This window comes from Adhaeribacter terreus, from assembly GCF_042657365.1.
Lineage (GTDB): Bacteria > Bacteroidota > Bacteroidia > Cytophagales > Hymenobacteraceae > Adhaeribacter_A > Adhaeribacter_A terreus.
Map to the genome: position 1 here is coordinate 173,015 of NZ_JBHSKT010000003.1, position 57,671 is coordinate 230,685.

The 57,671-nt window shown below is 44.9% G+C and carries 45 protein-coding genes (2 of these 45 running past the window's edge); 16 read left to right on the forward strand and 29 right to left on the reverse strand.

Annotated features, from left to right (window positions below; all coding sequences use genetic code 11):
• Together ACFPIB_RS06050 and ACFPIB_RS06055 are read left to right on the forward strand one after the other, a co-directional pair.
• On the forward strand, positions 1–620 hold the 3' portion of the coding sequence (locus ACFPIB_RS06050; protein WP_378016535.1) for a peptide MFS transporter. The gene continues 724 nt to the left of window position 1, outside the view; only the last 620 of its 1,344 coding nucleotides appear in the window; the start codon falls outside the window, past its left edge; its stop codon occupies positions 618–620.
• Positions 621–782: 162 nt separating this feature from the next.
• Positions 783–1,394 carry a hypothetical protein gene (locus ACFPIB_RS06055; protein ID WP_378016536.1) on the forward strand — a complete coding sequence of 204 codons (612 nt, stop codon included), beginning with the start codon at positions 783–785 and terminating at the stop codon, positions 1,392–1,394.
• Between the two features lie 58 nt (positions 1,395–1,452).
• Here the strand turns inward: ACFPIB_RS06055 and ACFPIB_RS06060 are convergent, their stop codons facing one another.
• From ACFPIB_RS06060 to ACFPIB_RS06105, 10 genes are all read right to left on the reverse strand, one after another.
• The gene (locus ACFPIB_RS06060; protein ID WP_378016537.1) at positions 1,453–1,812 is read right to left on the reverse strand and encodes a hypothetical protein; all 360 of its coding nucleotides are present in this window, start codon (positions 1,810–1,812) and stop codon (positions 1,453–1,455) included.
• 208 nt (positions 1,813–2,020) lie between these two features.
• Positions 2,021–3,658 (reverse strand): chaperonin GroEL, encoded by a 1,638-nt coding sequence (gene groL, locus ACFPIB_RS06065; protein ID WP_378016538.1) that lies wholly within the window; start codon positions 3,656–3,658, stop codon positions 2,021–2,023.
• Between the two features lie 71 nt (positions 3,659–3,729).
• On the reverse strand, positions 3,730–4,005 hold the full coding sequence (locus ACFPIB_RS06070; RefSeq protein WP_378016539.1) for a co-chaperone GroES: 276 nt from the start codon (positions 4,003–4,005) through the stop codon (positions 3,730–3,732).
• 240 nt (positions 4,006–4,245) lie between these two features.
• Positions 4,246–4,671 carry a preprotein translocase subunit SecG gene (secG, locus tag ACFPIB_RS06075; RefSeq protein ID WP_378016540.1) on the reverse strand — a complete coding sequence of 142 codons (426 nt, stop codon included), beginning with the start codon at positions 4,669–4,671 and terminating at the stop codon, positions 4,246–4,248.
• A gap of 88 nt (positions 4,672–4,759) precedes the next feature.
• Positions 4,760–6,547: a hypothetical protein gene (locus ACFPIB_RS06080; protein ID WP_378016541.1), complete on the reverse strand. Its 1,788-nt coding sequence runs from the start codon at positions 6,545–6,547 to the stop codon at positions 4,760–4,762.
• Between the two features lie 42 nt (positions 6,548–6,589).
• Entirely contained in the window at positions 6,590–7,114 is a 525-nt protein-coding gene (locus ACFPIB_RS06085; RefSeq protein WP_378016542.1) for an LptE family protein, read from the reverse strand.
• On the reverse strand, positions 7,095–8,363 hold the full coding sequence (locus tag ACFPIB_RS06090) for a sigma-54 interaction domain-containing protein (protein ID WP_378016543.1): 1,269 nt from the start codon (positions 8,361–8,363) through the stop codon (positions 7,095–7,097). Before ACFPIB_RS06090 ends, ACFPIB_RS06085 begins: the two co-directional genes overlap by 20 nt.
• Before the next feature lie 140 nt (positions 8,364–8,503).
• A complete protein-coding gene (gene miaB, locus ACFPIB_RS06095; protein ID WP_378016544.1) occupies positions 8,504–9,937 on the reverse strand; it encodes a tRNA (N6-isopentenyl adenosine(37)-C2)-methylthiotransferase MiaB in 1,434 nt (477 codons plus the stop codon).
• A 260-nt stretch (positions 9,938–10,197) separates the two neighbouring features.
• On the reverse strand, positions 10,198–11,487 hold the full coding sequence (gene pabB / locus ACFPIB_RS06100) for an aminodeoxychorismate synthase component I (protein ID WP_378016545.1): 1,290 nt from the start codon (positions 11,485–11,487) through the stop codon (positions 10,198–10,200).
• Positions 11,488–11,709: 222 nt separating this feature from the next.
• On the reverse strand, positions 11,710–13,140 hold the full coding sequence (locus ACFPIB_RS06105; RefSeq protein WP_378016546.1) for a tol-pal system YbgF family protein: 1,431 nt from the start codon (positions 13,138–13,140) through the stop codon (positions 11,710–11,712).
• 271 nt (positions 13,141–13,411) lie between these two features.
• Between ACFPIB_RS06105 and ACFPIB_RS06110 the strand changes: the two genes are divergently transcribed.
• The gene (locus ACFPIB_RS06110; RefSeq protein WP_378016547.1) at positions 13,412–13,954 is read left to right on the forward strand and encodes a heme NO-binding domain-containing protein; all 543 of its coding nucleotides are present in this window, start codon (positions 13,412–13,414) and stop codon (positions 13,952–13,954) included.
• 26 nt (positions 13,955–13,980) lie between these two features.
• Here ACFPIB_RS06110 and ACFPIB_RS06115 read toward each other — a convergent pair whose 3' ends face one another.
• The 4 genes from ACFPIB_RS06115 to ACFPIB_RS06130 all read right to left on the reverse strand — a co-directional run bounded on the left by ACFPIB_RS06115 (position 13,981) and on the right by ACFPIB_RS06130 (position 16,995).
• Positions 13,981–14,424 carry a SpoIIAA family protein gene (locus tag ACFPIB_RS06115; protein ID WP_378016548.1) on the reverse strand — a complete coding sequence of 148 codons (444 nt, stop codon included), beginning with the start codon at positions 14,422–14,424 and terminating at the stop codon, positions 13,981–13,983.
• 244 nt (positions 14,425–14,668) lie between these two features.
• Positions 14,669–15,400, reverse strand: coding sequence for a zinc ribbon domain-containing protein (locus ACFPIB_RS06120; RefSeq protein WP_378016549.1), 732 nt, complete (start codon positions 15,398–15,400; stop codon positions 14,669–14,671).
• A gap of 6 nt (positions 15,401–15,406) precedes the next feature.
• Positions 15,407–16,504 carry a Nif3-like dinuclear metal center hexameric protein gene (locus ACFPIB_RS06125; RefSeq protein WP_378016550.1) on the reverse strand — a complete coding sequence of 366 codons (1,098 nt, stop codon included), beginning with the start codon at positions 16,502–16,504 and terminating at the stop codon, positions 15,407–15,409.
• A gap of 38 nt (positions 16,505–16,542) precedes the next feature.
• Complete coding sequence (locus tag ACFPIB_RS06130; protein ID WP_378016551.1) at positions 16,543–16,995, reverse strand: DUF1569 domain-containing protein; 453 nt, start codon at positions 16,993–16,995, stop codon at positions 16,543–16,545.
• A 103-nt stretch (positions 16,996–17,098) separates the two neighbouring features.
• Between ACFPIB_RS06130 and lpxK the strand changes: the two genes are divergently transcribed.
• From lpxK to ACFPIB_RS06150, 4 genes are all read left to right on the forward strand, one after another.
• On the forward strand, positions 17,099–18,142 hold the full coding sequence (gene lpxK / locus ACFPIB_RS06135; RefSeq protein WP_378016552.1) for a tetraacyldisaccharide 4'-kinase: 1,044 nt from the start codon (positions 17,099–17,101) through the stop codon (positions 18,140–18,142).
• Between the two features lie 185 nt (positions 18,143–18,327).
• Complete coding sequence (locus tag ACFPIB_RS06140; protein WP_378016553.1) at positions 18,328–20,205, forward strand: putative porin; 1,878 nt, start codon at positions 18,328–18,330, stop codon at positions 20,203–20,205.
• 207 nt (positions 20,206–20,412) lie between these two features.
• Positions 20,413–20,874 (forward strand): hypothetical protein, encoded by a 462-nt coding sequence (locus ACFPIB_RS06145; RefSeq protein ID WP_378016554.1) that lies wholly within the window; start codon positions 20,413–20,415, stop codon positions 20,872–20,874.
• A gap of 119 nt (positions 20,875–20,993) precedes the next feature.
• Entirely contained in the window at positions 20,994–21,590 is a 597-nt protein-coding gene (locus tag ACFPIB_RS06150; protein ID WP_378016555.1) for a MiaE family protein, read from the forward strand.
• Positions 21,591–21,714: 124 nt separating this feature from the next.
• Here the strand turns inward: ACFPIB_RS06150 and ACFPIB_RS06155 are convergent, their stop codons facing one another.
• Positions 21,715–22,980 carry an asparagine synthetase B gene (locus tag ACFPIB_RS06155; protein WP_378016556.1) on the reverse strand — a complete coding sequence of 422 codons (1,266 nt, stop codon included), beginning with the start codon at positions 22,978–22,980 and terminating at the stop codon, positions 21,715–21,717.
• A 142-nt stretch (positions 22,981–23,122) separates the two neighbouring features.
• Here ACFPIB_RS06155 and ACFPIB_RS06160 point away from each other — a divergent pair, with 142 nt between their 5' ends.
• Together ACFPIB_RS06160 and ACFPIB_RS06165 are read left to right on the forward strand one after the other, a co-directional pair.
• Positions 23,123–24,361 carry an ABC transporter permease gene (locus tag ACFPIB_RS06160; RefSeq protein WP_378016557.1) on the forward strand — a complete coding sequence of 413 codons (1,239 nt, stop codon included), beginning with the start codon at positions 23,123–23,125 and terminating at the stop codon, positions 24,359–24,361.
• A gap of 77 nt (positions 24,362–24,438) precedes the next feature.
• Positions 24,439–24,753 (forward strand): hypothetical protein, encoded by a 315-nt coding sequence (locus ACFPIB_RS06165; RefSeq protein WP_378016558.1) that lies wholly within the window; start codon positions 24,439–24,441, stop codon positions 24,751–24,753.
• 75 nt (positions 24,754–24,828) lie between these two features.
• Here the strand turns inward: ACFPIB_RS06165 and ACFPIB_RS06170 are convergent, their stop codons facing one another.
• The 4 genes from ACFPIB_RS06170 to ACFPIB_RS06185 form a co-directional block, all read right to left on the reverse strand.
• Positions 24,829–27,150: a response regulator gene (locus ACFPIB_RS06170; RefSeq protein ID WP_378016559.1), complete on the reverse strand. Its 2,322-nt coding sequence runs from the start codon at positions 27,148–27,150 to the stop codon at positions 24,829–24,831.
• Between the two features lie 95 nt (positions 27,151–27,245).
• Positions 27,246–27,659, reverse strand: coding sequence for a response regulator (locus tag ACFPIB_RS06175; RefSeq protein WP_378016560.1), 414 nt, complete (start codon positions 27,657–27,659; stop codon positions 27,246–27,248).
• 60 nt (positions 27,660–27,719) lie between these two features.
• A complete protein-coding gene (locus ACFPIB_RS06180; RefSeq protein ID WP_378016561.1) occupies positions 27,720–28,415 on the reverse strand; it encodes a sensor histidine kinase in 696 nt (231 codons plus the stop codon).
• A 30-nt stretch (positions 28,416–28,445) separates the two neighbouring features.
• A complete protein-coding gene (locus ACFPIB_RS06185; RefSeq protein ID WP_378016562.1) occupies positions 28,446–29,933 on the reverse strand; it encodes a sensor histidine kinase in 1,488 nt (495 codons plus the stop codon).
• 133 nt (positions 29,934–30,066) lie between these two features.
• Here ACFPIB_RS06185 and ACFPIB_RS06190 point away from each other — a divergent pair, with 133 nt between their 5' ends.
• Positions 30,067–31,059: a hypothetical protein gene (locus ACFPIB_RS06190; protein ID WP_378016563.1), complete on the forward strand. Its 993-nt coding sequence runs from the start codon at positions 30,067–30,069 to the stop codon at positions 31,057–31,059.
• A gap of 82 nt (positions 31,060–31,141) precedes the next feature.
• Here ACFPIB_RS06190 and ACFPIB_RS06195 read toward each other — a convergent pair whose 3' ends face one another.
• The 6 genes from ACFPIB_RS06195 to ACFPIB_RS06220 form a co-directional block, all read right to left on the reverse strand.
• Positions 31,142–31,870 (reverse strand): SIMPL domain-containing protein, encoded by a 729-nt coding sequence (locus tag ACFPIB_RS06195; protein WP_378016564.1) that lies wholly within the window; start codon positions 31,868–31,870, stop codon positions 31,142–31,144.
• A 146-nt stretch (positions 31,871–32,016) separates the two neighbouring features.
• On the reverse strand, positions 32,017–32,262 hold the full coding sequence (locus tag ACFPIB_RS06200) for a hypothetical protein (RefSeq protein WP_378016565.1): 246 nt from the start codon (positions 32,260–32,262) through the stop codon (positions 32,017–32,019).
• An 86-nt stretch (positions 32,263–32,348) separates the two neighbouring features.
• Positions 32,349–32,624 (reverse strand): hypothetical protein, encoded by a 276-nt coding sequence (locus tag ACFPIB_RS06205; protein WP_378016566.1) that lies wholly within the window; start codon positions 32,622–32,624, stop codon positions 32,349–32,351.
• 103 nt (positions 32,625–32,727) lie between these two features.
• Positions 32,728–33,582, reverse strand: a complete 855-nt coding sequence (locus tag ACFPIB_RS06210; protein ID WP_378016567.1) for a formimidoylglutamase — start codon at positions 33,580–33,582, stop codon at positions 32,728–32,730.
• A 183-nt stretch (positions 33,583–33,765) separates the two neighbouring features.
• Entirely contained in the window at positions 33,766–35,091 is a 1,326-nt protein-coding gene (gene mtaB, locus ACFPIB_RS06215; RefSeq protein ID WP_378016568.1) for a tRNA (N(6)-L-threonylcarbamoyladenosine(37)-C(2))-methylthiotransferase MtaB, read from the reverse strand.
• A 200-nt stretch (positions 35,092–35,291) separates the two neighbouring features.
• Positions 35,292–37,124 carry an LTA synthase family protein gene (locus tag ACFPIB_RS06220; protein WP_378016569.1) on the reverse strand — a complete coding sequence of 611 codons (1,833 nt, stop codon included), beginning with the start codon at positions 37,122–37,124 and terminating at the stop codon, positions 35,292–35,294.
• A gap of 244 nt (positions 37,125–37,368) precedes the next feature.
• On the opposite strand from ACFPIB_RS06220, the gene ACFPIB_RS06225 reads away from it, so the two are divergent.
• Positions 37,369–39,558, forward strand: a complete 2,190-nt coding sequence (locus ACFPIB_RS06225; protein WP_378016570.1) for a glutamine synthetase III family protein — start codon at positions 37,369–37,371, stop codon at positions 39,556–39,558.
• A 174-nt stretch (positions 39,559–39,732) separates the two neighbouring features.
• Here ACFPIB_RS06225 and ACFPIB_RS06230 read toward each other — a convergent pair whose 3' ends face one another.
• Positions 39,733–40,221: a hypothetical protein gene (locus tag ACFPIB_RS06230; RefSeq protein WP_378016571.1), complete on the reverse strand. Its 489-nt coding sequence runs from the start codon at positions 40,219–40,221 to the stop codon at positions 39,733–39,735.
• 202 nt (positions 40,222–40,423) lie between these two features.
• On the opposite strand from ACFPIB_RS06230, the gene ispG reads away from it, so the two are divergent.
• On the forward strand, positions 40,424–42,403 hold the full coding sequence (gene ispG, locus ACFPIB_RS06235) for a (E)-4-hydroxy-3-methylbut-2-enyl-diphosphate synthase (protein ID WP_378016572.1): 1,980 nt from the start codon (positions 40,424–40,426) through the stop codon (positions 42,401–42,403).
• Between the two features lie 270 nt (positions 42,404–42,673).
• Here ispG and malQ read toward each other — a convergent pair whose 3' ends face one another.
• From malQ to treZ, 3 genes are all read right to left on the reverse strand, one after another.
• Positions 42,674–44,188 (reverse strand): 4-alpha-glucanotransferase, encoded by a 1,515-nt coding sequence (gene malQ, locus ACFPIB_RS06240; protein WP_378016573.1) that lies wholly within the window; start codon positions 44,186–44,188, stop codon positions 42,674–42,676.
• The gene (gene treY, locus ACFPIB_RS06245; RefSeq protein ID WP_378016574.1) at positions 44,185–46,917 is read right to left on the reverse strand and encodes a malto-oligosyltrehalose synthase; all 2,733 of its coding nucleotides are present in this window, start codon (positions 46,915–46,917) and stop codon (positions 44,185–44,187) included. Before treY ends, malQ begins: the two co-directional genes overlap by 4 nt.
• 96 nt (positions 46,918–47,013) lie before the next feature.
• Complete coding sequence (treZ, locus tag ACFPIB_RS06250; protein WP_378016575.1) at positions 47,014–48,837, reverse strand: malto-oligosyltrehalose trehalohydrolase; 1,824 nt, start codon at positions 48,835–48,837, stop codon at positions 47,014–47,016.
• A 313-nt stretch (positions 48,838–49,150) separates the two neighbouring features.
• Here treZ and ACFPIB_RS06255 point away from each other — a divergent pair, with 313 nt between their 5' ends.
• The 4 genes from ACFPIB_RS06255 to ACFPIB_RS06270 form a co-directional block, all read left to right on the forward strand.
• The gene (locus ACFPIB_RS06255) at positions 49,151–51,154 is read left to right on the forward strand and encodes an alpha-1,4-glucan--maltose-1-phosphate maltosyltransferase (RefSeq protein WP_378016576.1); all 2,004 of its coding nucleotides are present in this window, start codon (positions 49,151–49,153) and stop codon (positions 51,152–51,154) included.
• 198 nt (positions 51,155–51,352) lie between these two features.
• Positions 51,353–54,679 (forward strand): maltose alpha-D-glucosyltransferase, encoded by a 3,327-nt coding sequence (treS, locus tag ACFPIB_RS06260; protein WP_378016577.1) that lies wholly within the window; start codon positions 51,353–51,355, stop codon positions 54,677–54,679.
• Positions 54,672–56,705, forward strand: coding sequence for a 1,4-alpha-glucan branching protein GlgB (gene glgB, locus ACFPIB_RS06265; RefSeq protein WP_378016578.1), 2,034 nt, complete (start codon positions 54,672–54,674; stop codon positions 56,703–56,705). Before treS ends, glgB begins: the two co-directional genes overlap by 8 nt.
• Before the next feature lie 292 nt (positions 56,706–56,997).
• Positions 56,998–57,671: the beginning of a bifunctional alpha,alpha-trehalose-phosphate synthase (UDP-forming)/trehalose-phosphatase gene (locus tag ACFPIB_RS06270; RefSeq protein WP_378016579.1), read on the forward strand. 1,537 nt of this gene lie beyond the right edge of the window; the window shows 674 of its 2,211 coding nt (coding positions 1–674); the start codon lies at positions 56,998–57,000; its stop codon lies beyond the right edge, outside the window.

The following is a 57,671-nucleotide window of genomic DNA, read 5'->3' on the forward strand; positions in this document are numbered from 1 at the left end:
CCGTATTTGTGATCTTCTTCTGGGCCGGTTTCGAGCAGGCCGGTTCTTCCCTGAGCTTATACACCGACCGTTATATTGACCGCGTTGTGTTTGGCTGGGAAATTCCTACTTCCTGGTTCCAGTCGGTTAACCCGATCTTTATTGTTGCTTTAGCACCGGTAATTTCTTCACTATGGATTAACCTTGCCAGCAAAGGTAAAAACCCGAACGTAACTGTTAAAATGGCGCTTGGCATGATGTTACTGGGCCTAGGTTTCTTCCTGATGGTGGGTGCAGTTATGGAACGTGGCGGCGACGTAGCCGATGCTTCAATTAAAGCTAATATCTGGTGGTTAGTTGGTGCATATTTCCTGCATACTTTAGGTGAACTTTGCTTATCACCGGTTGGCCTTTCTATGGTAACCAAATTAGCGCCGGTAGCTTATGCTTCTATGCTTATGGGGGTTTGGTTCCTGAGTTCATTTGTAGCGAACATTATGGGTGGTTACATTGTGCAGTATGTAGAACAGTTAGGTGCTTTAACAATTTTCGGAGGTATTGGTGCTTTCGTAATTGTTTTAGGATTTGTGCTTCTCGCTGTATCTAAAAAGCTTACTTACATGATGCACGGCCGCGGCTAATCAAAACGCTATCATTTTTTAATAAAAAAGTCCCGGTACAGGCAACTGTTCCGGGATTTTTTTTGTCTGCCGGAATAGCATTTGTTATTTAAAAGTTAATTTACTTATTTAAAGGTACAAACGCTGTAAACATTCATCTAAACAATATTGATTTAAACTTTTATGAGATTTCTTTCCCGGAAAATTTTGCTGCCGGTTATTGCCGGTATCGGGCTAATGTTAAATGCCTGTACTTCTCCTGAAAAAGAAAAAATATCTCCCGCCAACAACGAGCCTACCGACTCCAACGGCTTCCGGATCTACACCATTAAAAAAGGCGGTCATTACGCTGATAACCGCGAAGCCGGAGAAGTAAAAACTAAAAAGATGAGCTTCTCGGTTTTATTCGATAGTTCGGCGGTTTACAAAACCTTCGATCCGGTAAACCAGTTCGACATCAATAAACTTTACGGCCTTTCCGATTGCAATTCGGCGCATCATTCCAATAGTGCGCGCATGGGTTGGTGCTGGGTTAATAACCGGCTCGAAATTCATGCCTACGGCTATAAGAACGGCATGCGTAATTCCGAATTCATCACCGCAATACCGATAGGCAAACCGGTTGACATGAGCATAGAAATGAACGACAGTACCTATTTATTGAAAGTAGGCGAGAAGTTTGCCGAATTGCCACGTGGTTGTTCCGGTGAGGGTACTGGCTACAAGCTATTCCCATATTTTGGCGGCGACGAAACGGCTCCGCACGATATTGTGGTTAAAGTGAAAGATCTTTAAGAATTGCTTTCACGAGTTTTTCAAGCTAAAAGCCTACCGTTTTTACTGAAGAGAAAAATTAAACGCATTGCACTTCAACCTGAAAAATAGTATTGGCAGGAGCGGAGATACCAATGCGTAAACAGGAACTGAAAATAAAACGCTTATTGATCGGCACTTCCGGAAATTCATTGAAAGAAAATGAATCAGGCGCCGGAGGTTTCGGAATTAAAGCTTTGCTGTAAAGCAGAAATCCATTTTCATCCGTAACTTCCAGATCCAGATTTTTACCGGAAACAGGATTTTTCAGAATTACTTTCAATATTTCAGCGCTCATTTTTTCCTCTTCACCTTTCAAAGTAAAAGTTGGATTCTGATTGCTGAGATAATACGTCTGCATTGTGAAATTCTGATATGAAAGAATGTTTTTCAGCTTCATTTACGGATATTTCAACAGAATGATAAAAGCTATACGCTATTCACTTTTTTAACCCAAAACCATAGCGTTTTGCTTTATTAAACTGATTTTCATTTTTGCTGAAGTGCTTTAAAACGCTAGGGGTTTTGGCGTAAAACTCATGGAAACAAAAATCCCCGGCCATTACAGCCGGGGATTTTTTATTGGCAAATTTGAATTTTTGGTCAGATTACATCATGCCGCCCATGCCGCCCATACCACCTGGCATGCCGCCCATAGGAGCTTTTTCATCTTCCGGCTCGTCAGAAATTACGCAATCCGTTGTCAGCAGTAAGCCGGCAATTGAAGCAGCGTTCTCTAAAGCCAAACGGGTAACTTTAGTAGGGTCAATGATTCCGGCTGCAAACATTGCTTCGTATTTATCTTCACGAGCGTTGTAACCGAAATCAGCCTGTCCTTCACGAACTTTCTGTACAACTACAGAACCTTCGCCGCCAGCATTTGCTACGATCGTACGAAGTGGCGCTTCGATAGCAGTTTTGATGATATTAATACCAGTTAACTGATCTTCGTTGTCAACATCAATGCCTTGCAGAGACTCAATAGCACGGATCAGAGCTACGCCACCACCGGCAACTACACCTTCTTCAACGGCTGCGCGGGTTGCGTGTAACGCATCGTCAACGCGGTCTTTTTTCTCTTTCATTTCAACTTCAGTAGAAGCACCAATGTAAAGAATAGCTACACCACCAGATAATTTTGCTAAACGCTCCTGCAATTTTTCTTTGTCGTAGTCAGAAGTGGTTTTTTCCATTTGCGACTTGATCTCGTTTACACGGGCAGTTATATTTTCTTTCTGACCTTTACCAGAAACAATAGTAGTATTGTCTTTGTCGATGATCATTTTTTCAGCCTGGCCTAAATACTCTAAGGTAGCATTTTCCAGTTTGTAACCACGCTCTTCAGAAATTACAGTACCACCAGTTACAATGGCAATATCTTCCAGCATCGCTTTACGACGGTCGCCGAAACCTGGAGCTTTCACCGCTGCAATTTTCAGGGAACCACGAAGTTTGTTTACTACCAGAGTAGCCAGCGCTTCACCGTCAACATCTTCAGCAATAATAACCAAAGGCTTACCAGTCTGAACTACCTGCTCTAAAATAGGCAGTAATTCTTTCATGGTAGAAACTTTTTTGTCGTAGATCAGGATGTAAGGGTTATCCAGATCAGCTTCCATTTTCTCAGCGTTGGTTACGAAGTAAGGAGAAAGGTAACCACGGTCGAACTGCATACCTTCTACGGTTTTAACTTCGGTTTCAGTACCTTTTGCTTCTTCTACCGTAATAACGCCGTCTTTACCAACTTTGTCCATCGCATCGGCAATCATTTTACCAATTTCGAAGTCGTTGTTGGCAGAAATAGTACCTACCTGAGAGATCTCAGAAGAATTTTCGATCTTTTTAGACTGCGATTTCAGGTTTTCAACCACGCAGGCAACCGCTTTGTCGATACCGCGTTTCAGGTCCATTGGATTAGCTCCGGCAGTTACGTTTTTAATACCGGCAGCATAAATAGCCTGGGCAAGCACTGTAGCAGTAGTAGTTCCATCACCGGCCATATCGGCAGTTTTAGAAGCAACTTCTTTTACCAGCTGCGCACCCATGTTCTCAACTGCATCTTTCAGCTCGATCTCTTTCGCTACAGTAACACCATCTTTGGTAATGGTTGGAGCACCGAACTTTTTGTCGATTACTACGTTGCGGCCTTTTGGTCCAAGTGTTACTTTAACTGCATTCGCTAATTTATCTACCCCAGCTTTAATTTTGTTGCTGGCTTCGGTTTCGAAGGAAATATTTTTTGCCATCTTTTTTAAGTGGTTTAAAATTTCAAGGTTAAAATTTCTTTAAGAAAATTGTAAGGAATTCTCGTGTGTAATTAAACGATCGCGAAAATGTCTGATTCTTTCATGATCAGGTAATCTACACCGTCGATGTTAATCTCGGTGCCGGCATATTTGCCATATAATACCTGGTCGCCAACTTTCACGGTCATTGGCTCGTCTTTTTTACCATTACCTACAGCTACAATTTCGCCACGCTGCGGTTTTTCTTTGGCAGTGTCCGGAATAATGATACCTGATTTTGTTTTTTCTTCTGCGGCAGCCGGTGCAACAATCACGCGGTCAGCCAAAGGTTTCATGTTAATGGCCATAGTTTTATAAATTGTTTGATTTAAAGTTAAATTTTTAAAGACACAAAGCTCTTATCATTTCTTGTGCCAATGCTTAAATTAAGTCATTTTTGCCGAAATGTCAGTAAGCTTCGTGGTAAAATTTGTCAGCTACCTGTCATCATTTCCAAGTAAAACGGTAGGGTTTCAGGCAGTAAAAGTGTTAGCAAAAAAAAACCGGTGCTTTAGAGGCACCGGTTTACTGCATATATTCCAGATTGGTTATTCAGCTGGTTGGGTCAACGGATCGTTCTGTGGCTGCGCAACTTCTGCTTCCGGTGTTGCTACGGCTGGCTGCTCGTCTGTTTGAGCTGGCGCCTGGCCTTCAGCTTGTGGCGATACTGCCGGTGCTACAGCGGCTGGAGCCTGTTGTGCGGCACGTTCCTGGTTCACACTACGCTTTACAGTACCCGTATCAGAAGAATTTAAGATCGTGTGCGTGGCAAGCGTTAATATTACAAGTGCAATTGCGAAGCCCCAGGTTAGTTTTTCGAGCAAGTCTCCGGTGCGTTTTACGCCCATAAGCTGGCTGGCACCTGCGCCGCCAAACTGGCCGCTTAAACCACCGCCTTTAGAATTCTGAGCCAACACAACCAAAACTAAAAGCACGCATACAAAAATAATAATGCTAACGAGGGCGATATACATTTGAATTAAAAATTAGAAATTACGATTTAGAAATTTTATTAGTTTTTAGCAGTTCAATCACTTAAAACAGCCGGCAGTAATATATAAATTACTCCATATTTTTCAGCTTTTCGATCTGTGCTACAAAGTAAGGTTTTTTTTCCGGAATTTTCAATATAAGGTGTTCGTAAATTTTAATTGCTTTTTTTATTTTTCCCTGCTGCACCAGAATATTGGCAAAATTTTCCGATGCCAGGTTTTTATTGATCTTCGAACTTTTTGACGAAAGGTCTTCCTGGGTTTCCGCTTTTACCTTATTGTGCGCCATTGTTTTTAAGCGCGGCGTCATTTTCAGGAATTCGTCAATAATTTCCAGCTGCTTGCTTAGTTTCGAAACCGTTGGTTTTATTTCTTTACGGAGTTCGTGGGTTTTGCTGTATTCCCAGATCAGTTCCGGATGGAAATCGTAAGGCTGCGCCTTGGTAAGTTCGTCTTTTATTTGCAGGCTTTCCCCCAAACGGCTCGAACTCATCCAATATCCCAACGCATCGTTGTCATAAATCTGCTGGATCTCGTCCTTCGGATAAACAATTTTTAGTTCTTCCTCCTGTTCGGCAACCTCTTCGGTTTCCGATTCTTTTTCCGGTCTGAACAAATACTGATCGAAGCTGGCCAACGTTTCGTGCAACAGGTCATCGTTCAGGAAATTTACCGGTTCCGCTGGAGCAGGAATTTCATCAATGCTTTCAACTTCCGGCTCTGCATTTTCCTGTACAGTTTCCGGCGCATTTTCCAGGAATAATTCGTGCAGATCCGGAACATCCTCAAGGGTATGAGCCGCTTCAGTTACCAAATGCTGCGCATTCTCTTCAGCTTCAGTTAAGCTTTCAGCGGATTCTACTTCAGCTATTAAAGTATTTTCAACTGAATTTTCTTCCTCCTGAATTGTTAACTGTTCAGGAGGGAACGCAGCTTCTGCCACTTTTTCATCCGGTAAGCCTACCGTCTCGAATTCGGATTCTGTAATTTCTGAACCTGATTCCGTTTTTTCCCGTGCTTCTGTAACTGCTTCTGTTTCAGAAAGGGTTGTTTCAACTACTTTTTCAGTTAATTCAGGTAGCGTTTCTTCTTCCTGAATTTCCGAAGTAATGGCATTTTCAGTTGTTTCTTCCGGCAGTTTTTCGGCTGTAAACCCTACCGTTTCAGTGCGCTCGGTTTCGTAAAAGACTGAATCGTTGTCTGCAAGTTCGCCTAAAAATTCTGCTTCAGTTTCAGGTAACCGGCCTTCTTCCAGAATATCTTCGGCAATTGCAGCATCTTCGTAAAGTGCTTCCGCAACCGTTAATTCCGGAAGTTTATCCTTGGCTTGGGCCAGAATGGCGTTGGTTTCAGCTAATAGTTTTTCTCCTTCCGCTTCCTCTTTCTCCGTTTCAGAAAGTTCTGTTTTCGGAGTTTCCTGCGCAACCGATTCCGTTGATCCTACAGGCTCAGCTGCTTTCGAAGGAATTTCTGAACCGGTAATATCCGCATCCAGATCAACTTCGTGCGTTTCGGTTTCTTCCAGAATTTCCAGTTCCGGCAGGGCAGGAGTTACTGGGGTTACTTTTTCTGCCGTTTCCGATACCGTTTCTGGGCTTTCCAGTGGCTGCAGCGAAACGGTGGCATCGGAAGTATAGATCAGTTTTTTGAGTAGCTGCCGGTTGGCCGCATAAATAGCCGCTTTTTTTAATTTCTGGTTCGAAAGCATGCTGCCTTTGTCATAAGCGGCTTTGGCTATGAGCAAATGGGCAGTCTGGCAATAAGGAAAATTTACGACAAGCTTCTCCAGCTCTTCCACGTCCTGGTCGGAAATGCGGGAGGCCTGGCGCACGAGCGTAAGAAAAGAGGCTTTATTCATAGGGTAATAAGCGGCAGAAACCGTAGCAATATGCGTATTATTTTACCAGTTCGCTACCGACCGGTTAAAAATTTCCGTCATCATCTGGTCCATAAGTTGTCGGATCTGCGTTTCGTCGATCTGGTTTATGTTCAGGCTTTGCGGAAAATCTCTGATAGCCGAAAACGACTGATCAAAACTTTGTTTAGGATCTTTGGTATTGGTGAATTTCACCTGCAGCCGCAAGGTAAGGCGGTTACGCGCGGCCACATCCACACCATCCTGGATCTGGGGCGCCACCGGCGAAATTTCGTACCCGATGATCTGGCCTTCAAAGATCAGGTCGCCATCGCGTTTAACCAAATCTAAGTTAGAGTTCCGCTGGAAAAAATCGCGGAAATTATTCGTAACGCTCTGGCTCAGTATAGATGGCCCTTGCCCGGAATTATTGGGAAATGTAGCCACCGAAAACGTTTTTACATCCGGCGGCAGCGAAGTACCCGAAAAAGAATAAACGCAACCGCTGAAAAACGCTATGCTTACGAAGCAAAAAAGTGCCAGGGCTATTTTATTGTTCTTCAATGTCATACTGTTTCAGTTTACGGTAAAGCGTTCTTTCCGAAATTCCAAGGTCCTGGGCGGCGTATTTACGTTTGTTGTGGTGTTTTTTCAGCGCTTTCAGGATCATTTCTTTCTCCTTCATTTCCAACGAAAGCGTTTCTTCTTCCGTTTCATGCGGAATATCTTCCACCTTATCTTCGTACTCTTCCACCTCGTTTTCTTCTACCGGCAGCAGGTAATTGTCGGTTTTGGTTTCGTGCGGCGTAAAAGCCATGCGTTCCTGATACCCGATATTTTCGAATAAATGGCGGTTCTGACGAAGTAATTCATCTTGCGGCTGCTGATGATCGAGTAAATTGAATACCAGCTTTTTCAGATCGGCCATGTCCTTTTTCATGTCGAAGAGCACCTTATAAAGCAGGTCGCGCTCCAACGGATTCTCAGCAGTTTTTCCTTGCGAAGAAAGTACCGGAAGCAACGTATTTTGTTCGGCCGGCAGGTAGCTCCGCAATTTCTCAGCGCCAATTTCCCGATCGTATTCCAGTACCGAGATCTGCTCCACAATATTTTTCAGCTGGCGGATATTACCCGGAAACCGGAATTTCAGCAATGCTGCTACCGCATCCAGCGTAAGCGAAATGGCTTTTACGCGGTATTTTTCGGAGTAATCGGAAGCAAATTTGCGGAACAGTAAATAAATATCATCGCCCCGGTCGCGCAAAGGCGGCACGGAGATCGGAACAGTATTTAAACGGTAATATAGGTCTTCCCGGAATTTTCCTTCACGCACCGCATCGTAGAGATTTACATTCGTAGCAGCCACCACCCGCACATCGGTTTTTTGTACTTTGCTGGAACCCACTTTAATGAATTCGCCGTTTTCCAAAACCCGCAACAAACGCGCCTGCGTACCCAAAGGCATTTCACCGATCTCATCTAGGAAAATAGTCCCGCCGTTCGTCACTTCAAAGTAACCTTTGCGGGCATCTTGCGCACCGGTAAACGAGCCTTTTTCGTGCCCGAACAATTCAGAATCAATTGTTCCTTCGGGAATGGCGCCGCAGTTAATGGCAATAAATTGGCCGTGTTTCCGCGGAGAAAGGTGGTGAATGATCTTGGAAAAAGATTCCTTTCCGGAACCACTTTCACCGGTTATCAGCACGGTCATATCGGTTGGAGCTACCTGCACGGCCACTTGTATGGCGTGGTTCAGCTGCGGCGCATTGCCAATAATCCCGAAACGTTGCTTTACGCTTTGTATCTCACTGTTTTGCATGCGTTCTTAATGTGCTAATTTGCTAATGTGTTAATGTGCTAAGGCTAGTCTTTTAATTAAATAATGTGCTGATATACAAATCTTTCAGAAGTATTAATCTTTCAGATATTAGCACATCAGCACATTAAACAATTAGCACATTAATCAATCGCTTCGCCGAACAAGGTTCCGACCGAGCAATCGTTCACGAACACGTTTACGTACTGGCCGGGCTGGAAATTCTTCTTCGGGAAAACCACCACTTTGTTCTGGTCGTTGCGGCCCATCAGTTCGGAATCCGATTTTTTGGAGAAACCTTCTACTAAAACTTTGTGCACTTTGCCAATGTCAAGTTTATTGCGGTTCAAAGACGTTTCGCGTTGTTTTTCGATGATCTCGGCCAGGCGGCGTTTTTTTATTTCCAGCGGCACATCGTCTTCCAGTTTCCGGGCAGCCAAAGTTCCCGGACGTTCCGAATAGAAAAACATGTAGGAATAATCGTACTGCACGAAATCCATCATAGTGAGCGTGTCGAGGTGTTCTTCTTCGGTTTCGGAGCAGAAACCGGCGATCATATCGGAAGAAATGCCGCATTCTTCGCCCAGAATTTCGCGAATGGCGTTCACGCGGTTCATGTACCACTCGCGCGTGTAGGTGCGGTTCATGAGTTCCAGGATGCGGTTGTTGCCGCTTTGCACTGGCAGGTGAATGTATTTGCAGATGTTGTCGTACTTTTTCATGGTATGCAACACCTCGTCGGTAATGTCTTTCGGGTGGGAGGTAGAAAAACGCACGCGTAGATTTTTGTCCAGTTTGGCTACCATTTCCAGCAGTTTCGCAAAATTCACAAACTCAGTGCCGTCTTCCGAAGTCCATTTATACGAATCTACATTCTGGCCCAACAACGTAACTTCTTTATAACCAGCATCAATTAAGCTTTGCGCTTCCCTGATCACGGAATGCGCATCGCGGCTTCTTTCGCGGCCACGGGTAAATGGAACCACACAGAACGAGCACATATTATCGCAGCCGCGCATAATAGAAACAAACGCGCTGATGCCGTTGGAGTTCAGACGCACCGGGTTGATATCGGCGTAGGTTTCTTCGCGGCTCAGAATTACGTTCACCGCTTTCTGACCTTCGTCAACCTGGTTAATTAAATTCGGCAGATCGCGGTAAGCATCCGGACCAACTACCAGGTCAACGATCTTTTCTTCTTCCAGCAACGATTTTTTCAGGCGTTCGGCCATACAACCCAGAATACCAACCTGCAGGTCGCGGTTTTTCTTTTTGTATTGCTTGATCTGTTTCAGGCGATCACGCACGGTTTTTTCGGCTTTCTCGCGGATCGAGCAGGTGTTCAGGAAAATTACATCCGCTTCTTCAATTTTAGAAGTCGTATCGAAACCATCTTCGGCCATGATCGAACTCACAATTTCCGAATCGGAGTAATTCATCTGGCAGCCGTAACTTTCAATGTAAAGTTTGCGGTTTTTACCGGTGTTAGTTTCTTCGGTAACTTTAAAATCGCAGGCCATGGCTTGCTCCGGCGTGCGGTTATCTATAAAATCGAGGCTTTGAATCAGCGTATCCATCTTCCGTATTATTCTTCAAAAACAGCTGCAAAGATACGAAAAAAAATGAAAACTGCTGACAGAATGGCAGAAAACCCCACCTAAATCCTCCCCTAATTCAGGGGAGGATTTTAACGCAATATGCATGATTAAAATGGTAGTTGGGGGTTATTTAAAAGGGTATCTATTCAGGTAATAAAAGAATACTGGAAAGGATTTTTCGATAATTTATCAGGAATCCAAAAGATTGAGGCCGCGAAAAAAAAAAGCCCTCCCCTGAATTAGGGGAGGGTTGGGTGAGGTAAAACTTCCATTATCGCCTTGGCTTTCAGCAAACATTCCTGGTATTCTTTTTCCGGCACGGAGTCGATGGTAATGGCGCTGCCGACTTTATAGCTTAAATACTTTGTTTCTGCGTTGTATTGCAGACTGCGGATCACCACATTGAAATCAAAATCGCCGTTGGGTTTTACGTAGCCGATGGTGCCGGAATATAGGCCGCGGCGGTGATCTTCATATTGCTCGATGAGTTGCATGGCGCTGATTTTGGGTGCGCCGGTCATGCTGCCCATCGGGAAAGTGTGTTGCAAAATGGTCGCTAAATTTTCTTCAGGTCTGGCTTGCGCGGTAATGGTGGAGATCATCTGGAAAACCTGCTGAAAACCGTAAATCCCGAATAATTCTTCCACTTTCACACTACCGGTTTCCGCAGAACGGCTCAGGTCGTTGCGTACCAGATCCACGATCATCAGGTTTTCTGCGCGTTCTTTTTCATCGTTCAATAGTTGGTTTTTCAACTGCGCATCTTCCTGATCATTTTTCCCGCGTTTGATGGTTCCTTTTATAGGTTGTGAAATAAGATTACGGTCTTCTTTTTTCAGAAAACGTTCCGGCGAAGCGCACATCAAAACGCTATGGTTCAGCTTGAAAAAACCGGCAAACGGCGTAGGTGATTTTTGGTTCAGTGCTTCAAATAAAGCAAGCGGAAAAACGGTAGCATTTTCGGCGAAAAACTCGATGGTGTAATTCAGTTCGTACACGTCGCCTTCCAGAATGTGGTTTTGAATGTGGCATACGTTTTCCAGGTATTTTGCTTCCGAAGTGCGGCTTTGCCAGTTAATTTGCTGCGGTTGTATTTCCGGAATTTCGGTGGTTAAGATCTGCTGCAGAATTGTTTCACATTCGACTTTTTGCGTTGAAATTGATACCGTTTTTTCAGAAAAAGTGAGCAAAATTTCCGGCTCAAAAAAATGCGCATCCGGAAAACCGATAAAATCTTCGTGGTGGCTTTCCAGCGTTTCAATTTTATTCTTCAGATCGTAACTAAAAAGCCCGCACAGAAACTTCTCGGAAGCAGATATTTCGGTTAATTGCTCAAACACTTTTTTACCCGAAAAAGCTACCGTTTTGACATCGGAAACTGCCAGCAGATTTTCAAAACCGTCGTACAAATACGGAATTTCGTTGCCGTTAAAATGAGCGACCTGTGCAAATTTCTCCGCCCAGTACAAAGCCTTTCGCCGGAAATGTTCCGGGGTAATTTTAAGGTCTGAAAAGTGAAATTCCTGCACGGGTGAAATGATTGAATTAGTGAATGATTGAATTGTTGAATAATAAGAATGGTGAAATCAACCGAAAAAATAATCAGATATTGTGGTAGAGACAAGGCAATGCCTTGTCTCTACGGTTTTGAATTACGTTATTGAATGCATTATTGTAAAATCGTTTCAGAAATTCATTTTAACATTCTCTCATTCAGTCAATCACTAATTCAATCATTCAATTATCAAAAATTACAATGTAGAAAGCCCGATCTTCGCCTTCGAATCGATGCTGTTTTTGTATTCGTGTTTAGGGTAGGAGAGTGCTTTTTTGAAATATTTGCGGGCTGCGGTCTTATCGTTTCGGTCGGCCGCTAAATAACCAAGTTGTAAAGCTGCATTCGGGGCAAAATAATACGCCATATTTCCGGCCGTTTCAATTGTTTTCTGGTAATATACAATGGCAGAATCTTCCTTCCCCAAACCCTGAAAAATGCGTGCTTTGCGGTAAAATAATTCAGTTCTTTCTTTTTGCGTAAGCCGGCTTGTAGATTTGAAATTCTCTAAAGCAGTAAGAGCTTGCGGGAAATATCCGCCATCGGCGTGCAGCCGGGCTTTTACCAGTTGCTTATTAATTATGTCTTTATTTTCTACGAATTTCTGGGCGTATTTATCTTCTTCTACCACCGCCGCGCCGGTATTATTTATGCGGCTGTAATACAATTGGGCCGTCATGGGGTCGTCGCTTAAAATGCTGGCCAGGTATAACTTGAAATTGGCATCTTTGCGATAATGTTTGCCCTGATAATGATCCAGGAAATACTGGTTTTCGTGTAAAGAACGCACATATTCGCCTTTATAAAGGAACATATCGGCCGCCATGTGGTGCAGATACGGAAACTCCAGGTAGCGGCTATCCGTTGGTCTTTTCTGAAAAATAGCCAGTGCAGCATCGCAGTTTTTATTCTTTTTCAGCATGCTCATGGCCAGGTATGTAAACAACAGGTTATCTGGATTATCGGCCGCCAGTTTACTCAGGAATTTCGGGCCGGAATTATCTTTACGGTTCATCCAGTCCTGAGCAAATTGCAGGTAAATGCTGGCTTCCGTCTGAAATAAATTTGGTATGCGGGCGGCAGAACTCAGATTTGCCAGGCCACCTTTTATATCGCCGCGCATACCCAGAATATTAAAAACCCATTGATAGCTGTCGGGCACGGAGCCGATAATTACCTGCAGTAAACCTAACGATTTGCGGTTCGGAATAAAATCGGGGTAGAGTTTTTGGTTTTCGTTCAGTAATAAATAAGCGCTGCGTACGTGCCAGGCCGCCTGGACTTCATCGGAAAAAAATACTTCGCACATGGCCAACTGCAATCTTATTTCGGCCTGCGCATAGCGTTTATAAGGCGTATTCTCTTTTAAAGCCGCCAGCAGATCGAGTCTTTTTTCCTGCTGCGAGCGTAGTTTTTTATACACTTTTTCGTTCTGAGAAACCAGCACCGTCAGAAAATCGGCGTAATTGGCAACCAGCAAAGCACAGGCATTATTGTCGTCTTTTTGAAGTTCAGGTTGTAAAATCTGTTTGCCGAAAGCAACGCGCAGCTTAATAATTTCGTGGTATGCCTGCTGCACCGGTTTGGTAAATTCGGAAGTTGCTGCCGCCGGGAAATTTAAAAGCAAGAAATAAAACGCTAGGGTTTTCCGGGTAAAAAGTGCTTTAAATAAAAGAATAAGGCTTTTCACGCGGGAAATTAAAACTTTTTGCGGACTGTAGACTTTAACAAGTATCAAGCTGATAAAAAATGTTTCGCTTGTTTACGGACGAAAACCGTAAAGTTACGGGCTGTCTGCGAAATTAGGTGATAATTGCGGGAGCACAAAAAAATGTGGCATTATAAAAAGGCGTGGTTATTGCCGGAATGAGTTTTTAATTATTCGCTCTGAAATTTGTATGCACGGGTTCATTTATATTGAATTTGAAAAGTTTGCGTTAAACCACCTTTCCTATAAAGCCTGGGAAGAAATTCTGGCGGAAAATAATTTACAAGACCGCCAATACAGTCCCGTTGCCATTTATCCCGATTCCGAGATGAAAAATCTGCTTAGCAGTATTTCCGGCCGCATACAATTGCCGCAGGAACAGATACTTGAGCTTTTTGGTATGCACATCGTTCCCGACCTCATGAAAGTTTACCAGGCATACATAAAACCAGAATGGCACACCCTCGATCTGCTGGAACATGCTGAAAGCACCATTCATTTCGCTGTAAGAAAAAGTACCACCGGAGCAGCGCCGCCAATTCTGGAAGTTGTAAAATCGCGGCACAATGAAATTGTGATCAGGTATGTATCTGAAAGAAAAATGGTAGAATTTGGCGTAGGAATTATTAAAGGCCTGGCCCATTTTTTCAACGAAGCCGATAATATTTCTGTGGAACTTCAGAAGAATGAAGCGGAGGGAAGCAGTAAAATAATTGTGCGTCAGCTTTTCTGATCCTCCCGCTAAATAAAGGAACGTGATCAGGCCAGAAATTCCGGCGTCAGTTCCGAACGATCGAGGGTTTTTTCGAGTAACCACTCTAAGGCTTCCTGTTTGCTGTCATAAAAACGGATCTCGCACGGAACGTTGTAATTTTCAAACAGGTAATCTACCAGTTTCATAATTTCCTGTTCATGTTGCTCATCTCCGGAACTTATGCGGGCAACTTTTTTCAGCCGGCTTTGCTCCAGCGCAGTGCCAATATATTCTTTGCTCCAGCGCATATTTTCAATCACCAGCTCATCGGAATACCGCGCATCGACTAGCCATTTTTCAATATCCAGTTCGGCAGTAAGTTTCAAAAGTGCCCGCAAACCCCGAACAAAATCTTCGGTGGTCAGATAGCTTTGCCAGCTAACCTGCAGCATCTTTTCTTCCCGCTTATAGCAGATCATAACCAGATCGTGTTGGTATACTATTTCCATATCCTGCCTCTTAAAGTGTTGTTATACATTTACCATTTAACGGATTTAGCATAAGGACATTTAATTTTTAGCTAAGCAGAACAGAAGTCTAACCCCGCATTTCCGGCTGTTCAAACTTTTTTAGAATTTATCTGCCTAAAACGCTATGGTTTCAGGCCTGAAAACTCAGAGAAGAAACCTAGCGGAAACAAAAAAGCCTTTAATTTTCATTAAAGGCTTTTCATAAACTTAATAAACTGGTTACTTATACTGCGCGATGTTCTACGTCGGCTAAAATACGGCCGCAGTGCTCGCAAACAATAATTTTCTTTTGGGATGCGATATCGGCCTGGCGCTGTGGCGGAACAGTGTTGAAGCAACCACCGCAAGCATCGCGTTTTACGGTTACTACAGCCAAACCATTACGTACATTGCCACGAATACGGGTGTAAGCCATTAATAAACGTTCTTCGATGTGCTTTTCAGCTTCGGTACGGTCGTTCATCAGGCTGCGCTCATCTTCTTCGCTTTCCGCTACAATTACCTGTAATTCCTGGTTTTTGTTGGTAAGGTCTTTTCTACGCTCTTCCAGACGCTGTTTGGTGCCGGCAATTTCCTGGCCTTTCTGATCGATCTGGTAAAGGGCCTCGCGGATCTTTTTCTCGTTGATCTGAATTTCCAGTTTCTGAAGCTCGATCTCTTTGGAGATAGCATCGAACTCGCGGTTGTTGCGCACGTTCTGCTGCTGCTCTTCATACTTACGGATCAGGCTTTCGGAATCTTTAATGCCTTGCTTGCGGGCGCCGATCTGGTCGTTCAGGTTCTGAATTTCCTCGTCGAATTTCTGCACGCGCACTTCGTAGCCGGCAATTTCATCTTCCAGATCACGAACTTCTTCCGGTAAATCGCCGCGAACCCGCTTGATCTCGTCTAACTGGGAATCGATGCTTTGAAGCTTCAAAAGGGACTCTAATTTACTGGCTACCGTACTTTCCATGTATTATTAGCTATATCTGACAGGATTGGTGTTGATTTCTGATAATAAGACTGCAAAATTAGAAAAGTTTTCGGAAATTAAATCATAAAATATTTCCTTCGTAAAAACTTCGCTCTCATAATGACCGATATCACAGATGTGCATGTGGCCTTCCGCCTGAAAATATTCGTGGTACTTCATATCGCCGGTTATAAAAACATCGGCTAACTGGCGCCTTGCATCGTTCAGTAAAAAGCTGCCTGCGCCGCCGCAAATTGCCACCCGCTTGATCATGCCCGGCCCATGAACGGTATGCTTTACGGTGCTCAAACCCATGTTCTGTTTTAATTCTTCCAGAAAATCGGGGTAACCAAGCGCAATAGGAATTTCCCCGATCATGCCTGCCCCAACTACCTGATTGGCATTTTTTAAGGCATAAATATCGTAAGCTACTTCTTCGTACGGGTGGACTTTAAATAAAGCTGCTAAAACACGGTTCTGCAAATGAGACGGTAAAATTACTTCTACCCGGTTTTCCAGAACTTTTTCCGGTTTGCCAATTTCACCGATCGTTGGGTTCGCGCTGCCGGTTGGCATAAAACGGCCTTCGCCAGTAATTTGGAAACTGCAATTTTTGTACTCTCCAATTTGTCCTGCGCCGGCTTCGTGCAATGCCTGAAGAACTGCTTCGGTATTTTCCTGCGGCACAAAGGTTACCAGTTTCAGCAAGGCGTCACTTTTGGGGCTTAAAATGCTAACGTTTTCCAGCCCTAATTTCTGCGCAATTTTAGAATTTACGCCGCCAATTACGCTATCAAGGTTGGTATGGCTGGCATAAATAGCAATGTTGTGCTGAATAGCTTTGATGATGGTTTGCTCAACGAAATTGCTTCCGGTTAAACGTTTTAGTGGCTTGAAAATGACCGGGTGATGCGCAACGATCAGGTTACAGTTATGTAAAATGGCTTCGTCCACCACTTCGGGCGTGCAATCTAACGTTATTAATACACCTTTAACTTCGTCGTTCGGGTTACCGGTTTGCAGGCCGGCATTGTCGTAACTTTCCTGCCAGACTAGGGGCGCGAGGTTTTCCAGTACCGCAATTACTTCTTTAATTTTGGTCATTTTCAACAGATTAAAATAAAACCAACTAAAACCAGATATTAAACGCCAAACTGCTCCAGATGGTGGTTTAAATGTTTATAAAACATCACGTTCCATTCGCTGCTTTTTAACGTTCCGAACGAATGCGATACTCTGCCTTCGAAATACTGCGGGCCGAGTTGCTGGGTTTTCTGAATATAAGTCTGCAACCGGTTCTTCTCGGTTTCAAAATTTCTTTCGTCATTAATTATGAAAAACTTTGCCGTATGCATGCCTTTGCTGTACGCTTTATCGGTTACTACCGTGCTTTTCACAAACAGTTTCAGCATTAGTTTTACAAACGCGTTCGGCTCCGGATGTTTGTTTTCGTAAGCCAGTTCATAAGTTACGTTGCAGTGCGCCAGCATTTGAGAAATGTTCATTTTTCCCCAAAGTGCCTGGGTTTGCGGCGTTAACTGGTTTATGCGGGAAATAAATTCGGTGCTTACTGCTGGTTCAAAAACGTTTTTCATTGTTTAATAATAAGTATTCTGTTTAAATAGGAGCGTGGTTAAAAGGCGCCACCCAATATCACCGAAAATTAAGTATTTTTACCGCTGCAACAACCAACTCCGCATGAAATTCCTGAAAATGCTGCTTTTTCCGTTCGCTTTGCTTTACGGCGGAGTCATGCTGTTGCGGAATTTTCTTTATGATCAGGGATTTTTTAAATCGGAGAAATTTGATCTGCCGGTTATAAGCGTCGGGAATTTAACGGTGGGCGGAACCGGTAAAACACCTCACGTAGAATTTCTGCTGCGGCTTTTAAAGAACTATAAAACAGCTACTTTAAGCCGCGGCTATAAAAGAACAACGTCGGGTTTTGTGCTCGCAAACCCTACCGTTTCTGCCGCCACAATCGGCGACGAACCTTTTCAGTATTACTTGGATTTTCCGGAAACTACCGTGGCAGTTTGCGAAAAAAGGGCAGAAGGCATCCGGAAAATTCAGGACCTGAAGCCGGAAACGGAAGTTATTATCCTGGACGATGCGTTTCAGCACCGCGCCGTAACACCAACGTTAAATCTACTCATCACCGATTTTTACCGTCGTTTCGATACCGATTTTATGCTGCCGACAGGTTTGCTGCGCGAACCCCGTTCCGGCGCTAAACGAGCTGATGCCGTAATTGTAAGCAAATGTCCGGAAAATCTATTGGCTTCCGAAAAACAGCAGATCGAAAACGGTATTAAAAAGTACACCAAAAGTGCCACGCCAATTTTTTTTACAGCGTATGCATACGGTGAAACGGTAGGATTTGGAGCCGAAAAAGTCTGTTCAAAAAAAATAATTCTGGTAACCGGAATTGCCAATGCCGAGCCTTTAAAAACCTATCTGCAGCAAGCCGGTTATGAAATATTGGAGCACCTGAACTGGCCCGACCATCATCATTATTCCGGAGCCGATCTGGAGAAAATAAGGCTGGTTCTGGAGCGTTTCGGAAATGAAAACGTAAGCATTTTAACGACCCGCAAAGATGCCGTAAAACTGATGCAGCCCGCTTTTACCGGAACCGTAAAACAATTGCCGTTTTTCTTTTTGCCCATTGAAGTAAAATTTCTGGAAAAACGGGCTGAATTTGAACAAATGGTTTTGTCAACAGTAAAAGCTTACGTTTAGATATTATTTAAACTTCTTTTTTGCAAGCGAAAATTGCCAGTATCAGGTTCTGCGGAAGCGTTTTTTGAGGTTCATAGCAGCGCTATGGAGCGAGAAAAATGAGAACGCAGGTTCCGGTAATGGCGGTTTGTAGCGCAAAAGATGAATTTTAAATTTGCTCATCGGTATTTTAATTACTTTTGTGCGTGAACTTTAAGAAAAAGGCATTTTTACTGGCGCTGGCAGCTTTCGGATTCTACCTTCCGGCAACTGCCCAGATCACCAACGACTCTACCGTGCAGCTTTACGGGCCGGAAACCACGCGCGTACTTTTTGAAAATAAGTTTTTCCGGGGCAATTATGAGGATATTCCGGTAGATACTTCGCTTACCAATTTTGCCAGCAGTTTTTACTGGTTTTCCGATACCACTTTTCAGCAAACATTAGGTAATTTCGGTCTGGCTACCAAACCGCTTTTATTTCAATTACCAACCAGAATAGGCGTGCGGCTGGGCCGGAATGAGTTCGATTATTACGCTTACAAACTCGAAAATTTAACCTATTTCGATACCCGTTCGCCTTACACCAAGCTTTATTATTTGCAAGGTTCTTTGGGCGAAGGACTTTTTGAGGGCGAATTCAGCCGTAATATTAAGCCTTGGTGGAGTGCCGGTATTGCTTACCACCGCGTAACTGCGAACAAGCAAATTGGCGCCGTGCAACGGAAAGATTCGCAGGTAGATCATAACGGTGTGAAGGTTTACACGCATTTGCAGACCACCAATAACCGCTATCATTTATTTGCCCATTACCTGCACACCAACCACGAATTTGTAGAAACAGGCGGTGTCCGGGTTACTGAAACCGATACAACCCGGGCGGTTTTTTTCAATTTTCCGAGCCAGAACGTAAACCTGACCCAGGCAACTGGCCGCGATATCCGGCATTCTTTTCATGTGGGGCAAACCTACGCTTTATTTGGAGAACATCTGAAGCTGTTCTATCATTTAGATGAACGCCGGCAAATGAACCGCTTCGATGATGCAGGGCTGGCCTTCGATTCTATAGGCGGCAACAACGTTCTTTTCTTTCATCCGAACAAAATAAATTATAGTGCCTACGAAACCCACGACCGCAGCATTTATTCGGAACTTGAAAATACGGCGGGTATTACGGGTAACCAGAAACACTATTACTACAAAGCTTACTTAAAGAACCGCAATGCCAAAGTAACCGGCCTAACCCGCGAAACGCAGCGTTTTAACCAGACGTTTATTGGCGGCGAAGCAGAAGGAAAAGTTACCGAACGCATTAAAGGCGCTTTTAAAGGGGAATATAAACTGACCGACGAATATTTTGCGCAAGGCGAACTGCGGTTCCTGTTTTTAGGCGCGCGCCAAACCCGCATGCAGTACGCGCCAACGCTTATGCAGCAAACGTATTTCGGTAATCACCACGACTGGCAAAACAATTTCGAGAACATTTCTGCCGACCGCACCGCCGTTTGGATTGAAGGGGAATTATGGAATAACTGGCTGCACCTGGAACTGGCTAATACTGCGCTGCGCAACTACGTGTTTTTTAACCAGCAACAGCAACCGGAACAGGTTTCTGCGTCGCAGCAATTTCAAACGGTAACGCTAAATCACAGACTGGCCATAGGCAAACTGCATTGGGATAACCTGGCCGTTTATACCAATATCAATAAAGGCGATAAAATCAGAATGCCGGAGTTAATTGCCAACAGCAAACTGTATTACCAGGGCTTTATTTTTAAACGCGCCTTATTCGGGCAGATCGGGGTAGAAACCACGTACCGCACCGGTTATTCCGCTGATGCTTACAGCCCGAGCCTGCAGCAGTTTTACCTGGAAGATGAAGTGAATTCGCCGCTTTATCCGAAAGTAGAAAGTTACCCGGTAATCGACGTTTTTCTGGCCGCCGACGTAAAATCGCTGAACGTTTTCCTGAAACTGGCCCACGCGAACGAAGGTCTTAACGGTGACGGTTATTTCACCACGCCATATTATCCGGGCATGCGCCGCAGCTTTATCTTCGGCGTTAAATGGATGTTCTTCGATTAAGCAAACATTCCTGATATTTCAAATTCTCAGATCCCCGGTTTTTCCCAGGAAAAGCCGGGGATTTTTCTTTCCGGAAAAGGGTAGGGTTTAGGGCTGAAAAACCCGAGCCTACATCTTTATGTAAGTGCGAAATAATGGAATTACCATTCGAAACGCTTAGCTTAGGTCCGTAATTAAAAAATCACGCTATCTCACAACTTCTCTACCATGAAAACATTTAAAGCATTCGTGTTCGCGTTCCTGATGCTGGGAATTTCTTCGGCTTATGCGCAACAGGTTCATCTGAAAGGCAAACGGGTTTATCTGAACGACCAGCCTTACGGTTTTTTGCATAAAAGTGGCTCGGTCTGGGGCAAGGATTACCTTTTTCAGAATACCAAAAACGAAGACATTGCTACCGCCAAAGCCATGCATATTGTAATGCCGAACGGTTATGATTATACCTATTACGAAGTAACGTTCAAAGCCACCGGGCAGAAAGCAGAAATGGACAACGATCCGGAATTTGAACGCAAACTGGCTTTTGACCTGGCTGGTTATAAAGTGCTGAAAAATGACCTTTTAAATGCAGAAGGTATTCAGAAATTCATGGAACGTTACCCAACCACTATTTCCAAACGCCTGATCTCCGGCAATAATTACAAATCGCAGGCAACCACCGAAAAATAGAACGGTAGCTGTTTTAAACGAAAAACTATTCCTAATTTTGATGCCTTATCCGGCGGGCTTTCCGTGGGGTAAGGCATTTTACTTTTTTGCCCCGAAACCCTACCGTTTTATGCCAGGTTATGAGTACCAAAACCATTCTCCGTTTAAAATTGCCTTCCGACCCGCGCTGGGTAAATATTGCCGAAAAGAACATTGCCGAAATTCTGATCGACCACGCGTATTGCGAACAGAAAGCGGCTTCTAACGGCATTTCCCTGATCGTAAAATATCCGGATAAAACGAAGCTGGTAGAAGAAATGACTGCGCTGGTTGCCGAAGAATGGAGCCATTTTGAGCGCGTATTGGAAGAACTCAAAAAACGCGGCTACGAACTAGGCCCCAACCGAAATGACGAATACGTTGTGGAACTGGTAAAGCACGTGCGGAAAGGCGATACGCGCGAACGGCAACTGATGGATAAGTTGCTGGTTAGCGCTTTAATTGAAGCCCGCAGCTGCGAACGTTTTAAACTGCTCTGGAAAAATATTCCAGATGAAGGTTTGCAGAAATTCTATTACGAACTCATGGTTTCTGAAGCCGGGCATTACACCAGCTTTGTGAAATTAGCCAAAGAATATATGCCTGCCGAAGTGGTTGAAGCCCGTTTCCAGGAGTTACTAAAAGCCGAAGCCGAAATTATTGCCAGACTGGAACCGCGCCCGGACCGGATGCATTAAAAACGGTAGGATTCTGGCCTTAAAAAGTCGAAAATAAGTATCCCGATTCCAAACTCTTGAACTGTAAAACCGAAAAAAAAGCCCTGAATAATTATTCAGGGCTTTTTTTTTGCAAAATAAATTTTTACGTTTTCAGCTTCTTCTTTTTTGCCGCCGGAAACAGAATGTTGTTCAATATTAAGCGGTAGCCCGGCGAATTCGGGTGCAGGTTCAGGTCAGTTGGTTCTTCGCCTACCATATGCTGGTAATCTTCCGGATCGTGGCCGCCATAAAAGGTCCAGGTGCCTTTCCCGAAAGTGCCGTGTAAATAACGAACTTCGTTCGCAGCCGCATTTTCGCCCATTATAATAGTTTCCGATTTTATGAGCGGCTTTTTAAACGCGGTAGTCTGCCCCATAAATCCCTTTATCGTTTTCACGTGGTCTTGCGTGAGCATGGTCGGGATCGGGTCGTATTTGGCGGAGAACGTGAAGAGTTGGAAATAATCGTTCTCTTCGGTCAGGTTGCGTTCGTAGGCCTGGTTATCGATGTTGGAAAATTCGACGTTATATGGGTCGCGCACCAGACTGAAATCTTTAAAAGCGTAGGTTTTGCTGTAATCCAGTTTTTTGTCAGCATTCGGGTCAGCACCGTCGCCATCGAACATTACTTCAGCAATATCCACGCCTTCTGCCGCCAGCGCAATATCGTAGGTATCGGTAGCAGAGCACATCGCAAACAGGAAACCGCCGCCGGCCGTAAATTCTTTCATTTTTTTTACCACCGCCAGCTTCAGCTGAGTTACTTTTTTAAACCCGAATTTTTTGGCAGTAGTTTCGGCTTCTTCCACTTGCTCAATGTACCACGGTGCGTTGCGGTAGCTGATGTAAAATTTGCCGTACTGGCCCGTAAAATCTTCGTGGTGCAGGTGGAGCCAGTCGTATTTCGGCAGATCACCCCGCATCACTTCATCATCAAAAACTATATCGTAAGGAATTTCGGCGTAAGTCAGCACCATGGTAACGGCATCGTCCCAGGGTTGTTTAGATTTAGGTGAATACACTGCAATTTTCGGCACTTTTTCAAGCTTCATTACATCCATGTTCGCATCGGGGTCGTTTATCTGGCCCAACACACTACCGTAAGTAGCATCCGAAATTACCTGGTAGCTTACATTGCGCACCACCAGCTCATTCTCAATTTTCGGGTCGTGTTTAAAAGCAAAACTTCCGCCGCGGTAATTAAGCAACCAGTCAACTTCAAGCTGGTGCTGCAAAACCCAGAACGCCACACCATACGCTTTTAAATGGTCTTTCTGGCTTTCGTCCATAGGCACAAGCACATAGGTGGCAAACCCGGCGCGGGAAACCAGCGAAAGCAAAAGCAAAACGAATAAAAATCTGATCTTCATGCGAAATTATGGTCTAAACAAATCTACGAAATTTGCCCATCTTTGTCGGGAAAAGGTAGTACATTTATTCTTTGGAAAACGCTATACTTTTAACGCTCAAAAGTGCTTCCGGCGTATATTGCATCGAACTTAACCAGGTTTTATGAATCTGTTAGAAAATATTAAAGAAGGTTTGCGCGCTATTCAGGGCAATTTGCTGCGAACTGTGCTCACGGCCCTCATTGTTGCCATCGGTATTATGTCGCTGGTTGGAATTCTTACGGCGGTAGATGGCATTAAGCATTCCATCGATCAGACTTTCTCTTCGCTCGGCGCCAATTCCTTCGATATTAAAGCCAAAGGTTACGGAAACCGGCGACATCAAGGCGGGGTTTCTGAGAAAGTTTACCCGCCTGTTTCGTACTTCCAGGCCCGGCAATACCAGCGTTATTACGGCGATAAAGCGCGCATCAGCATTTCCACCAATTTCACGGGGTCGGCCGTTGTAAAATACCAGAACATTAAAACCAACCCGAATTTTCAGGTGAAAGGCGGCGATGAATTTTACCTGGCCAACGAAAATTATAATTTAGAATTGGGCCGGCCATTCTCCACTTTTGAGCTCGAAAACGGTACCGATGTTTGTATTATTGGCGATGAACTGAAGAATACGCTTTTCAAAAATGCCAATCCGATCTCGAAACGCATTTCCTTTTTAGGTAAACATTTTAAAGTGATAGGCGTGCTCGAACGCAGCGGTTCCAGTATGGGGGGCCGCGGCAGCGACCGCTTGATCATGATTCCGCTGGAAACGGCCAATAATTTGCCCCACGACCGCGAACTGACCTACAACATAAAAACTTCCGTACCAAACGCCGAAAACCTGAATTACATGATGGGTGAAGCTACCGGCATTATGCGAAAAGTGCGGCAGGATAAACCTGGTACCGAAGATTCCTTTGAAATTACCCGTTCCGATTCCGTTTTAAAAAAGCTGGAATCGATTTCGGGCGGCATGAAAATGGGCGGTTTCCTGGTTGGGTTTATTACTTTGCTGGGCGCCTCTATCGGTTTAATGAATATTATGATGGTTTCGGTAACCGAACGCACGCGCGAAATTGGTATCCGGAAAGCGTTGGGTGCAACTGCTTTGCAGATACGGCAGCAATTTCTGATCGAAGCCATTGTAATTTGTTTGCTCGGCGGCATTATGGGCATTATTCTGGGGCTTCTAATGGGAAATATGGTGGCCGGATTTATTGGTCAGGGCGGTTTTATCGTTCCATGGCTCTGGGTAATGGTTGGCCTGATCATTTGTGTAAGCGTCGGGCTGATCTCCGGGTGGTATCCGGCTTTTAAAGCATCGAAACTTGACCCGATCGAATCGCTGCGCTACGAATAAAACGCTATGTTTTTTGGCCTGAAAAGTAAAGGAAGTACGTAAATTGCCGTAAACGCCGTAAACTTCATATTGCAAAGATGCAGCTGAATATTCAGGATTTTCTACAGAAACTTGCCGCGGAAACCGAGATCCTGCCACAGGCCCGCACGCAGGTGCAAGCTGAAATTGAAAAATACGAAGGCATGCGGCTGGTTTTAAGTAATACTGAACAGAATCAGGAATTTACCAGAAATCTGCTTACCGTGATGGATAATTATCTTGAAAGTCTGAAACTGGTCGCGCAGAAATTTCAACATCCGCAATTGGCTTTGGTAAAGCTCAACGATCATGATAATGCAGAAATTAACCACGCAGTTTTACACATCCTGAAAAAAATAAACCACAGAAACTAAAAAAGTCCGGCTTACCCAGCCGGACTTTATTGCCTTAAAACGCTACCATTTTCATGGTAAAAACTGCTTCTGATTTTAAAGCTGCTTCAATTTTGTAATAGCCGCTTCGCATATCTTTTTGGTACGGTCAAGGAGTTTCTGCACCAGTTCATTTTCCTCCGCGTTTTGCGCGTTTTGCTCAATGGTTGCCATGTTCATTTCCAGCTCTTTTATCCCGATCAGGAACATGCTCGATTTCAGGCGGTGGGCAATGGCTTTCACATTCGTCCAGTCATTTTCATTTATGGCTTCCTGCATTTTCTGCAAACTTTCGGGCGTAGCGCTAATGAACATGCCGATAATTTCGTCCATAAAAGTCTGGTTCCCGGCAGCCATTTCCTTCAGAAAAGTAAGGTCAATATTCACTTCTCCAATATTTTCAGAAGCAGTGGTATTTTCTTCCGTAAGATCCGGCTTGAAAACAATGCCCGGTTCCTGGTTCACCAGGTCGTAAATTTCGGAAAGAAGTTCGTTGGGTTTCAATGGTTTGGAAACGTAAGCGTTTGCGCCGGCCAGCATGCATTTTCCAATTTCCATTTTGGTAGCGTGCGCCGTAAAAGCAATGATCGGCACGTTACTTTTCGGGCCCATTTCATTGCGGATGTATTTGGTTGCTTCGTAACCGTCCATTTCCGGCATTTGCATATCCATCAGCACCACGTCGTAATCATTTTCTTTCAGCAGTTCTACCGCAATGCGGCCGTTGGCAGCAATATCCAATTCAAAGCCCCAATCGGTGATTACTTTACGGGCCAGTAACTGGTTTATTTCGTTGTCTTCGGCTAAAAGCACGCGTACCGGGCCAAGTTCTTTCGGATCAATTTCCAGTTCTTCTGCTGTTGCCTGTAAAGGTTGCGCTTCCGGGTTTTTGAAATTTATGCTGAAGGTAAACGTACTGCCTTCGCCTTGTTTGCTGCGCACGCTCAGTTTACCGCCCTGCATTTCTATCAGTTGTTTGGATATGGTTAAACCCAGGCCGGTGCCGCCGAATTTACGGGTAGTATCGCTGCTGGCTTGGGTAAAGCTCTCAAAAATGGATTGAAGTTTATCTTCGGGAATGCCGATGCCGGTATCCTGCACTTCAAATTCCAGCAGTATAGAATCAGCAGTTTCCTTAATATTTTCAGCTAAAATCCTGATCTGCCCGTTTTCGGTGAATTTTATTGCGTTGCCAATCAGATTGGTTAAAACCTGGCTGAAACGGACCGGATCGCCGCAAACCTGTTCCGGGATCTGCGGATCTACAATCACTTTCAGGCGGTTATTGCGCTCTCTGGCTTTGGGCGAAAGCAACTCTACCGTATCGTTTATCAGTTTCCGCAGGTCAAAATTAATCTCTTCCAGCATGATCTTGCCGGCTTCCATTTTCGAAAAATCGAGCAGATCGTTTATGATCACCAACAGGTGTTCGGAAGACGTATGGATGGCGTCTAAATAAGTGCGCTGTTCGTCCGTTAGTTCCGTTTTCTGCAGTACACTCGTCAACCCGATAATGCCGTTCATAGGCGTGCGGATCTCGTGGCTCATATTGGCAAAGAATTCTTCTTTTACTTTCACTGTTTCTTCTGCCAGCTCTTTCGCTTTTTTCAAGGTTTCTTCCGATTTCATCCGATCAGTTATGTCGAAAGAAAAGCTCATTAAACCGTTAAACTCGCCGCTGTTGGTGCGGATAGGCTGGAAAAGGGTTTCGAAATAGGAGCCATTTATCAGGTTCGTCGTTCTCGTTATCTGCCCGTTCATCGCTTTCCGCACTTCTTCCAGAAGTTTCGGGTTGTTGGCATACACATCAAACAGCGATTTCCCAATCACGTCGTGCGTTTTTCTACCTATCAGGCTCAGGCCTTTTCCCGCCGAAAATGTAAAATTACCGTCTTTATCTACTTTGGAAATTATGATCGGAATATTTTCAATAATGGTCTGAAGTTCGGCCTGCGTGTTTTGTAATTGCTTTAGCGCTTCTCTTTTTTCCAGTTCCGTTTTTTTAAGGCGAATGGCGCTGCGCAAACTCTGTGAAATTCCTTCCGGAGTAAGCTGGGTTTTGGAAATGTAATCGGCGGCGCCTAACTGAATAGCTTTGGTTGCAATGCGTTCGTCGCCATAGGAAGTAACCAGCAAAACGGGTACATCGGCATCTGTTTCCCGTATTTTTTGCAGTAATTCCAAACCATCCATATCCGGTAGTTTAAAATCGATGAAAATACAATCGAAGGATTTGGTTTTGATGTGCGCCAAACCAGCGTTTCCGGAATCAGCCACGGTGGTTTCTGCAGAAATGCCGGCAGTTTTTAACGAACGCTTTATGGTGAGCCGGTCAACATCATCGTCGTCGATAATAAGAATATGCAGTGTTTCAGGCATAAAGCTCGGAATAATTACGGAGTGGTAAATTCAGCCTGCACAAGAGGCCGGTTTTTTCTTCCGAAAGCATGGCGTTTTCGGAAGTGAGCAGAAGGTTAAAGCCGTTCGCAGAGTTTCCAGTAACTGTCTAAAGTAGCTACCGAAGCTATGAATTTTTCGAAGGAAAGCGGTTTCAGGATGTAGCCCGCCACGTTCAGGTTATATGCATTCAGTTTATCGCTGTCGTCGTTGCTGGTAGTCATTACAAAAACGCTCAGGTGTTTCAGGTTTTCATCTTTGCGCAATTCCTGTAAAAACTCAATGCCATTCATTTGCGGCATATTAATGTCCAGGATCACGATCTGCGGCACCGGTACAATTTTATTACGCAACATATCCAGGGCTTCCAGACCGTTGTGCGCAATAAAAAGCGGGTTGGTAATATTGTTCTTTTTAAAAGCCCGCTGCACGTTCATAATGTCCACTTCGTCGTCTTCCACGAGCAGGATATTTACCAGTTTTTCGTTCATATTTAAGTATTATGAAGGCGTTGTTCTAATTAAAATGCGGACGGAAATGCGTCAGGTATTTTACACCACTTTCGGCCAGATAACCGTAACGCGGAAACCGCTTTCTGTGTTTTCGGCGAAGATGCGGCCACCTGCAAAGGTTACGATTTTATTTGCAATTGCAAGTCCGGCGCCGGTTGTTTCCAGGGTATCTTTAGGCAGGGTGGTGTAAAACATGGTGAAAATTTTTGGCAGGTTCACTTCCACAACGCCGGGGCCGTTATCTTCCACCGCAATCCGGATATTTTCAGTTTCTTCTTCCAGCTTCACCAGAATCTGGGCCTGACTTTTATCGTTGAAAACCATAGCGTTTTGCAGCAATGCTTCCAGTACAAAGCTAAGTTTAGCGGTATATGTTTTTATAGCCGGAACGTTTCCCTGAATCTGAATGATGGCCTTGTTTTCTGCATTCAGAACGGGGATTAATTCTTTTACTTTTTCAGCAATATCCAACGCCGCAATTTCAAGATCGGAACGGGAAACGCGCGAATAATCGAGCAGCGCTCCGATCATTTTATCGAGCCGGGAAACGCGGTTTTTAAGAAGTCTGAAATTTTCTTCGCTGTCGCCGGGCAAATTGCCAGCCAGGTCTTCATCCAGCCAGCCGGCCAGGTTATGAACCGCGCGCACGGGTGCTTTCAGATCGTGCGAAACAATGTAGGCAAATTCTTCAAATTCGGCGTTCAGTTTCCGGAGGCGGCTTTCGCAATCTTCCACAGGTTTTAAAATTACGGGTGAAATGCTGGTTTAAATTTCGGCAGTAAGGCTATTTTTCGGCCAGGTAAAAATAAAAGAAGTAAACTCATTTTCTTTGGAACTGATCCAGATCTTTCCGCCTTTTTCATCGATAATTTTTTTCACTATGGCTAAACCAATTCCGGTGCTTTCTTTGGTGTCGCGGGCTTCCATGGTCTGAAAAATACCGAATATTTTCTGATGAAATTTTTCCGGAATTCCCGGGCCGTTATCTGTTACGGAAAATTCGTAAAAATCGCCGGTTTCGCGCACCAGAATTGCCACATGGGCCTGTGGTTTATTGTTGTATTTAATGGCGTTACTTATGAGGTTCGAAAAAACCTGTTGCAGAAATATTTTTTCGGTGGTAAGCACCGGGGCATTGTTGGGCAAAACTATTTCTACATTTTGGGGCGGCGCCAGCAGGTCTACAATTTCTTCCAGCAATTGCTTTACCGCAAATTTTTCCGGCTCTATCGTTTTTCGGTCTACTTTTGCATAAGCCAGAATGCCGTTTATCAGGTTTTCCATGCGTTGCACGCGGCCGCGCATCAGTTGCAGATTTTTCTGAATTTCGGGGTTCTTATCGGTTATATCTTCCGAGATCCATTCGGCTAAATTATTGATGGCGCGCAACGGGGCTTTCAGATCGTGGGAAACTACGTAGGCAAACTGATCGAGCTCCCGGTTCGCTTTGGTAATGTTGTTGAAATAAGATTGCAGCCTGACCGCCATGCGGTTTAATGATCTAGCCAAGCGGCTCATTTCATCTTTGCCCGGGTTTTCGATATGGCTGTTGAAATGGCCGAGGGAAATACTTTCGGCATGCTCGATCATGGCGTAAAGCCGTTTCCGGAAGGTGCTGGCCAGTACAACCGCCGTAATAACGCCAAGAGAAATAGCGCTGAGCGTGAGAATTATCGTAATAAATCTGGTATAAGTAAGCAACTTTTCCAGGGTGGTTACCTGTTGTTCTTTTATGGTTGTTTCGTAAGCGTCAAATTTGCGGAAATTATTACGGATCTGATCCATTAATCTTTTTCCGACACCGCCGTTTACCAGGTTTTTATCCAGGCTATCGAAGGCCGCCTGCTGCGATTTATCCTGGATGGCGCGGCGCTTGGCAGCAATTACTACTTCGGCAAAATCATTGATCCATTTCCCGCCAATTTCTTCGTTGTTGAGCATCAGGTTGATTTCCAACGGATCGTTCATGCCCAGTTTAATATCTTCAGCCTGTTTACGTATGGTTTTAACTCCCGTAGTATAAGGTTCCAGAAAGGCTTCGTTTTCGGTGAGTAAATAACCGCGAAAACCGGTTTCCATATCGCTCAGGCTTTTTTGCATGGCTTCCGATTTGCGGAGCAGTTCTGCCGAATGGATCACGCGTTCCATTTCGGCTTCGGTTTGGGCGGCCTGCCACAAAAACGTGGTGGTAACGATAGAAAAAAAGAGGAGAATAAAGCCAACGGCCAGGTAAATTTTGGTAATTAATTTCATGATAATCAGCTGACCAATGTTTCAAAGGTAGGCAGAAGGTTCAAGTTTTTCAAAAGTTTACTTCCTGCGCAGGTTTTCTGTTTCGGAATAATGAAAGTACCTTTGCAATTCTAAAACCAAGAATTTTTGTCCTATGGACCTTCGCTTATACGACCCCTTTATTAACATGACGTTCAGCGAGCATGCCTGCTTTTTGTGTGGCACGATTGTAAACGACGCTGAAAAAATTACTGTTTTCCCGGGCTGGCTGCAAAAACGCTATGATCTGGCCGGCAAAAACCTGATGTTGCTGGACCAAAGCACCGTTTCCTTCGGAGAAATGAAGATTCCCTGCTGCCCGAACTGCGAAAAAACGGTAGCAAATTCAGACGAAAAAGTGCAGGCCGCTACTGAAAAGGGATTGGCCGGGTTTCAGGAATTAGAAGAGAAAGCGTTGTTTTTGTGGCTTGCGAAGATCTTTTACGGCATATTGGTTGCGGAACTGAAAAGCGAACGTGCGCCACTGATAAAACCGGAGCACAGCGTAGGCGAAAACCCGAAAATGCTGCAGAAATTCCAGTCGTTCTTTATGTTGATGCAAGCATTGCGCGTACCCGTAGAATTCGATGATTTTACACCGGCTTCTATCTTTATAGTACCGCTGAAACAGGAAAGTAACGAACCTGAATTTAATTACCGCGACGACATTACGACCATGATGTTCAGCCTGCAGTTGGATAATGTGCTGATCGTGGCGAACCTTTTGGATAATGGTTTCCTGAGAAAAGCGCTGACGCCGGTTTGGCGCAAAATAGAAGGGCAGGAGCTTTACCCAATTCAGGCTGCTGAATTTGCCGCGCGTGTTTATTACGCCGCCTATTTGTTCAACCTGGTGCCAGATTATTTTGTGAGAGCGCAAAAGCCTGGCGATACCCAATTGATTTACGATACGCTGGTAGATGACATTACGGGCTCCATTTTTAACCCGTGGGAAAACGACGTGTATGCTACCGCGCTGGAAAAGTTCTGGATGCCGTGGCATATTACGCGCGAGCAAATTCTGCAAAATCCCGATTTCCCATTAAGCTTTTTACTCGATGAAAATGGCTGGTTCCGGAAGCTGGAAAGTTGGGAAATACCGGCTTAAGTTTTAAGGAAAAGTAATTGAATAAAAAGCTGCTTCCCGGTTTTAGGAAAGCAGCTTTTTTACTTTATAACGTTTAATTTTCTTACTGTTCAATTACAAAACTTGCTTCTACAGTGGAAGAAACGGTAATTTGTCCGCCGGCAATGGTTGGTCCACCTGCATCCATAGAAGCAGCTTCGCTCATTTTGTTCATCATTACACCACGATAAGGAACAGGAAAACCGCCGCCGGTATTTTCCGAAATGGCATATACGCGGCCGACTTTCGCACCTAATTGCGAAGTAAGTAAAACAGCTTTTTCTTTGGCTGCCTGCACGGCTAATTTGCGGGCTTCGTCGCGGTGTTTCTGCAATTGTGAAGACCGGAATTCGATGCCATCTACGCGGTTCGCGCCTGCTTTATAAATACCGGAAAGCAGCTCATCGAACTTATCGACTTTTTTAACCAAAACCGATACCGTTTTCTGGGCCGAATAAAAATCCGGGTTGGTCTGGCCGTATTCGCCACTGTTGTAGATCGGGTGCACATTCATAAAAGCGGTTTGCACATGTTTCGCTTCTACACCGTATTTTTTCAGATAATTCAGAATCGAAGCAACCTTTTCGTCGTTTTGTTTGCGGGCTTCTTCCAGCGTTTTTCCGCGCACATCCACGGCCAGGTTCAGCATTATTTCATCGGGCTGCACTTTTACTTCGCCGGTTCCAGACACAGAAACCAAAGGCGGAAGGGCAGCAGAATTTATAGGTTGCATTTGAGAGAAAGCAGTAAAACCGAAAAGGAGTAAGGCGGGAATAAGTGCGAAGCGTTTCATAATTCAGAGGTTAATTTTTCAGGAAATTTAATTCTAGTTTACAAACTTAATGCCTGAAATAATATTGCCCTGAAAAGGTAGCTTTTTTCATAAAAAAACCGGAATTGCCCAGCAATTCCGGTTCAGGATCTTTCGAAAGAGTGGAATTAATCTTCCAGTTCTTCTTCAATTTTTTTAGCTGCAAAAATTGATACTACTGCCAGGCCGGCTACAATTAAAATAAGCTGCGTAGTAGATAGTTTTTTGCTCGCTTTCATAAGCAGGTTGCCTGCATCGTTCATAAATTCCGGCAGTACATCGTGCTGGCCCTGAATAAGATACATGCCACCCTGAAACACTTTCGAAATATCTTCGGGCTCTATTTTAATGGCTTTCTGGATTCCTTTTTCCATAGTTTTATTCGGATTATTTTTGGTAGTTTAAGCTGCAAAATCAGCAGTTTGTATACGGTTCCGGGAATATCGCGTTGTACTAATTTTTAAGCGGTTTGCTGACCGCCGGCTTTTGTAACAGCTTCCGAGATCATGCCCAGAATTTTATCAGGACTGAACATCATGCTGGCCGGAAAACTTACGTTCACGTTATTGATCACTAACGTTTTATTGGCTTCGTCGAAATTATATTCTGCCGAAACGCCTTTCTCGGAAACTTTACCGGTGTTGCCCTCCAGGTTGATGCCGAAACCGGCGAGTTTGCTTTTTAAAGCGTTATAAACGTCCGGAGAAATGCCGGAATATTGCGCGCTGTTTGCCATAAATTTGGATGTAATTTTAGTTGAAATCTGGTTTATTAACGGAAGATGTTTCCGGAAGTTCAGGAAATATTAAAAACGCTATGCTTTAAGGTTAAAAAACTGTTTACAACGGAATATGATTGGCTAATTTCTGGCTGGCAAACTGGTAAGCGCAAACAGCTGCTAATCTTGCCGTGCGGTCGTCGATGTCGTATTTCGGGTTGAGTTCGTAAATGCCCAACGAAACAACTTTTTCGTTTTCCGCAGCATATCGCAGCATTTCAATAATTTCCGAAGGCATAAAACCTTCCGGAGCAGGAGCCGAAACGCCGGGGGCAAAAGCGGCCTGCAGCGCATCCAGATCCAGACTGAGAATGATCTCATCGCAACGTTCGGTTAAATATTGCAGCGCCTTTTTAAAGCCTTCTACCGCATTGCCGTTCCGCAAGTCATCGAACTTTACAATGTTAACTTTATGGTCTTCGGCAAACACAAAAAGTTCTTCTGCGTTGGCGTATTCCTGTATCCCAAATTCCACAAAATCCGGACCTTCTAATATGCCGGAATTCAGCGCCATGTAAAACGGTGAACCACTGGTAACGATGGGTTTATCCGGACGAAGATCGAGGTGCACATCGATGTTGATGCAGCCGGTTTTTTTGCCCGAATCCCTACCGTTTTTGTAAGCCTGCAAATGCGGAAAAACAAGGTCATGTCCGCCGCCAACCACAACGGTAAAATGGCTCTTTAAGCGGGCATCGGCAATGAAGGATGCAGCTTTCTGGTGTGTTTCTTCAATGGAATTTAAAGGTTGAAAATCGCCGCAATCGTGCAGGTATTTCTTTACATTAGCATTGCCTTTCAGCTTATCAAAATAAGTGCGGAATGCAGCCGGACCACCAGCAGCACCCGTTCTGCCGTTTACATTTTTTACTCCGGTATCGTCGGGCAGGCCAATTAAACTCCAGTGTTTTTCCATTGTTTTCAGGTTGAGATTAGTAGCTGCGAGTTACCAAAATTTTGGCAGAAAGCGAAAAGAAAAAAGCCGGCTTCCAAAATGATGGAGCCGGCTTTTTTTGAGTTTTTTAACTTGAAAGGTTAGCGTTTTTAGTTGTATATAATTTAAATTATTATTGAGAATACCCAACAACGAACAACGAAATTAGTGTTTCAGCATTTCCAGTTCCGTTTCTTCCACTTCCATCAAGCCGGCGGCGTTTAAACCAGTCAGGCGAACTTTCTTAGTTTCGTTTACTAAAATAGGATCGTATTTTACGGCTACACGGATGTAGTTTTCGGTGAAACCTTCCATGATGCCGTCGGTGATATCCGCTTCGAAAAGGATGTTGGTTTCCAGTCCGATGTGTTGCTCGTAGAAGAAGCGTTTTTTCTTTTCGGAAAGAATGCGCAGCATATCGGCGCGGCGGTTCCGTTCTTTTTGCGGCACCACGCCCGGCATGTTTTCCGCCAAGGTATTATCGCGTTCCGAATACGGGAAAACGTGCAGGTAGCTGATATTTAGTTCGTTCAGGAAATTGTAGGTTTCTACAAAATCTTCTTCCGTTTCGCCGGGAAAACCAACGATCACATCCACGCCGATGCAGCAGTGCGGCATCTTGTTTTTAATGCTGGCAACGCGATCGGTATAAACCTGGCGCAAATACCGGCGTCGCATCAGTTTCAGAATTTTATCGGACCCCGATTGCAGCGGAATGTGAAAATGTGGCATGAATTTCTTCGAATTGGCTACCAATGTAATGATTTCGTCGGTCAGCAAATTTGGCTCGATGGAAGAAATGCGGAAACGTTCAATACCTTCTACATTTTCCAGCGCCTGGGCCAGTTCGTAAAAAGATTCTACCCGGCCTTTATCTTCCTGAATACCAAAATCACCAAGATTTACACCCGTCAGCACAATTTCCTTTACGCCCGATTCCGCAATTTCATTTGCCGAACGCACCACGTTTTCAATGGTATCGGAACGGCTGTTGCCGCGCGCCTGCGGAATAGTGCAGAAAGTGCAACTGTAATCGCAGCCGTCCTGTACTTTAAGAAACGTACGTGTGCGGTCGCCGAAAGAGTAGGCGTTATGAAAGGTATTGGCCTGCGAAACCGGGCTGTGGAAGATCTGCGATTTGTCTTTTTTCTCGAATGTACCAAGCAGATCGACCAACTGGAATTTTTCGGCCGCACCCAACACCGCATCCACGCCCGGAATTTCGGAAATTTCCTGGGGCTTCAGCTGCGCGTAGCAACCTACTATGGCCACGTACGCATTAGGCGAATGTTTCAGGGCTTCCTTTACCACTTTCCGACATTTCTTATCGGCGTTGTCGGTAACGGAACAAGTATTGATTATATAGATATCGGCGGCGTCCTGAAACTCCACTTTTTCGAAACCGCGCTCGGTAAATTGGCGGCCAATAGTAGACGTTTCGGAGAAGTTCAGCTTGCAGCCGAGGGTATAAAAAGCAACTTTTTTACTCATAAGGCCGCAAAGTTACGGATTTTATGCTTGAATTGCTTAATTGTTAGGGAGTTGTTTTTAAAGCGGTTTGAGTTTTTATGTGCCAAACAGTAGCGTTTTTGATCACGATTTTATGGATTTTCAGGAAGGACAGGATTTATATTAAAAATCAAGGAATGTAAATCCGGGTTATCTCTAAAATCCTTAAAATCGTGATCAACCTACTTTCTCAGATAATCTTCAAAAGAAACCTGTAAATAAGACTTGGCGGTTTTTATGTCTTTTTCTGTGAACTCGCCTTTTTTCTGAACTACCTGTTTCGAAATATTATCATAACCGAAACTTCCTTTGTCGGTTATAAAGCCGAAACCATCATTGAAAACGTAGAAGGCAAAAGGTTTTTCAGCGGGATTAAAAATGTCTTTGCTCCATTTAAAATCCTGGTTCGGCAGATTGAGTTGGTTTAAAAGGGAATAGGCAAGGTCGGTTTGCGAAGCAATGGTAGAATCGGTGATACCGGTTTTAGCCAAAGCGCCACCAGTCAGAATGAGTGGGATGTGGAATTTGGCTTTGGAATCGTAATCTACATAATTCGGCAGCGTATGGCCGTGGTCGGCCACCAAAACTACGAGCGCATTTTGCCACCAGGTTTGTTGCTTTGCTTCCGAAATGAAATTGCCCACGGCTTTATCGGTGTAATGCATGGAATTCCGGAATTTGTTGCCTTCATCATCACCAAGGAATTTCGTTTTCATGGGCACATCGTACGGCTCGTGGCTGCTCAGTGTGAAAATGGTGGTAAAGAAAGGTTGCTTTTGCTTTTTTAGGTCTTCCGAAACTTTCTCGAATAGAACGTGGTCGTGCACGCCCCATTTAGAATTATAATCGCGGGCCGGAAAATCGGCTTTGCCGGTAATTTTATCGTAGCCGGCCATTAATATATAAGATTTCATGTTGGCAAATGCCAGTTCGCCGCCGTAATAATAACTGGTATTGTAACCCGCATTTTTCAGGGTATGGGCCAGGTGCGGGAGTTTTTCGGTTTTGCGCGGAATTTTAATAATGGAAGTAGTGGTTTGTACCGGGTAGCCGCTGAGCAAAGCGACCAGACCTTTTTCACTTCTGTCGCCACTGGCGTAGAAATTTCGGAATAAAATGCCTTCCTGCGCCAGTTTATCTAATTCCGGCGTTACGCCTTTTTCGCCACCGGCACAGCCGACCAAATTCGCGGTAAAGCTTTCCAGAATAATAAAAACGATGTTCGGCTTCTTCGTTTTAAGGATTGCTGGAGAAACTGTTTTGGGTTTTTGATACAATTCTGCTACCGTTTTCTGCGCTTCTTCGGGTTTAAAAAACTGGTAAGGATTGTGGCCGTCGTAACTTTTCTTGGTCAAGGAATAAAAAACGTTCCAGGGAACATTAATGGCCGAGTGGTTGGCAAAAGCTTTATCCGAAAAATAAACGTCGCTTTGGTTTACCGGAATTTGTTGCCAGCCGCCACGCAACGGTAAAACCAGGAAAATGAGCCAAAGAAATGAAACCAACGCTTTTTTGCCGGTACTTTTCTGACTTGTAAAACGCGGCTGGAAAAACCGGAAATACAAAAACAAACCCCCAGCGAGCTGCAAAGTAAAAAGCAGAAAAAGCAAAAAAAGCGGCGCGCCCGAAGAAGAAGCGATCATTTCGGTGGGCGTATTTAAATACTGAAGCGGCGTAGCATCGAGTTTGTAGCCCCAGATGCTATATAAATGGAGGTCTACGGTGGAAAGCAGCACAACAAAAAAAGTGCAGAGCACTACAAAGCCGTTTATCAGTTTCCGCGAAAACGCAGCCGGAATAACGGTAAGAAAAAGCAGCAAAAAAGGAAAGATGCATAAATAAGCCGCCATCGACATATCGAGCCGTAAGCCAAAGAAAAAGATCCTGGCAATTTCGGAAGCCGAAAGGGTAGCCGTTTTGGCCGCATGATAAAGCAGGAACAGGACTTTGCCTGAAAGAAAAAGCAAAAGCCAGTATAAAAACAGGAAAAACTGGTTCGATCGGTAACTTTTCACGCTGCAAAGATACTCTTTTGGCTTTCGAAATGCATTTCAGCTAAAAACTTAATATCCGGAGAAATAATTTCGAGTTTTGGAGCTTAAAATGATAGCTTTTTTGAAAAGTGCCTTCATTTTTAAAGGGTATTTGTAAGAATTTGATAAATAATTCCGAAAACACCCTTAAAATTTAAGGGGTATTTGTGAAAAAGATGATTTTATATTTATCTTTGCCTCATCATTAATCATCACTTAAAACCTTATGGCAGTATTACGATTTAAGGCGCTCGAAACAGTAAGCAACCGCAAGCCGCAGGAAGTAACACTTCCGTCGCAGAAGATCTCGGAATTTTATGGCAGAAACGTATTTGGCACCGAAGCCATGCGCGCTACGCTTGCTTCCGAATATTTTAAGAAACTGCAAAACGCTATTAAAAACGGCACCAAAGTAGAACATAACGTAGCCGATGCGGTAGCTTCTGCCATGCGTACCTGGGCTATGAGCAAAGGTGCAACCCACTACACGCACTGGTTTCAGCCGTTAACCGGCCAGACTGCCGAAAAACACGACTCTTTCTTCGATCTGGCTTCTGATGGCAGCGCGATCGAGCATTTAAAAGGTAGCGCTTTGGTACAGCAGGAGCCAGATGCTTCTTCTTTCCCGAGCGGTGGTATCCGGAATACGTTCGAAGCCCGCGGTTATTCTGCCTGGGACCCGACTTCACCGGCTTTTATCATTGAGAATGGCGGTACCCGCACGCTTTGTGTTCCTACTATTTTCGTTGCTTACACAGGCGAAGCCCTCGATTATAAAGCGCCGTTATTAAAAACCTTAGATCTGGTAGAAAATGCTGCGCTGGAAGTTTGCCAGTATTTCGATAAAAACGTTACCAAAGTAACCACTACCTTAGGCATTGAGCAGGAATACTTTTTAGTTGACCGCGCACTTTATGAAAGCCGCCCGGATTTGGTTATGACCGGTCGCACGCTTTTCGGCCACACTTCGGCCAAAGGCCAGCAGCTGGAAGACCATTATTTCGGTTCTATTCCGAGCCGCGTGCACGCGTTTATGGTTGAGTTTGAAGTGGAAGCCCTGAAACTGGGAATTCCTTTAAGAACCCGCCACAACGAAGTTGCTCCGAACCAGTTTGAATGCGCGCCGACTTTTGAAGATGCGAACTTAGCCGTAGACCATAACCAGCTTCTGATGGATATAATGGACAAAGTGGCGCAGAAGCATAACTTTAAAGTATTGCTGCATGAAAAACCATTTAAAGGTGTAAATGGCAGCGGCAAGCACAACAACTGGGCACTTTCTACCGATACCGGCGTTAATTTATTTGCACCAGGCCGTCGTCCGAAAGAAAACCTGCAGTTCCTGACTTTCTTTATTACTACCGTAAAAGCGGTTCACCGTTATGCTGACTTGTTGCGGGCTTCCATTGCCTCAGCTAGTAACGATCACCGTTTGGGTGCAAACGAAGCGCCGCCGGCCATCATGTCGGTTTTCGTAGGTTCTCAACTTTCAGAAGTTCTGGATGAACTGGAAGCCAATTCTACCATTTCCCTGGACAAAGGCGACAACATGTACATGAAACTGGGAATCGATAAGATCCCGGAAATTCTGTTGGATAATACTGACCGGAACCGTACTTCGCCGTTTGCTTTTACCGGAAATAAATTCGAATTCCGTGCGGTAGGTTCTTCGGCCAATTCTTCTTCTGCCATGACGGTGCTGAATACGATCGTTGCAGATCAGCTGATCGATTTCAAAAAACAAGTTGATACGCTGATAGATAAAGGCAAGAAAAAAGAAGTGGCCATTATTGACGTGCTGCGCCAATACATTCAGGAATCGAAAAATATTCGCTTTGAAGGCAACGGTTACTCGCAGGAATGGGAAGACGAAGCGATGAAACGCGGTTTATCGAACATCCGGACCACTCCAAAAGCGCTGGATGCTTTCGTAACCGAAGATTCAGAAGCATTATTCAAGCGCAACGGTATTTATTCAAAAGTTGAATTGCATGCCCGCCACGAGATTTTACTGGAAGATTACGTGAAAAAGATCCAGATTGAAAGCCGTGTAATGGGCGACTTAGCCATGAATCACGTAATTCCTACGGCGCTGAAATACCAGAACAAGCTGATCCAGAACGTGAAAGGTTTGCAGGAGCTTGGTTTAGGCAACGAATATTCAGAAACAACCCTGGATATGATCAAGAAAATTTCGAGGCACGTAACTACCATTAAAACCACGGTAGATGAAATGGTGGAACGTCGGAAAAAAGCTAACAAGTTGGAAGACCTGCGCGAAAAAGCTATTATGTACTGCGACGACATTGCTGCCTTATTCAAAGATATCCGTTACAGCGTAGATAAACTGGAACTGATGATAGACGACGAAGACTGGCCACTGGTAAAATACCGCGAAATGCTGTTCAGCCGTTAATTAAGTACGGTCGTAGGTTTGTAGTTCGAATGTTCGATTTGATATCCAAACGCTATGTTTTTTAGCTGAAAAAGTCGAACATACAAACTACGAAAATTCGAAAAATTCCTATAAAAAAGTCGGGCCGAAGAGAGATCTTCGGCCCGACTTTTTTATGCTCAAAGCATAGCATTTTTAAGCGGCGTTCTCTCTGGGAGCCGGGTTTTCCATTTCCGGTTTTTTAAATGTGAATTTTTCGCGGAGCGTATCGCCTAACTGGGTCAGATCGTTCATGCGGTCGGTAATACCAAAAGTATCCATAAGATCGCTCAGGGAATCTGACTGCAAAATTTTGTGGGCCATTTTAGAAAGAATAAGTGGCACCAGAATGGCGGCCAGACCGGTAGCAATGGCGCCGCGCAAGCCCATCCGCATTACAATTTTGGTGGCAATGCTTTTAATAATTTTATCGATCAGCAATTTGCGGCCACCGGCCATCGGTTTACCTTTTATGGTGTTCACCACTTCGTCTATATTGCCTTTTTTCAGTTCATTGCGCAGAATTTCCATAATAGATTCTTTAGCAATAAAAATAGCTTCACCTACCTGGTTCATTTTCAGGCCGGCCTTTTCTATAAACGGTTGAAATTGCTGGGTCGGAGTTTTTCGTAGTAAATGTATCATAGAGCAATAGAGATTTTTATCCGTATTCAATACCACTTAACGAGATATCAGCTGAAAAGGGTGCATTCCTTTTATAAATTATATCCAAAAACTCGTTTCAAACAGTGCAATCTTTTATTCCCGGCCAAATAAGCGTAATTTTGTAATACCTGCCTGAATAATAATCTGCGCCGGCGGGTTGTTTATAGCGAAACTACCTTGTATGAATAAAATATATTGTCCGAGTTTAACGGAATATCAACGCCGTCAAACCATAGAAGTAACCATCGGTGACCTGCCTATGGGTGGAGAAAATCCAATTCGGGTGCAATCTATGACTACCGTAGATACCATGGATACCATTGGTTCGGTAGAGCAGGTGATCCGGATGGTGGAAGCCGGTTGCGAATACGTGCGCATTACCGCGCCCAGCGTAGCCGAAGCCGAAAACCTACGGGAAATTAAAGCCGAACTCCGCAAACGCGGGTACAACGTTCCGCTTATTGCCGATATCCATTTCACGCCAAACGCTGCTGAACTTGCCGCGAAGATCGTAGAGAAAGTACGCATCAATCCGGGGAATTACGCCGATAAAAAGAAATTCAAAGTAATTGAATATACCGACGAAACCTACCAGGCCGAATTAGACCGCATCCGCGAACGTTTTGAGCCGCTGGTGAAGATCTGCAAGGAACACGGCACCGCCATGCGCATCGGCACGAATCACGGTTCGCTTTCTGATAGAATTCTGAGCCGCTACGGCGATACGCCTTTGGGTATGGTTGAAAGCGCGCTGGAATTTTTGCGCATCTGCGAAGACCTGAACTATTACAACATTGTGCTCAGCATGAAAGCCAGCAACACGCAGGTAATGGTGCAGGCGTACCGTTTATTAGTGCAGAAATTGGAAGAAGAAGGCCTGAAACCGTACCCGCTGCATTTGGGCGTAACCGAAGCCGGCGAGGCGGAAGACGGTCGCATTAAATCTGCCGTTGGCATTGGTACCTTGTTGGAAGACGGCTTAGGCGATACGGTTCGGGTTTCTTTAACGGAAGCGCCGGAATTGGAAGCACCGGTTGCCCGCACGCTGATCGACCGTTACACCAATCGCGCCGGCCACGAACCGATCAAATCAATTTGCAACGTTCCGATCGACCCGTTCCAGTATCATCGGCGGCATACGCACGAAGTACAAAATATGGGTGGAACGAACGTGCCGCGCGTAATTGCCGACTTGAGCCAGCTTACCGATATTCAATATGCCGACCTGAAATGCGTGGGTCATTTATATTCCATGCTGCTCGATAAATTTAACATGAACGATCTGGGGGCCGATTTTATTTATACCGGTTCCAATCCGATCTCATTCATGCTGCCGAACGGCCTGAAGGAAATCGTAGATTTTGAGGCCTGGGAAACTGCTGAAAACCGTGAAGACCGATACCCGCTGCTTTCCGCAAAACGATATCTTTCGGAGGTGAAAAAGTCGGAGGAAGTGAATTTTGTGCAGCTTAGCATTCATGACCTTACCGGAGAAATGATCGCGACGCTGAAAGCCGATAAAACAGCCGTTGCAGTTTTGCATACTTCCAATGCCCACGCCATGGCCGAACTTCGCAAAAGTTTCTTCCGGATGATGAACAATGCTTGTGAAATTCCGGTGATCATTCGCCGCGATTTTACCGAAATGCCTGATGAAACCACGCAGCTTTATGCTTCTACGGACGTTGGCGGATTGCTAATAGATGGCCTCGGCGATGGCGTACTGCTGGGAACTTCGGAAATGGCGCCCAAAACCAAAACCGAATGGCTTGACAGAATTGATAACCTGAACAAACTAAGCTTCGGCATTTTACAGGCGGCGCGCACGCGCATGAGCAAAACTGAGTACATTTCCTGCCCAAGCTGCGGCCGCACCTTATTCGATCTGCAGGAAACTACGGCAATGATCCGCAAACGCACCGACCATTTAAAAGGCGTGAAGATCGGTATTATGGGTTGTATTGTAAACGGTCCTGGCGAAATGGCTGATGCGGATTACGGTTATGTAGGCGTTGGAAAGGGCAAAATTGCACTTTACCGCGGACAGACGGTAATGAAAAAATCGGTGCCGGAAGAAAAAGCCGTAGATGAACTGATAAACCTGATCAAAGAAGACGGCAAATGGGTAGAGCCGGTAATTCTGGAAACTGAAAACGTTTAGAAAACGGTAGGGTTTTACCTTAAAAAAGTGCAGCTAAGAAAATGGCTGCACTTTTTTTGTCTGAACTTTAATTCTTGTGATTGGCGTGATTTACCGTAGGGAAAGGCTTGACCAGTCCGCATGCATTCCCGATCAAACATTTCTGATCGCACATGCAGAACATTCTACCTGCGGCTCAGGAAAAGAAAAACAAAAACGCTATGGTTTTAAAGCAAAAAAACTGAAGCAGTAATTTATCGCAATAACGTGCGGTCAGGTCAAGCCCTGTCCCTACTTTATTGTCAATCTTCCATATAATCCCAGCAACTCCCGCCAATAGCTTTTTTCTACCGCAGCCAGTTGCTCTTCTGTAACGCGCCATTGCCAGTTTCCTTCCCCGATAGACGGCCGGTTCATGATCGCACTTTCATCCAGATCCAACAGGTCCTGTAACGGAAAAATTGCCAGCTCTGCCACCGACATTAACGTTGCCTTAATCATTGCCAAACTGATATTCGAATCCGACAGGTTTTCATTCAAATATTGCGCGGCCCGTTTGCGGTCTTCCTCCTTTAATTCATTTTTCCACCAACCACGGGTCGTATTATTATCGTGGGTACCGGTGTAGCCGATCATGTTTGGGGTGTGATTGTGTAACGCAAAAACGCTGTTGGCAATGTCTGCCCCGAAGCCGTATTGCAACACTACCATGCCCGGCAAATGGAACCGGTCCCGGAGCTCGTAAACGCCCGGGCCAACTTCGCCCAGATCTTCGGCAATAAAAGGCATATCAGGGAATTTCTGCTGCAGTGTTTTGAAAAAATCATCGGCGGGGCCATCTTTCCATGTTCCGTTTACGGCGGTTATTTCACCGACAGGCACTTCCCAGTAATCATAAAAAGCCCGGAAATGATCGAGCCGTGCCACATCGAAAAGCGCTAAATTATGCGCCAATCGCTGGATCCACCAGTCATACTCATTACGTTTCAGGTTTTCCCAATCGTAGATCGGTGTGCCCCAAAGCTGGCCCGTTTCGCTGAAATAATCGGGCGGAACGCCGGACACGGAAATGGGTTTACCCGTGTGATCCAGTTTAAAAATTTCCGGCTTGGCCCAAACTTCGGCACTGTCGAAACTTACATAAAACGGTAGGTCTCCGAAGAAAAAAAGTCCGTGGTTATTGCCGTATTCCCGAAGCGCATTCCATTGTTTAAAAAACAGGAACTGAGTACATTTTACAAAGGCAATTTCATTGCTGTAATTTTCCTGAATTTCCGCTAAAGCAGCCGCATTTCTTTCCCGGAATTCCTGCGGCCAATCAAGCCAGCTTACTTTTTCATAACGTTCATGAAGCACCGTAAACAACGCAAAATCATCTAGCCAGAATTTATGATTTCCACAGAAATTCCGGTACGCTTCCTTTGCACTTTCCGGAAGATTCTGAAACGTTTCAAATGCCTTTTGCAGCAAGTTTTGCTTCAGAGAAAATGCCTCTTCGTAATTAACTTTTTCTTTTGGAAAAGCAGGTAAATTTTTAAGATCGTGTTCATGCAGCAAACCATCTTTCACCAGTAATTCCGGACTAATGAGCATGGTATTTCCAGCAAAAGCAGAGGTGCTGCTGTAAGGCGAAAAACCCATGCCACTTTCAACCGGATTAAGCGGAAGTAACTGCCAGTATTTAAAGCCACATTCTACTAAAAGATCCGCAAAACGGTAAGCTTCCGGACCAAGATCGCCGATTCCAAACGGGCCCGGCAAAGAGGTAATGTGTAAAATAACGCCACTGCTTCTCGGAGTTTTCATATGCTTTCAGAGGTTAAAAGTGCTATTGGAAACGAAGCAAAAACTTCTGCTAAAACCACTTCATTTCTTAAAGAAATTGCTTCGTTCGTAAAAATATTTTTCCAGTTTTCAGGAGCATGAACGGGCAGGTAAATGGTTGCGTGTTGCCAGGTTTTTTGACATAACGGAAAATGTTCTGCTTCGGTAAGATTTACCACATTTAAAGGGACCAGAACCAGGCACCAATGCTGCTCCAGTTTGCGGGCAAAAGCCAATACGTTCTCATTTTCGGAAGTTTGTAAAGGAATGTATTCGCCTTGCGTAAACAGGTTAGCATTTGCCTTCCTGAATTGTAAAGCCCGCCAGGTGGTGTACATTTTTATTTTACCGTTTGGCCAGTTTTGCATCATACTTTTTAAGGCATTTTCCCTACTGTTTTCCGGTAGCTGCGCGAGTTCCTGCAAATAGTTTTTCCGGAGTTCATAATCAATCGGTCGCCGGTTATCGGGGTCTACCATGCTCAGATCCCAGAGCTCGCAACCCTGGTAAATATCCGGAATACCAGGCGCGGTAATTTTAAGTAAGGTTTGCCCCAGGCTATACAACATGCCATAAAAAGAAAGTTGTTTTACGAATGGCAGAAAGCTGTTATTAAATTCGGTGTCATCGGCTAAAATATGCTCCAGAAAATTGAGCACTTCGTTTTCGTACGCTTCATTCGGTTCCGACCAATTGGAATACATTTTAGCTTCCCGAATGGCTTTGGTAAGGGCTGCATTTACGCGTTCCTTAAAATCATTTTCCGGTTTGCCATGCATGGGAAACGCTCCGAGCAAAGCTTGGTACAAATAGTAAATGCGGTTCTTAGAAGGGGCTTGCTGGTTGTTTATGGTTTGTAAGAATTGCTGGTTTACCGCTTGCCATTTTTGCAGTATTTCCGCCCATTTTTCCGGCATTTCTGAAAGTACATTCAGCCGCATACGGGCATCTTCGCCGCGCTTGGTGTCGTGGGTGGAAGTAGCGTTTTGGGCAAGCGGCCAGCTTTTCAGCCGTTCCAGCATTTCCTGATGAAAACGGTTAATGGTAATTCCAAAAATGGCTGGGTCGTCGCCCACTTCGTTATGTGAGATCAGGCGATTGTAATTATAAAAGGTAGTATCTTCTACACCTTTAGCCGCCAACGGACCCGTAAATTGCTGGCAACGCATTAAAAAATGCAACCGCTTTTCTGCCGAAACCGGCAAAGCCTGGATATCTTCCTGAAATAATTGATGAAAATAGGTAAGTTCTTTCTTTAAGTGCAAAGCAAATTTTTCGGCGCGGGCAAAGGCTTTTTCCAGAACATCCGCATCCTGCCCGGCAACCGGTAACTTATTGGTATAAAGGCGATACACCGGGAAAGCAGCCAATAAGATTTGTAATGCGGCTTTCAGTTGTTTTTCCGAATATCCGGGCGTAGCAGGCAAAAGTTCTGAGTCTCTGAAAAGGCTAAACAGGTTATCAATTTCTCCTTGCATGTGGTTTTCAAGCATGTACATTTTCTTCTCGAAAACCAATAATTCGTAATCAGAATCCTGTACGTCCGGCACCTGCTCAAAGTAGATCTCATTAAAGATATTTTCCTTTTTCGTGCTGGTAAATAATTGGTTTACAATAGCCAGAAAAAAGTAGCCGGTAGAGCCCTGAACCGGCCAGTTTTGCGGTAATTCTTCGCCCAGATCCAGGATCTTTTCCACGCTTATGTAGCACGTTTCACCAACCAGTTCGCGCAGCCTTTTCAAATACGTAACCGGGTCGGCCAAACCATCTATATGATCGATGCGCAACCCCTGAAAACTGCCTTTTTTGTACTGCTCCGCAATAAAAGCGTGATACTTCTGAAACACTTCCGAATCTTCCATGCGCAAACAGATCAGTTCGTTTATGGTAAAGAAACGGCGGTAATTTATTTCAGCATCAGACCGGCTCCAAAGGGTTAAACGGAAGTATTGTTTATCCAGAATTTCCTGCAACTGTTCCTGACTTTTATTCAGTATTTCCATACCGTTTTCAAGCCACTTTTTAAGTTCGGTTTTTCGCAGAAAGCTCAGTATTTCCTCTTTTTTTTCATGTAGCTTTTTAAGGTCCGTTTCGGTTTCAATTGATTTTAACAGCTCAAATAACCCGGCAGTTTTTGCTTCATTTTCGATAGCGTTTTTTGCAAGGTTTTTCAGGATCAGGGGCCAGGAAATAAGACTTGCAGGAAACTGATTTTCATAGAATTGGATCTTAAATCCATCTTCGCAGAAAACGAGTTTCAGGTCACCGTTGGCAATTGCTTCATCCGGGGTAGAACCTAAAAACGGGGCCATTACTTTCCCGGTAAGTTCCTCATTTTCATGATTCCAATTTATATCAAAGAAATTGTAATATTCTGAAGACGGTCCGTTCTCAAAAATGTCCATCAGCCACCCGTTATCCTGGTGAAAAGCCATGTGATTCGGCACAATATCCTGCAGCCAGTACATCTGGTTTTCTTTCAGGGTTTGCTGCAGTTTCTCGAAATCTTCCGGCGTTCCGATCTCAGAATTAAGCGTGTTTGCATCGGTAACGTCGTAGCCATGCGTGCTGCCGGGGCGGGCTTTAAAAACGGGCGAAGCATATACGGTATCTATTCCCAACATTTTTAAATAAGGAATTTGCGCGAGCAGATCCCGAAACGTAAAATCTTTGTGAAATTGAATGCGGTAGGTAGCAGCAGGAATGAACATGGTGAATGTTAATAGATTTAAGCGTTTCGGTATTATTGTTTCAGGCTTTGCACCCAGGAAAAAAAGTTATGATTTTACGTTCTGGATCCTGGTTTTTTAATTTGACTGATGGCTTTCGAAAATGATAAAACTTTGCGGCGGCAATTTTAATTTTTCCGTGGTTTTCAGGTTACTGTTTTTAGCTTCTTCCGCACCAAAATTGCTGATGAGCATGCTGTAATTTTCTGCATTTTCAAGCTTGATCTCGGTAGGTTTTTTTCCGAAATGATAATATGCCAGGGTAGTAATTTCGTTATTCCAGCGTTCTATTTTAAGGATATTCGTGGCTTCATCGGCTTCCGTTTTTAAGTTGTTTTTATCTGGTTGGGAAAATACCGGATGCGTTTTACGCAATTCGATCACGCGGCGGTAAAATTTGTGCAGTTCATTGGCTTCGCTTTGTTCATACTGCCAGGAAAGCATAGAATTTTTGAATGTAGTTTCACTTTGCGGATCAGGCACTTCGCCTGCCCATTTAAAGCTTTTGAATTCCTCTTTTCTGCCATTTCTTACAGCTTCCACCAGCTCTTTATCGGAGTGGCTTATGAAATACTGAAATGGATTTTTCTCGCCATATTCTTCGCCCATAAATAGCATCGGGATATATGGCGACAAAATATACGCCGCTGCCGCGAGTTTTAAGGCCGGAATTGATAGCGTTTCTGAGAGACGGTCGCCAAGCATGCGGTTGCCAACCTGGTCATGATTCTGAATGCAGACTACAAACTGTTTCGCCGGGTTTTCATCGGCATTATTTCCGTAACTTTTGTGGCGGTGCGGCGCATAATTTCCGTTAAAAACAAACGTATGTTTAAACGCTTTTTCCAGGTCTTTGAGCTTGCCAAAATCTACATAATAGCCCGCATTTTCGCCGGTAAGCAAAGTATGCAGCGCATGGTGAAAATCGTCGTTCCATTGCGCCTGCAAACCATAACCGCCTTTTTCTTTCGGATTGATCAGCCGCACATCGTTCAGATCAGATTCGGCAATGAGTAAAAATTCACGGCCAAGTTCCTGGCTTAATTTCGCAGTTTCATCCGCCAGTTCTTTCAAAAAATGATTGGCGCTGAAATCCATAATCGCATGAACGGCATCCAAACGCAACGCATCGATGTGATAATCGCGGAACCACATGAGCGCATTCTGAATAAAGAAATTCCGTACGCCGTCGGCATACGCATCGTCGAAATTCAGGGCACTGCCCCAGGGCGTTTTATATTTATCGGTGAAATAAGGGCCAAACTCGCGCAGGTAATTTCCTTCCGGACCAAGGTGATTATAAACCACATCCAGCACAACCGCGATTCCTTTTTCGTGGCAGGCATTTACCAGTTTTTTCAGACCATCGGGGCCGCCATAAGAATTCTGAACCGCAAACGGAAAAACACCGTCGTAACCCCAATTGCGTGCGCCAGGAAACTGCGCAACCGGCATAATTTCAATGGCATTAATACCGAGCTCCAGCAAGTAATCAAGTTTCGAAATAATACCCTCAAAATTCCTTTCCGAAGTAAACGTACCAGTGTGCAACTCATATACGATCAGCTTTTCCAACGGAATTCCCGGCCAGCTTGCGTCTGTCCAACTAAAAGCATTATGATCTACTAAAGCAGAAGCTTCGTGCACTCCATCGGGCTGAGACACGGATACCGGGTCGGGACGCAGCATATCGTTGTTCAGGTTTAAAAAATAACGCGTGTCCAGGGGAATATTTTCCAGCGTAGCCGACCAGTAGCCAAATTCCATTTTTTGCATCGGAATGGTTTGTTCCTCCAGGCCGGTAATTTGTAAAGCAATCGATTCTATTTCGGGCGCCCAGACTGTAAAAATGCACTTACCATCATTTTGAACCTGTGCACCAATTTTTTGAAGCATCGTCATTATAAAATCATTAATTTTTGAGCGTTATCTGCATGAATCTGTTCTTTTTTTCGGATTTTGAATGGCAGCTTTTGGGCTGGCACATTTAAAAACGGTATCCTTTTCAGGAGAAAAAGTAAAAACAACAACGACATGCATACCACCGAAAGCCTTTAAAAGTTGTAGGCGCCGGGAAATATTTTAAACGCTATTAAAAAGGAGAAACCAGGATTTTTTTAGAGAAATACAACCCAAAACGGCTTTATCGGTAAAAACCTTATTGTGCCTTAACGGGTAAGAATTTTAACTTTCAACAACGCATATCTTAATCTTCATGAAGCACCTCGAAGGAACCAAAAGAGTAGTTATTGATAATGTAAAACCGGAAATAAATGGCGGGCATTTTCCGATAAAACGGGTTGTAGGGGAGAAAGTAAAAGTTGAAGCAGATGTTTTTACGGATGGTCACGATTCCGTAAGAGCGGTGGTAATTTACCGGCAGGCCGGCAAAAAGAACTGGCAGGAAGTACCCATGGAATTTATTGGGAACGACCGCTGGCAGGGTGAATTTATTACCACCACCATGGGCCGTTACGAATATTCGATCATCGGTTGGGTAGATCATTTTAAAAGCTGGCAGCTGGCTATGCAAAAGAAATTCGATGCCGGTCAGGATCTTACTGTGGAGTTTAAAATAGGAGCGGAGCTGATAGAAGCGGCGGCGGCACACACCAAAGCGGGACAGGCTAAAAAAATGCTGAAATGGGCTGCTTCCCTGCGAAATCCGGTGAGCCAGTCGGCGGCAATTTCCCTGGCCGAAAGCAATGAGGTTTCAGAAGCCATGTATCAATTCGCGGACCGCAGCAACGCCAAACAATATTTCCGGATCTTAGCGGTAGAGGTAGAACGGAAAAAAGCACTATTCAGCGCCTGGTACGAATTTTTTCCGAGATCCACCGCCGAAGTGCCTGGCAAACACGGCACCTTTAAGGATGCCATAAATATTCTGCCGCGCATTGCCGAAATGGGTTTTGATGTAATTTATCTGCCGCCTATTCATCCTATTGGTATCAGTTTCCGGAAAGGATATAATAATACGTTAAATGCTGAACCAGGCATGCCGGGCGTTCCCTGGGCCATTGGCGGCTCGGAAGGCGGACACAAAGCCATTCATCCTGAACTGGGCACTTTAGAAGATTTCCGGGAATTTGTAAAAGCAGCTAACGACCTGGGAATGGAAATTGCGCTTGATTTTGCTATACAGTGTTCCCCCGATCATCCGTACGTAAAAGAGCACCCAGACTGGTTCAAATGGCGGCCCGACGGCACGGTGCAATACGCAGAAAACCCGCCGAAAAAATACCAGGATGTGCTGCCCGTTAATTTTGAAACCGAAGACTGGGAAAATCTTTGGCAGGAACTGAAAAGCATCGTTATCTATTGGATCAAGCAGGGCGTAACAATTTTCCGGGTCGATAATCCGCATACCAAGCCGTTTGTTTTCTGGGAATGGCTTATCAGTGAAGTGCGTAGAGCATACCCGGATACTATTTTCCTGGCGGAAGCTTTTACCCGGCCGCGCATTATGGAGCGTTTGGGCAAGATCGGCTTTAACCAGAGTTACACGTATTTTACCTGGCGGAACACGGCAGAAGAATTGCGCGAATACATGGAAGAACTTACCAAAACCGACCTGCGCGAATTTTACCGCCCGAATTTCTGGCCGAATACGCCCGATATTTTACCGGAACATTTGCAAACCGGTGGCGAACCCATGTTCATTACGCGCTTAATTATGGCTGCCACTATGTCAAGTAATTACGGTTTATACGGCCCGGTCTATGAATTTGGAATTAATACACCAATGGCACCGGGCAAAGAAGAATACCTCGATTCTGAAAAATACGAAGTGAAACACTGGGACTGGAACGCGCAAACCAAGATCCGCGACGTGATCACGAAGATCAACCAGATCCGGAAAGAAAATCCGGCGCTGCAAACTACATGGCACATTCATTTCGGAAATACCGATAACAGCAATTTGCTTTGCTACGGCAAGCTCGATGAAACCGGGCATAACCGCCTGATCATTGTTCTAAACCTCGATGCTTTCAACAAACAGAATGGCTGGGTGCAGGTACCGGTAAAAGAACTTTTCATCGACCCAAGCGAACCTTATCACGTACACGACCTGATCACCGGCCACACGTACACCTGGCGCAACGACTGGAATTACGTAGAACTGCACCCGGAAGCAATGCCGGTACACGTTTTCCGGGTGGAAGCGCCGGTTTTTAAACCCGAAAAAGAAGTAGCAGAAAATAAATCGGTGCATTAGCTGCAACCGGTTGCTTCGTAGAACGCGCTTCAGAAAACGGTATAATTTCAGGCTCAAAAACTAAAAAACGTTCACTTAAAACGGTATAGTTTTGAGCTTAAAAAGTGCTTCTGAAATAAAATGTAACGCAGGGCTTAAACTTTGCGCTACTGAAAAATACATACTCCAAAAAACTAAGAAAAAGCAACAATCCTCCTCATGGCGAACGAGCAAAACTTATCCGATGAAAATTTACGCTGGTATAAAGATGCCATTATTTACGAACTGCACATCAAAGCTTTCTCCGACAGCAATAAAGATGGGATCGGCGATTTTGAAGGCTTATTAAGCAAACTCGATTATCTCGAAAGTCTGGGCGTAACTGCCATCTGGCTGCTGCCTTTTTACCCTTCGCCGCTCCGCGATGATGGCTACGATATTGCCGATTATTACACCATCAATCCATCGTACGGCAACATCAACCAGTTCAAACGTTTTCTGAAAGAAGCGCACGCCCGGGGTTTAAAAGTAATTACTGAGCTAGTTATTAACCACACTTCCGATCAGCATCCGTGGTTCCAGCGCGCGCGCCATGCTGCTCCGGGTTCTGAAGAAAGAGATTATTACGTTTGGTCCGACGATCCGAATAAATACAACCAGGTGCGCATTATTTTCTGCGATACCGAATCTTCTAACTGGACCTGGGACCCGATTGCCAAACAATATTATTGGCACCGCTTTTTCTCGCACCAGCCCGACCTGAACTACGATAACCCGAAGGTGCAGGAAGAGGTTTTCAAAATGCTGGATTACTGGCTCGATATGGGCGTGGATGGTTTCCGTTTGGATGCCGTACCTTATTTATTCGAGCGCGAAGGAACCAACGGCGAAAACCTGCCCGAAACCCACGCGTTCCTGAAAAAACTGCGCAAGCATGTAGATACCAAATATCCGGGCCGTTTGTTTTTAGCCGAAGCGAATATGTGGCCGGAAGAATCGGCTTCCTATTTTGGCGATGGCGATGAATGCCACATGAATTACCATTTCCCGATCATGCCCCGCATGTTTATGAGCGTGAAAATGGAAGACCGTTACCCGTTGATCGATATTCTGGACCAGACGCCTGAAATTCCGGAAACCTGCCAGTGGGCCATGTTTTTGCGCAACCACGACGAACTTACCCTGGAAATGGTAACCGACGAAGAACGCGATTACATGTATAAAGTGTATACCAAAGATCCGCTGGCGCGCATTAATTTAGGCATCCGCCATCGTCTGGCGCCGCTGCTGGATAATAACCGCAGCAAAATAGAACTCATGAATATTCTGCTGTTTTCCATGCCTGGCACGCCGGTTATTTACTACGGCGATGAAATAGGCATGGGCGATAACTTTTACCTCGGCGACCGCGACGGTGTGCGTACTCCCATGCAATGGAGTCCCGATAGGAACGCTGGTTTTTCGCAGGCCAATCCGCAGCAATTATACCTGCCGGTAATTATAGATCCGGAATATAAATACGAAGCCGTAAACGTAGAGACCCAGGAAAAAAACCCGAATTCGCTGCTCTGGTGGATGAAACGGGTTATTGCTATGCGTAAACGGTTTAAAGCTTTTGGGCGCGGAAAAATAAAATTCCTGAGCCCGGAAAATACCAAAGTGCTGGCGTTTTTAAGAACCTACGAAGACGAAAATATCCTGGTGGTTTGCAATTTGTCTCGCTTTCCGCAGGCCGTAGAATTGCCGCTGGCAGAGTACGAAAATTATTCGCCGGTGGAAGTTTTCGGGCAGAACCATTTTCCAAAGATCAAATCCGATCATTACCTCATCACGCTGGCGCCTTATGGTTCTTACTGGTTCAATCTGAAGCCTGATGAAGCCTTTCAGGAAAAAGCTGCTTTACCGGAAGTTAATTTCGACAGCGTGACCAATATGGATCATCGGGTAGTGCAGGATCTGCAGGACCGCGTATTGCCGCAATACCTGATGAAGTGCCGGTGGTTTGGCGGAAAAGCCCGCATCATTCAGCGCATAGAAGTTACCGATTTTATTCCTATTCCGGTTAAAGGCGAAGAAACGGTGCTGCTGATCATGGAAGTTACCTACAACGAAGGGTTACCGGAGCTTTACCAACTGGCGCTATCTTTCGCCGCCGATAAGAAAGAAGAAACCCTGCGCACGCATTGCCCGCACAGCATTGTAGCCTCCGCCCAAATAGATGGTGCCAGCGGAGTTTTGTTCGATGCTGTTTACAGCGAAGCGTTCCGCCACACGGTTTTCAGCTTTATGGCCAAACGCAAAAAACTGACATTAAGCAATCAAACCGAACTGGTTTTTCAGGCCGTAAGGGGTACCGTTTTAAATCCGAACGAAGGCAAAGAGTACATTCATTCCAGAATTTTGGGCGCCGAGCAAAGCAACACGTCCATCGTTTACGACGATAAGTATTTCTTTAAATTCTATCGCAAACTCGACCGGGCCATTAACCAGGATCTGGAAATTACCCGTTTCCTGACCGAGCAGGCAGGATTCCCGAATGTACCAGCTTTTAAAGGTAGTCTGGAACTGCAAACGCAGGGCAAAACCGGCATTGTGCTGGGCATGATGCAGGAAATGATCCCGAATCAGGGTGACGCCTGGGCTTATATCGGGGAGTCGGTAAAACGTTATTTCGAGCGCGTGTCTTCAGTTGGTAAGAATATTCCGCACATGGTTACTTTAGGTTCGTTGGCTTCACCGGCGCCGTTCGAAGCAATTCCGGAAGAGCTGCAGAATATACTGGGTGGCGGTTATGTGGAGCGTATCAGTTTATTGGGAACCCGCACCGCCGAAATGCATTTAGCCCTGGCTTCGAATTATACCGATAAAGATTTCAGTCCTGAAGATTATTCCCTGCATTACCAGCGTTCGTTATTCTCGGGTTTAAAATCGCTGGTGCGGAGTAATTTCGATCTGCTGCGCAAACACCTGAAAGATCTGCCTGAAGATGTGCTACAGGAAGCTGAAGATGTGCTGGCCATGCGCGAAGAAATTCTGGAACGTTTCAAACGGATATTTTCCCGCAAAATAAACACCCTGAAAGTAAGAACGCACGGCGACTTCCACCTGGGCCAGGTTTTGTTCACGGGGAAAGATTTTATTATGCTCGATTTTGAAGGCGAACCGGCCCGTTCTTACAGCGAACGTCGCCTGAAACGTTCGCCGCTGCGCGACGTGGCCGGCATGATTCGTTCGTTCCATTATGCGGCTTACAATGCGCTGGTGCAAGATGCTTATCTGGCCAGGGAAAACAGCCAGGAAATGGAATACTGGGCCGAACAATGGTACCACTACGTAAGCGGTTTTTACATGGAAGCGTACCTCGATAAAATGCAGGATAAAAACATTCTGCCGGATAATACCGAAGATTTCGAGATCCTGATCCAGACGTTCCTGCTCGAAAAAGCGATCTATGAATTGGGCTATGAACTGAACAACCGTCCGGATTGGGTGATCATTCCGCTACGGGGCATTAAATCTATCATGAATTCTGAAAAGCATGGCTAAAAGAACAAAAAAAGCTGAAACGGCTACCGGACAAAATGCGGCGCAAGGGCTGGTTGAAAAAGTGCTGGATATAATTCTGGAAGATGCACCTTCCTTACATAAAACGCCGGATACACAGGCAGAAGAGCATTGTACGCGGTTCTCCGAGTTTGATATTCATTTATTCCGGGAAGGAAAGCATTACAAGCTTTATGATAAACTTGGTGCTCACCTCATGACTTTTAAAGGCCAGAAGGGTACCTATTTTGCCCTGTGGGCACCCAATGCCGAAGCAGTTTCCGTGATCGGGAATTTTAACCACTGGCGGCCGGGAGAATATAACCTGCAGCCCCGCTTCGATCATTCCGGCATCTGGGAAGGTTTCTTTCCGGGCATCGGGCACGGCGAACTTTACAAATACCACATCCGCTCGCACCACAATGGTTTTGAAGTAGCCAAAGCCGATCCGTTCGGTTATTTGTGCGAAGAGCCGCCGCGCACCGCTTCCATTGTCTGGGATATTCAGTACAGTTGGAACGATAAAAAGTGGCTGCAAAACCGTAGCAAATGCGCCGGGAAACCGCAACCATATTCTGTTTACGAAATGCACCTGGGCTCCTGGAAACGGGTACCGGAAGAAGGAAACCGCCACTTAACCTACCTGGAACTGGCGCGGGAATTACCCGAATATCTCCAGGAACTGGGCTTTACGCACGTAGAGTTTATGCCGGTTATGGAACATCCGTTCTATGGCTCGTGGGGGTATCAGGTTACGGGTTATTTTGCGCCAAGCAGCCGGTATGGTTCGCCGCAGGATTTTATGTATTTGATAAACGCGTTGCACGAAGCCGGCATTGGGGTAATTCTCGATTGGGTACCGTCGCATTTTCCTTCCGATGAGCATGGTTTGGTTTACTTCGATGGTACGCATTTATACGAACACGCCGACCCACGAAAAGGCTTTCACCCAGACTGGAAAAGCTACATCTTTAATTATGGTCGCAACGAGGTAAAATCTTTCCTGATAAGCAACGCGCTTTTCTGGATCGAGAAATACCACGCCGATGGTTTGCGGGTAGATGCTGTAGCTTCCATGCTTTACCTCGATTATTCGCGCAATCACGGCGAATGGATACCGAACGAACACGGCGGCCGCGAAAACTTGGAAGCCATTGCTTTTATCCGCGAATTCAACGACGCCATTCAGCAAGCTCATCCCGATGCTATTACCATTGCCGAAGAATCTACCGCTTTTCCGGGTGTTTCGCGCCCTGCTTATATTGGAGGATTAGGCTTTAATATGAAATGGATGATGGGCTGGATGCACGATACGCTGCATTACCTGGAAATGGAACCGATCTTCCGGCAATACCACCAGGGGCAGATCACGTTCAGCATTATTTATGCCTTTGCCGAAAATTTCATGCTGCCGCTTTCGCACGACGAAGTGGTTTATGGAAAAGGGGCGCTGGTGCGGAAAATGCCGGGCGACGAATGGCAGCAGTTTGCGAACCTGCGTATGCTTTACGGATACATGTATGGGCACCCCGGCGCAAAACTTTTATTCATGGGCGGCGAATTCGGGCAAACCAGCGAATGGGCGCACGAAAGCAGTTTGGAGTGGCATTTAACCCAATACCCGCTCCACAATGGAGTGCAGGTTTTGCTTCAGAAACTCAACCATATTTACAAGCATGAAAAAGCGCTGTATGAAAGAAGTTTTGAAGCCGAAGGTTTTGAATGGGTCGATTTTCATGATGCGGCTAACAGCGTGATCAGTTTTCTGCGGAAAGGCAAATCGGATAAAGAGCAGATCCTGATTGTTTGCAATTTCACGCCGGTGCCACGCGAAAATTACAGGATCGGCGTACCGAAAAAAGGTTGCTGGGACGAAATCTTCAACAGCGATGCAACCGAATATGGCGGAAGCGGCGTAATAAATGGCATCGATTTAAAGGCAGAAAATTTCCCGATGCATGGCCGTGATTTTTCACTTAGCTTAACGCTGCCTCCGCTCGGGGTTATTTACCTGAAATACCGGAAATAAAAACCCGACTTTTTGGATGCAAAATGATACCGTTTTCATAAATCCTCACGTTCTGTTTGGATTATTGAAGGCGCTAAAAGCTTGTTTTGTTAAAAATAAAGCCTTAAAATTAGCTTGTTTATACTTGAATTTTAAAGCTGTTCACCAATAAATGTTTTTCAAGCAATTCATAATTAATAACTTATAAAATATATCTCGAACCGATAAAATTAAACAGAAACCCTAAAACACTGCTTGAAGTATCCTGTTAATTATAACAGCAACTCTCTGGCTCCACCCTAAGCTCCACATCATGTCAAGAACGATTATTGTTTCCAACAGACTCCCGGTGACTGTTCTGAAAAAGCACCAACACATTGAGTACAAAACCAGCGAAGGCGGCCTCGCCACTGGCCTGGGAAGCGTTTACAAACAAGGCTCTAACCGTTGGATCGGCTGGCCCGGAATTTACCTCGAAGAAGAAAGCGATCAGTTACAGGTTGCCGCCGATCTACAGGCCGATCACATGCACCCGGTTTTCCTTTCTAAAACTGAGATCAAAGAATTTTATGAAGGCTTCAGCAACGAAACCCTGTGGCCAACTTTCCATTATTTTCTGCAATATGCCATTTACGACCAGAAAATGTGGGAAACCTACCGGCGCGTAAACCAGAAGTTCTGCAACGAAGTAATGAAAATTGCCAAGCCCGGCGATACCATCTGGATCCACGATTACCAGTTGTTGCTTTTACCGCAAATGCTCCGCGAGAATTTACCGGACAGCAGCATTGGCTTTTTCCAGCACATTCCGTTCCCGAGTTACGAAGTTTTCCGTTTATTGCCATGGCGGGAAGAATTGCTGAATGGCATGCTGGGCGCCGATCTTTTGGGTTTCCATACCTACGACGACGCCCGCCACTTTTTAAGTTCGGTTAGCCGTATCGTAGGTTACAATAACCAGCAGGGCTTAATAGATACCGGCAAGCG

What these genes read in the sequence shown, in the direction of transcription:
- treS (WP_378016577.1), top strand. Translation starts at nt 51,353, where the DNA reads ATGGCGAACGAGCAAAACTTATCCGATGAAAATTTACGCTGGTATAAA.
- ACFPIB_RS06110 (WP_378016547.1), top strand. Translation starts at nt 13,412, where the DNA reads ATGCACGGGTTCATTTATATTGAATTTGAAAAGTTTGCGTTAAACCAC.
- ACFPIB_RS06195 (WP_378016564.1), bottom strand. Translation starts at nt 31,870, where the DNA reads ATGAAACGCTTCGCACTTATTCCCGCCTTACTCCTTTTCGGTTTTACT.
- ACFPIB_RS06185 (WP_378016562.1), bottom strand. Translation starts at nt 29,933, where the DNA reads ATGAAATTAATTACCAAAATTTACCTGGCCGTTGGCTTTATTCTCCTC.
- ACFPIB_RS06115 (WP_378016548.1), bottom strand. Translation starts at nt 14,424, where the DNA reads ATGGAAATAGTATACCAACACGATCTGGTTATGATCTGCTATAAGCGG.
- ACFPIB_RS06070 (WP_378016539.1), bottom strand. Translation starts at nt 4,005, where the DNA reads ATGGCCATTAACATGAAACCTTTGGCTGACCGCGTGATTGTTGCACCG.
- ACFPIB_RS06190 (WP_378016563.1), top strand. Translation starts at nt 30,067, where the DNA reads ATGGACCTTCGCTTATACGACCCCTTTATTAACATGACGTTCAGCGAG.
- ACFPIB_RS06150 (WP_378016555.1), top strand. Translation starts at nt 20,994, where the DNA reads ATGAGTACCAAAACCATTCTCCGTTTAAAATTGCCTTCCGACCCGCGC.
- ACFPIB_RS06145 (WP_378016554.1), top strand. Translation starts at nt 20,413, where the DNA reads ATGAAAACATTTAAAGCATTCGTGTTCGCGTTCCTGATGCTGGGAATT.
- ACFPIB_RS06255 (WP_378016576.1), top strand. Translation starts at nt 49,151, where the DNA reads ATGAAGCACCTCGAAGGAACCAAAAGAGTAGTTATTGATAATGTAAAA.
- ACFPIB_RS06225 (WP_378016570.1), top strand. Translation starts at nt 37,369, where the DNA reads ATGGCAGTATTACGATTTAAGGCGCTCGAAACAGTAAGCAACCGCAAG.
- groL (WP_378016538.1), bottom strand. Translation starts at nt 3,658, where the DNA reads ATGGCAAAAAATATTTCCTTCGAAACCGAAGCCAGCAACAAAATTAAA.
- secG (WP_378016540.1), bottom strand. Translation starts at nt 4,671, where the DNA reads ATGTATATCGCCCTCGTTAGCATTATTATTTTTGTATGCGTGCTTTTA.
- ACFPIB_RS06060 (WP_378016537.1), bottom strand. Translation starts at nt 1,812, where the DNA reads ATGAAGCTGAAAAACATTCTTTCATATCAGAATTTCACAATGCAGACG.
- ACFPIB_RS06175 (WP_378016560.1), bottom strand. Translation starts at nt 27,659, where the DNA reads ATGAACGAAAAACTGGTAAATATCCTGCTCGTGGAAGACGACGAAGTG.
- ACFPIB_RS06155 (WP_378016556.1), bottom strand. Translation starts at nt 22,980, where the DNA reads ATGAAGATCAGATTTTTATTCGTTTTGCTTTTGCTTTCGCTGGTTTCC.
- ACFPIB_RS06080 (WP_378016541.1), bottom strand. Translation starts at nt 6,547, where the DNA reads ATGAATAAAGCCTCTTTTCTTACGCTCGTGCGCCAGGCCTCCCGCATT.
- miaB (WP_378016544.1), bottom strand. Translation starts at nt 9,937, where the DNA reads ATGGATACGCTGATTCAAAGCCTCGATTTTATAGATAACCGCACGCCG.
- ACFPIB_RS06205 (WP_378016566.1), bottom strand. Translation starts at nt 32,624, where the DNA reads ATGGCAAACAGCGCGCAATATTCCGGCATTTCTCCGGACGTTTATAAC.
- treY (WP_378016574.1), bottom strand. Translation starts at nt 46,917, where the DNA reads ATGTTCATTCCTGCTGCTACCTACCGCATTCAATTTCACAAAGATTTT.
- glgB (WP_378016578.1), top strand. Translation starts at nt 54,672, where the DNA reads ATGGCTAAAAGAACAAAAAAAGCTGAAACGGCTACCGGACAAAATGCG.
- ispG (WP_378016572.1), top strand. Translation starts at nt 40,424, where the DNA reads ATGAATAAAATATATTGTCCGAGTTTAACGGAATATCAACGCCGTCAA.
- lpxK (WP_378016552.1), top strand. Translation starts at nt 17,099, where the DNA reads ATGAAATTCCTGAAAATGCTGCTTTTTCCGTTCGCTTTGCTTTACGGC.
- treZ (WP_378016575.1), bottom strand. Translation starts at nt 48,837, where the DNA reads ATGACGATGCTTCAAAAAATTGGTGCACAGGTTCAAAATGATGGTAAG.
- ACFPIB_RS06120 (WP_378016549.1), bottom strand. Translation starts at nt 15,400, where the DNA reads ATGGAAAGTACGGTAGCCAGTAAATTAGAGTCCCTTTTGAAGCTTCAA.
- ACFPIB_RS06125 (WP_378016550.1), bottom strand. Translation starts at nt 16,504, where the DNA reads ATGACCAAAATTAAAGAAGTAATTGCGGTACTGGAAAACCTCGCGCCC.
- ACFPIB_RS06210 (WP_378016567.1), bottom strand. Translation starts at nt 33,582, where the DNA reads ATGGAAAAACACTGGAGTTTAATTGGCCTGCCCGACGATACCGGAGTA.
- ACFPIB_RS06085 (WP_378016542.1), bottom strand. Translation starts at nt 7,114, where the DNA reads ATGACATTGAAGAACAATAAAATAGCCCTGGCACTTTTTTGCTTCGTA.
- ACFPIB_RS06165 (WP_378016558.1), top strand. Translation starts at nt 24,439, where the DNA reads ATGCAGCTGAATATTCAGGATTTTCTACAGAAACTTGCCGCGGAAACC.
- ACFPIB_RS06230 (WP_378016571.1), bottom strand. Translation starts at nt 40,221, where the DNA reads ATGATACATTTACTACGAAAAACTCCGACCCAGCAATTTCAACCGTTT.
- ACFPIB_RS06160 (WP_378016557.1), top strand. Translation starts at nt 23,123, where the DNA reads ATGAATCTGTTAGAAAATATTAAAGAAGGTTTGCGCGCTATTCAGGGC.
- ACFPIB_RS06090 (WP_378016543.1), bottom strand. Translation starts at nt 8,363, where the DNA reads ATGCAAAACAGTGAGATACAAAGCGTAAAGCAACGTTTCGGGATTATT.
- ACFPIB_RS06200 (WP_378016565.1), bottom strand. Translation starts at nt 32,262, where the DNA reads ATGGAAAAAGGAATCCAGAAAGCCATTAAAATAGAGCCCGAAGATATT.
- malQ (WP_378016573.1), bottom strand. Translation starts at nt 44,188, where the DNA reads ATGAAAACTCCGAGAAGCAGTGGCGTTATTTTACACATTACCTCTTTG.
- ACFPIB_RS06055 (WP_378016536.1), top strand. Translation starts at nt 783, where the DNA reads ATGAGATTTCTTTCCCGGAAAATTTTGCTGCCGGTTATTGCCGGTATC.
- ACFPIB_RS06130 (WP_378016551.1), bottom strand. Translation starts at nt 16,995, where the DNA reads ATGAAAAACGTTTTTGAACCAGCAGTAAGCACCGAATTTATTTCCCGC.
- mtaB (WP_378016568.1), bottom strand. Translation starts at nt 35,091, where the DNA reads ATGAGTAAAAAAGTTGCTTTTTATACCCTCGGCTGCAAGCTGAACTTC.
- ACFPIB_RS06170 (WP_378016559.1), bottom strand. Translation starts at nt 27,150, where the DNA reads ATGCCTGAAACACTGCATATTCTTATTATCGACGACGATGATGTTGAC.